We start from the raw sequence: 55,471 nt of genomic DNA, 5'->3' as shown, positions 1-55,471 counted from the left end.
GCTCTGAGGCTGCGGACTGGGCCGAACCGCTCCACGGTGTTGTTGCGCACGAAGCGGTCGAGCACTTCCAACTCCTCGTCGGTAAAGCCGAAATAGGCTTTGCCAACTGGCACGAGCACATCGCCTTCGCCGGGAATCGCCGTCCACACCCCGAAGGTGAAGTCGGAATAATAGCTTGATCGCTTGCCATGCCCGCGCTGGGCATACATCAGCACCGCATCGGCATTCATCGGGTCGCGCTTCCACTTGAACCACGGCCCCTTGGCACGCCCCGCCTGATAGACGCTGTCATAGCGTTTCAGCATCACCCCTTCGATGACAGGATCCGGCGGATCTGCCCTCAGCCGTTCTAAGTCCTCCCAGCTCGAAAACGGCACCAGTGGCGAAAGGTCGAAACGGTTGGGCGCCTGCTGCTCAATGAGCTTCTTCAGACGGTCACGTCGATCGAGGAATCGTTCCGGGCGGACGTCCTCGGCACCGTCAAAGAGAATGTCATAGGCCCGGATAAAAACCGGATAATCTTCCAGCATCCGTGCCGTCACGGTCTTGCGGTTCAGCCGCTGCTGCAGATCGGAAAAGGTGCGGGTCGGCGCATTCGTCCGCGACGTGCCACCGACCAGCAGCTCTCCGTCGATCACCCCTTCGAACCGCGCCGCATCGGTGATGTCAGGAAAGGCACCGGAGATATCGTCGCCCGAGCGCGAATAGAGACGATTCCTTCCGCCCGCGCAGGACAGCTGCACCCGGATCCCATCCCACTTCCACTCCGCAGCGAAATCGGCCGGATCAAGCGTGGCAATGTCCCGATCCTCGATCGGCGTTGACAGCATCACCGAATGAAAGATCGCCGGCGTCGCCAGAACTGGTTTGTCCGTGCGGTCCTCCAGCCAATCAAAGAGATCGACATAGGGCGGCTTCAACCCGTGCCACAGGTTCTCGATTTCGGTGACATCCTTATTGCCGAAGATCGACAGCGCCTGCTTCGCCAGCCGCGCCGAAACCCCGATCCGCAAGCCCCCCGTCACCAGCTTGATCAGCGCAAAGCGCTCTGAGGTGTCCAGCCGATCGAGCAGATTGCGCATCAACCCGCGTGTCTCGCTCCTCCCCAGCCGCTGCAGCCGCTCAACAATCGCCGAGAGCCGGTCATCCTCTTCAGAGGCGGCTTCCGTGTCGAATGGCTCCCATACCAATGAAATCGTCTCGGCGAGATCCCCGACATAATCATAGGAATACTGGAACAGCACAGGGTCCATGCGCTCCAGCACAAGCTCTTTGAGCAGCGCCGGCTTCACGCCCTTGATATCAAGCCCCTCGGTCAGCGCCGCCACTGCATATCCTCGGTCAGGATCTGGCGTCGTCTTGAAATAATCGACGAGCAGGGTCAGCTTGCCGTTGCGGCTCGGCGTCAGCACCAGGCGGTCGAGAAGAGTGGCAAAAGCCTTCATTCCTCAATCCCCCTCGTCTTCGTAGCCAACGAGATGCAGCGGCCGGGCCGCGATGCCCGAGAGCTCGCACCAGCGCACCAGCGCCTCCTCGCGCCCGTGGGTGACCCACACCTCCTGCGGCTTCACTTCGCGGATCGTGTCGAGAAGTTCCGGCCAGTCGCAATGGTCGGAAATGACGAGCGGCAGCTCAACGCCACGCTGCTTGGCCCTCTGCCGCACCATCATCCAGCCGGACGCGAAAATCGGCAGTGGATCCTCAAAGCGCCGCGCCCAGCGGTCGTTGAAGGCGGACGGCGGACCGATCACGATGGCACCTTTCAGGCTTCCGGATTTCTTGTCTTCCGTCGTCGCCGGCCGCAACTCTCCAAGATCGATGCCCTGGGTCTCGTAATAGTCGCAAAGTCTGGCGAGCGAGCCATGAACATAGATCGGCTGGTCATAGCCGCCACGCCGGATCAGTGAAATCACCCGCTGCGCCTTGCCCAGCGCATAGGCGCCAACGAGGTGGCTTCGCTCCGGAAACTGCCGGAGCGAAGTGAGCAGCTTCTGGATCTCGCCCGCTGCCGGCGGATGGTGAAAGACGGGAAGGCCGAAGGTCGCCTCAGTGATGAACACGTCGCAAGGCACCGGCTCGAAACTGGCGCAAGTCGGGTCGACGCCACGCTTGTAGTCGCCGGAAACGACGATGCGCGTGCCGTCCTTCTCGATCTCGATCTGCGCCGACCCCAGCACATGGCCGGCTGGATGAAACCGCACGGAAACCCCGTTCACGACGATGGTTTCGCCAAATTCTGCAGCCTGCGATGCACCTGCAAAATCCTCGCCGTAACGGATTGCCATGATATCCAGCGTCTGGCGGGTCGCCAGCACATGCTGATGTCCAGACCGCGCATGGTCGGAATGACCGTGAGTAATCAGCGCCCGTCCGACCGGCCGCACAGGATCGACAAAGAAGTCACCGATCGGGCAGTAGAGCCCACCGGGCGTTGGATGCAGCAGGAGGTCTGGTTTGATCATAAAGGCAAGATAGGGCGGCTGGATGCCGCCCGCCAGTCGTCACGCAGCGTAACGTGACACCACGAGATAACCCGCAGCAGCAGCCGTTGCCGAAAGAACCGTGCCCCAGGCCATGTCGACCAGGCTGACGGAAAGCGACCATCCCTTGAGCGTTGCGAGGTTGGTCATGTCATAGGTGCCGTAGGCAAGGAGGCCGAGCAGAGCGCCATGCAGCAACGCCGTCACGACGCCGTTTGCATTAAGCGCCGGCATGACCGCGAAATAGACGAGGCCGATCACGTAGAACAGATAGAAGATCCCCGCCGGCGCGAAGTTTGGCGTGGCGAGCAGCAGCTCGCCGATATTCTGCCGATAAAACCCGATCGCCACGCGCGTCAGCCACAGATAGTCGAGTGCGAAGAAGACGATGGCCGTCGACACATAGGCGATCAGATAGGTCATGCGTCGTCTCCGCGAGGGCAGGGCGCGTGCCCCACCGGCCTCAAATTCCCAGAACAGGCTGCACGAGCCTGACGATCAGGCTCTTGAATTTCAACGGCGCATCCGTGACGGCAAGACAGATGCAATCCTCATCCGGCGTCGCGACCGGCTGATGCGTCAGCGTCTCGTCTGCCTCTTCCAGATCGCCGCGTCGAAACACGGTTGAGCCGTCCGTGAAGGCGCCCTTCAGCACCAGTGTCAGTTCCCGGCCGCCATGCGAATGCTCCGGCACAGGCTTGCCCGCCGGGATCTTCAGAAGCCGAACCTGGCTTTCTTTGTCGCCGGTCTTGATCGGGATGTGGTAGGCGCCGCGTCCGAGCGCTCGCCACTTCAAGCCGTTGACATCGGTGCCCAGATAGGACCGCAGAGGTTCCGGGAGAACGGCATCGCCTGTTGCAACGACTCGCGCCGGTGCCTTGGCGGCGGGCTTGTTCTTATCCGCGGCGATCTTGTCCATCATCGAAGTCCAGCTGTCGCTTGCGCTCGCGGTTTCCTCGACCTCGACCGCTTCCAGCAGTTCGCCGCCGGCATGTTCCATGAAAGAGAGACGGTCGCGGCAGCTTGGGCAGAGCGCCAGGTGCGTGGCAACCGCAATGCTCCAGCCTTCGGCCAATGTCCCGCTTGCGTAATCGAGCAGCAATTCGTCGCTGATATGGTGTTGAACTTGAGCGTTCATGCGCGCTCCTCCAAGGCTGCTCGCAATTTGGCGAAAGCCAAGCGGATGCGGGATTTCACGGTACCCATCGGCAGGCCGAGTTCGGCGGCGATGGTGCTGTGTGAGGCTTCTCTGTAGAATGACATCTTTAGAAGTTCGAGTTGTTCGGGTGGTAGGGTTTCCATGGCGCGCCGGAGCCGATCGGCTTCCTGGCGGCCTTCGAATTCGACATCCGCAGGCGGCACGTCATCGGGAACGAATGCCGGATCCGAGGGATCGAAGACGGGTCGCTTGGCGCGACGAAAGGCGTCGATACGCTGGTTGCGCGCAATCGTGAAAATCCAGCTGGACACGTTTCCGCGCGCCGGGTCGAATTGCGCGGCCTTGTTCCAGACGGCCAGCATCGTCTCTTGCATCAGTTCCTCGGCGGCCTGCCCATCGCGAGCGAGCTTCGCCATATAGGCGCGCACCTTCGGACCATAATGCTTGAAGATCGTCTCGAATGCCTCGACATCACGATCACGACCCACTGAAGCCAGAAGTTTCGCAAAATTCTGCGGCTCTAATTCATCAACCGATCCGGTCATCGAAACGCTATTTATCCCTCTTTGGGTCGCCGCCACGACTGTTTGCCGCGCTGTTCGCCCGGGATGACTGTGGCACGCATCGGCCCGTATGGGAATCATGTTGATCATGCAGGCAACTACGCCGGCTGCCGAAAAGCAGATCACCGCACATGAATTTAATGCCTCCCGTCGATCCACTCGCAAAAACCTTGCGTAATCAGCTGCAAAACTGATTATTCGCATTAAGGAAAATGGGTGGTCTATGGATATTGGCGTCACGAAGGCCGCATTCGGGGGAAAGCGGAAGATTGCGGTCGTGGGCTCCGGTATCTCCGGCCTCTCCTGCGCCTGGCTTATGTCCCGCAGTGCCGAGGTCGTCTTATATGAAACAGAAGGGCGCCCTGGCGGCCATTCCAATACCGTCGTGGCGCCGGGCGATGATCGGGGTACCCCTGTCGACACCGGTTTCATCGTTTATAACGATCGAAATTATCCCAACCTCGTCAAGCTCTTCGAACATCTCGATGTCCCGACGCTCGCCTCGGACATGTCCTTTGCAGCCTCGCTTGGCGATGGCGCCTTCGAATATTCAGGCTCGGGCTTAAGCGGCCTGCTCGGCCAGAAGACCAACCTTCTCCGGCCGCGCTTCTGGCGCATGGTCAAGGACATCCTGCGCTTCTACCGCGAAGCGCCGGCACTTCTTGATCGCCCCGAGCTGGATGGCGTTTCGCTCGGCGATTATCTCGCCTCGGCAAACTATGCGGATAGCTTTATCGAAGACCACCTTCTGCCCATGGGCGCCGCCATCTGGTCTACCACGGCATCGGAAATGCGGCTTTATCCGCTCCACGCTTTTATCCGATTCTTTGTCAATCATGGCCTGCTCACGCTCACCGATCGTCCTCGGTGGCGCACGGTGAAGGGCGGCAGCCGCGAATATGTCGCCCGCATCCTTGCCGATTTCCGCGGAACCGTCCGCCTGTCGACGGCGGTGGCGCATGTCCGCCGACTGACAGTGGGCGTGGAAGTGATCGACATCCACGGCCATGCCGAGACCTTTGACGACGTGGTGCTCGCAACCCACGCAAACCAGAGCCTCGACCTCCTGCAGGACGCCGACGCCCGCGAGCGCACGCTGCTCGAAGCTTTCCAGTACACCCCCAATGTCGCCGTGCTGCATTCCGATGAAGCCTTGATGCCGAAGCGCAAGTCCGTCTGGTCAAGCTGGAACTATGTAGCCGGTCGCCAGGATGGCGCAGGCGATATGCTCTGCGTCACCTATTGGATGAACAAGCTGCAGTCGCTCGATCCGAAGAACCCGCTCTTCGTCACCCTCAATCCGTGCCGCCCGATTGATCCCGCCAAAGTCATTGAAACCTTCCACTACGAACATCCGCTTTTCGATGCTGCCGCAATTCGCGCGCAGCGCCAGATCTGGCAGCTCCAGGGTCATCGCAATACCTGGTATTGCGGTGCCTATTTCGGCAGTGGTTTCCACGAGGACGGCTTGCAGTCGGGTCTCGCCGTGGCGGAAGCGCTCGGTGGCGTCCGCCGCCCCTGGTCGGTCAAGGACGAGTCGGGCCGTATCGTGATCACTCGACAGCTCGAGGCCGCTGAATGAGGTGGCAATCCGCTATATATGCAGGCCATGTCGTGCATGTCCGAAGCCGACCCAAACAGCATAAGCTGCGTTACAGCGTCTTTTCACTGCTCGTCGACCTCGATGAGATTGCTGATCTCGATCGCGGCCTTCGCTTCTTCGGCCATAATCGCCGCGCGCTTTATGCCGTCTACGATGCCGATCATGGTGATGGTGAGGTCGGGCAGTTGCGCCAATGGGTGGAAGGCCGCTTGCAGGCAGCCGGCCTTGATGCCCGCGGCTCGAAGATCCGTATGCTCTGCTATCCCCGCATCTTCGGCTACGTCTTCAATCCGCTTACCGTCTATTTCTGCCACCACCGCGACGGGTGGCTGCAGGCCGTGCTCTATGAAGTCTGCAACACCTTCAACGAGCGCCATACCTATGTAATTCCCGTTGAGGAAGGGCAGCAGGTGCTCAGGCATCAGTGTGCCAAGGAGATGTACGTCTCGCCCTTCATGCCGATGGATTGCCTCTACGATTTTCGCATCAATCCGCCCGGTGAGAAGGTCGGGGTGCACATTGGTGAAAGTGACGGGGAGGGTCCTCTCCTGGTAGCGCTGTTTTCCGGAGAACGAGTCCCCTTGTCGGATGCCAGCTTGTTGCGCATGCTGGTGACCTATCCCTTGATGACCCTCAAAGTGATGGGCGGAATTCACTGGGAAGCGCTGCGGCTCTGGCTGAAGGGAGTTCCGGTTCATCGCCATGCGCCTGCAGCCGCGCCGATTGCCTCGACGATCGTTCTGCAGAGTGGGATGAACAAGTCATGAGTCATGCTGAGCAAGAAATGCCATCCGTAATGTCCTCCCTGCCGTTCTGGCAGCGCGTGCTGTGCCGCTGGGCTGATCGTGTCGCAGCCGGCCGGTTGACGCTGCAGTTCGAAGGTTATGGCGAGCATGTTGCCGTCGGCAGGCTGCCGGGTCCGCATGCCGCGCTGTGCGTTCGCAACGCCAAGCCGGTGTTTCGTATCCTGACCGGCGGCACCCTGGGCTTCGCTCAGGCCTTCATTGATGGCGACCTCGACAGCCCCGATATTGGTGGCGTGGTCGAATTCGCCTTGGCGAACGAAGCCGAACTCGGCAAGATCCTTTCATCCTCTGCAATTTTCGAAGGGATCGCGCGCCTGCGCCACAAGCTGCGTCGTAACTCGAAGAAAGGTAGCCGACGAAACATCGCCTTCCACTATGATCTGGGCAATGCCTTCTACAGCCAGTGGCTCGATCGCACGATGACCTATTCCTCAGCGCTCTACGAGACGCCGGGGCAATCACTGGCTGAGGCGCAGGAGGCCAAGTATGCCCGGATCGTCCGTGAACTGAACATCGGCCCGGATGATCATGTGCTGGAGATCGGTTGCGGTTGGGGTGGTTTTGCCGAACACGCAATCCGCGCCACCGGCTGCCGAGTGACGGGCCTGACGCTCTCCGTCGAGCAGGCGAAATTCGCCCGCGAACGCCTCGAAAAGGCGGGCTTTGCCGATCGTGTCGATATCCGGCTTGAGGATTATCGCGACTGCCAGGGCCGGTTCGACAAGATCGTCTCGATCGAGATGTTCGAAGCGGTGGGTGAAGAAAACTGGCCCGTCTATTTCAAGGCCGTCCAGGAACGCTTGGTGCCCGGCGGCAAGGCAATCATCCAGACGATTACCATTGATGAAAGCCGCTTCGAGCAATATCGCCGCAGCGCAGACTTCATTCAGACCTATATCTTTCCGGGTGGCATGCTGCCGTCCATCACGATCTTCGAACGTGATGCCGCCCGCGCCGGACTGCAAGTTGGCGATCGCTTCCGTTTCGGCCGCGATTATGATCGCACCCTGATTGCCTGGGATAACGCATTCACCAACAGCTGGTCGTCGATCGAGCCGCTCGGCTTCGACCGCCGCTTCTACCGGATGTGGCGTCTTTATCTGCACTACTGCGCCGTCGGCTTCCGTGTTGGCCGCATTGATGTGGTTCAGTTCAGGCTGAATAAGCCGGCCTGATCTTCCGGCGGGGCAAGTGCCCCGCCACCTCCGTCAGGACCGCAGCATCTTACGCGTCAGCGCAAAGCGCAGCCTGTGCGGCAGGGCGTGCAGCAGGCGGATTGCGAGCGCCATCTTCCAGGGAAAGATGATCTCAAACCTTCCCCCGGCGAGGCCCTTGGCAATGATCTCGGCCGCCTCTTCCGCCGACACCAGGAAGGGCATCGGAAAGTCGTTCTTCTCGGTCAGAGGCGTGGCGACGAAGCCGGGATTAATGACTGAAAGCGTCACGCCGTGGCGAGCAAGCTCCGGATGCAGTGCCTCGCAAAGGCTGTTCAGCGCAGCCTTTGTGGCTCCGTAGCTCGCGGCGCCCGGCAGGCCCACATAGGCGGTGACCGAGGCGACCACCGCGATATGTCCACCTTTCCGCGCGATCATCCCGGGCATTACGGCCTCAAGGCACTGGGCCGTGCCCAGCACGTTCAGGTCGAACATCTGGCGGGTGCGCTCAGCACTGAAATCGGCGGCATAATCGCGCGTATAGGAGCCGGCAGCAAAGACCGCGAGGTCGATCGGCCCCATGGCAGCCGCAACCGCATCTGCGACCTTTCGGACGGCTTCGCCATCGGTCACGTCCAGCGGAAAAGCGACGATCTGGCCGGGGTGTTCAGCGGCAAGTGCGGCGAGCGATTCGGCGTTGCGGGCGCTGACGGCCACCTTGTAGCCGTCCTCCACCAGCCGTTTGGCGAGTGCTCGGCCGATGCCGGAGCTCGAACCAGTGATCCAGGCGGTCTTGGTCATCACATCCTCTTGCGTTGTGTCATGACCAATACGCCCGGCATCCCCTCCCGGTTTAGCTTTGCCAACCGCGTAGAACATCGAGCCCGCTTCTCAACAACGTCTCGGCCTCCGCATGGGTCTTCGCCTCGACATAGCAGCGCATTTCCGGCGCATTGCCGGAGGGCCGGAAATGGATGACGCGTCCGTCGGACAAGGTGACCCTGACACCGTCGATATCGCTGACATCTGTCACGCTGCCGATGGAGGAAAGGAAACCGGAAAGGTTTTCAGGCGATTGGCAAATATGCGCCATCAGACTGGCGCTCCGTTCGGTCGCGAAATTTTCCAGGCGGTCGCTAAGTGCCACCGGCAGGCTGAAGGCCTTGACGAGGCCGGACAGCGACTGACCGGTCTGTGCGGCCATGCCGAGTGCGGCAAGGGCCGGCAGGAAACTGTCGCGTGTCGGAAGCGCCTTCAGGGTCTTCCCCTCGACGGCGAAGTCCGATCCCAGCATCAGTCCGCCATTCGCTTCAAAGCCCAGCACGCTCTCCTTGCCGTCAGCAAGGGCCGCCTCCATGGCCGCAATCACATAAGGCGAGCCGACGCGCGTGCGAATGACCGAAAAGCCGCCGTCGTCTTCCAGACCGGAATTGGATGTCACGGGCGTCGCAACGGTCTTTGCCTTCAGGAAGCGCGCAGCAATCAGGCCCAGCAGATCGCCGCGTAGGGGCTGGCCGTGTTCGTCTGCCACCAGCGGACGGTCTCCGTCGCCATCGGTCGACAGAATGGCGTCCAGTGCCAGTTCGTCGCTCCATTTTGCCAGCTGTGTCACCGTATCGGTCGACACTGCTTCGGTATCGACCGGGATGAACACCTCCGAGCGCCCGAGCGGAAAGACTGTCGCACCGTAGTGCTGGAACACGTTGACCAGCATGTCGCGGGCGACGGTGCTGTGCTGATAGACCCCGATGCGCTTTCCTTCCAGGCAAGCGGTGGGCAGAACGCCGAGATTGCGCTCGAGGAAGAGCGTGCTGGCCGCCTCTTCATGGTCGTCGCCCGTGCCGCTATCGACCCGGTTTGCCTCGGGATCTGCGGCAAGCTCCGCCGCAAGGCGGGTGATTGCCTGTTCGTCCTGCTTGTTGATCTCGCCGTCCGGCCGATAGAACTTGATGCCGTTTCTATCTGCCGGGATATGAGACCCCGTAACCATGATCCCGGCTGCCCCCAATGAGGCGCCGTAAAGCGCAAGCGCCGGCGTCGCGATCGTTCCGCAATCGATCGGCACAAGACCCACGCGTCGGAGCGCCGCCATGATCGTTGATGCAATCTCTGGACTGGATGGGCGGAAATCGCGTGCGATGACAACCGGCGATCCGGGCTGCGCCAGCCCTTCCGACAGAAGATAGCGGGCAAAGGCAGTCGAATAGAGAGCCGAGACGGCGCCCACCAGGTCCGAAGACAGCCCCCTGAGGCCGCTGGTACCGAATTTTGCCGACATGCCGTATCTCTCCTCGTGTTCCACCGGAGCCCTTTATATGGGCCGACGGGTCGGAGCATCAAGCAGAATACCGGAAAGCGGGATCGTCGAGGCGATGGGGGGAAATGGTGGTCTGAAATGAAAAGAGCCTGGCGCGGGAGGAGGTGCGCCAGGCTCTTAAACTCGATCGGCAATTGGGAGGAGGAGGAGTATTGCCGATCCTACCGAACGGCGCTGGGAGGAGGAGTGCGCCGCTTCGATGCTTGTGTTGTACCCAAAAGCCTCCCCGATGCCAATCCTCTTTGTTGCAACGCAGCAGTGCGTCAGACGCATATCTATTCGGGACCGTCATTGAAGTGGTCCATCGTGACCGCAGTGGATAGCTTTCGAGTCTTTCGGATTTCGCCTGTCAGGTCGAAAGCGAACCTTCGTTTGGCAAGCGTCATCCTTTTTGCTCGCCACCCTTACAATTGCTCATGCACGATTGGCATGGCTGTCACTCTGTGGATCGCACTCGATCGACTGTCGGCGCAGATGATCCATGCAGCACTCTGATCACCCCTGGGATGGCCCCGCCTGCCACTTTCCGTTATAGCGGGCCGGAGAACCAATGCTTGGAGGCTTCAATGGCGACGATCCGCACTCATGAAGGCGATATTTCCGCAGAGGATGCCGCCCGCTACACTGACGCGATCGCCATCGATACGGAAACCTTAGGCCTTGTGCCGCGTCGTGACCGCCTGTGCGTAGTGCAATTGTCCCCCGGCGACGGCAGTGCAGACGTCATCCGCATTGCGGCCGGACAAAAGGAAGCGCCGAACCTCGTCGCCCTGCTTGCCGATCCGGCGCGTCAGAAGATTTTCCATTACGGGCGCTTCGATATTGCGGTTCTCTTCCACACCTTCGGCGTGACCACCGCTTCCGTCTTCTGCACAAAGATCGCCTCGCGCCTCTGCCGCACCTATACGGACCGCCACGGCCTGAAAGACAATCTCAAGGAACTGCTCGAGGTTGATATTTCGAAGGCGCAACAGTCTTCGGATTGGGCGGCCCAAAAGCTCAGCCAGGCGCAGCTCGAATATGCCGCCTCGGATGTTCTGTATCTGCATGCCTTGCGAGACAAACTGACCGAGCGTCTTGTGCGCGACGGCCGCATGGAGCACGCCAAGGCCTGTTTCGAATTCCTGCCGACTCGCTCCAAGCTCGACCTGCTGGGCTGGGAAGAGACCGACATCTTCGCCCATAGCTGATCGCGCGATAACGCGAGATCGGATCCAACTTCAGGCCTTGCGAGAGATCCCAACGCGCGCCATGACGTCTCGGGGGATGTCGTAGTGCCGGATCATGGCCGCCTGATTGCGCAAGCCGCACAACTCCCGTTGCACCGATAGCGCAAAGACCGCCTGCGCGGCCTCGTCAAGCGCCTCTGCCAACCGTTCCGGCGCTCCGGCTCTGGCCTCGGCACATCGCTGCAACGCCAGTTCCACCTTCCGTCCGGCACGCCCGAGAGCGTCCGCCATCTCGCCGGCCAACTCCTGGTCAAGAGCCGAAAGCAGGTCTCCTGAGGTCGATGCGAGCAGAGATGCGGGCGGTCGGAAGCTCATGGTCTAGCGCTTCTTGTAGACGAGAATTGATATGCAATGACGCGAATGTGCCAAGCATTCATTAACCCAGAATTCGCATCATCACCGCAGTGAAATCGGCAGCAAGGCCTCGCGTTTCAAGGGGCCTCGTGAGAGCAAAGCGTAGAAATCAGCGACCATGACGGAAGCAGCCCACAGCCTTCTCGACAGCCTATCCCGCTCGACCATCACGTATGATACGGGCCGAACGGACATCAACGAAAACAATCCCGACGATCCAGCCTCAGGTCCTGACTATGCCCCCGCCACCTGGCTTGATGCCTTGATGGTCGACGAGCGCAGCCGTCCCGACCAGCCGCTCGGCAAGCGCATTCCCGCACCCTCCGATGATGCGGGGCTCTACCCGATGTTCCTGCGCTTGGTCGACTGACGTTTCAGGCCGAAACGCTTGCGGCGCTCGCCCGCGCGCGGATCTCGTCGAAGCTCCAGTCTTTCAGCAAGCGACCGTTTTCCCAGACCGGCTGAAGCAGGTTTTGCCGCGTCCCGAGGTCCGATAGCGGAATGGCCACGATGTCTGCCCCGTCGGCAATCGCCGCCACGCGGCCGGTCATGACTGGCTTTTCCTGCGGATTGGTGGACCGACGGCCGATCTCGCGCCACGCCCCGGCCGCATTCTGCACCGCGCTTGCGCGCATGGTGAAGGAAAGCGTGTCGCGGTTGATCTTGTGCAACAGGCCCGAGCCCATCCCGAACGAGATGTTTTCCGCCGAAAAGCCCATGCCCTCCAGCCGTCCCAGGATCATCTGGATATCCTGGATCGAGACGCCGTCGGACTGGATCACCCGCACATTGGCATCCAGCACCTTGAAGCCCTTGCCATTCAGCCGCGTACCATAGGCATAGGCCAGTTGCGCGACCACCTGCACGGGTGTGTCGATCGGATCGCCGCTGTCGGGACGGACCACGAGCGTCGCGCCGGCCGCGCGCACTTTTGTCTGCAGCTTCTTGCCCCAGATTTCGGTCACGGCATTGTGCAGGTCATAGCTGTCGGAGACGACGGAATAGGCGCCGAACTTGCTGAACTTGTCGATCAGGTGGGAATAGGCGTCCACCTCCCGATCCTGCCCCCAGGCCGTGATTGTACCGTGTTCTGCCGCCGGGATCGAGGATGCGGGCATGCTCGCCCCATAGGCGCGTCGCGCCTGCAGGATGCCGGGAAGCGAATCGGACGAGTGAAAATGCACGAGATGGGCTGCCCCGCCGATGGCCGACTGCTCGACGCTCGACGTGCTGCGGCACCCGTAATCGCTAATCCGGCTCGGCTGCAGCGCCTGCGGATCGTCGGTGGTGCGCTCAAGAAAGGGCAGGATCGCCAGGCGCAGCCGCCAGGCCGTCGTGGCGACCGTCGAGGGATACCAGATGGCCCGCAGCAGCGATGTTTCTATATGCGAGGTGAGCCAAGGCAGGGCAGGGTCGGTATTGACCACCTGCACGATCGGCACGCCCCGTCGCAGTGCCGTGCCTTCCGGCAGCGCCTCGATCCGGAGCGGCAACAGACCGCCATGGGCCTCAACGATATGCAGCCACCCCGCCTTATCGAAAGGTTGGCCATGGGCGGCAGCCACCTCTTCGGCTTCCGCCACATCCATCCGCGTTACCGGTTTCGACAGGTAGTCCTTGAGAAACATCTGCAGCCCGAAGAACATCACCTCGGGCCGGAACGAACCACCGCGCGTCGTGACAAAGGCGCTGACGGCCCGCGTATCCTGAGGATACTGAAGATAGGTCCCGAGTTTGTAGCTGTCCGTGTTCAGGATGAGATTGGATGTCATGCTGGCGCCCATAAAAGTTGTGCGGCGCAAGGCCGCCGGCAGGCAGTTTGCCAGTCCAGGTATGCGCGAAGCTTGAGCGTCCAGGGCAGCTCCGATGGAATTAGCGTTTCGTTAACCATGTTTTGCGACACTCGCCCTTGAAGCAGGAAGACGCGCCGCCGCTTTGGAGGTTCCCCTTAGCCGTTTGACGAGAGGCAAAGGAGCCCGTGCAGCGACTGGCGCCCTGAACGCGAGAGGTCGCCATGCTTGGTCCCGTCAGCGCCCAGACGAACCTGTATCAGCCCATTTCGGAGAACCGCACCGTCGCGGAAAGCCGCAACCCTGATCGCGTGGCCGCTCAGGTGACGGAAGAACCCTATTCGACGAGTGCGGCAACGGCCATTGCTGGCAATCTCAACATCATGCTGCTGAGCGCGCCTGAGCGCATGTCGCAGAACCTGGTCATCCTCACGGAGGTTCTCGCCTCTGTGCTCAAGATGAAGCAGGAACCCAACGAACCTCTCACAGCCTTTGCCGCGCGACTGATCGATGCCATCGCAACTTTGGCCCCGGCAGAACAGCAAAAACTGAGGGCTCTCCTGTCCGAGGCCTTTGCCGGCCTGCAATTGCGAACCCTGCTCCAGGCGCTGCGAAATCCCCAGGGTCCGGAAGCAGCGACGCTCGCGATCTATCTGGAACTTTATCGCCAGAAGGAGCGAGACCCCGGCGCCCGCGCGATCATTTCTTCCTATCGACAGAATGGCGATCTGACCCGCGCGCCGCCCCTTGCGGAGTCCGCCAACACCGTCCGCACGCCAAGACCGTCTGCGTCCCTGCCGACGGGCCAGACGGCGTCGCTCGTATCCGCAACAGCCGGACCTTCGAGACCGGCAGAAACGCCCATCTTCGCTGCGGCCACAGTCACAGGGCAGGCGGAAGAAGAAGAGCGGGCCACTGTCAGGGGGGCTGCGTCACCCGGTGATGCAAATGCTGCGGGCGAAGGCGGTGATTCGGAAACGCTTTCCCGTCTGCGCCAGATGCGCGCCAGCATGGCCGCGTCCGCCGAAACGTTGCCCGCCGCGACCATTTCCCCCTCGATAACGGAACGCGCAAGCCCCTCTGTTGCGGCGCTGGCAGAAAGAGAGCCAGATGTCGAGGCCGAGGCCGATCCTGCTAAACTTACCGTGCTGCCCGCCACGCAAGATACCGAAGAAGGATTAGACGGCAGGGACGATGTCGCCCACCCGCTGCCGGCGCCGGTTGCCGGTACGTCCTCCTCACCGCACCCGTCGCTCCCGGCGCATCTTCTGGAGGAAGTGGCCGAAATCGAGCTTATCCGCACCCTTTTGGCGCTTTACGCTGCCGAGGATCAACCGGACATGGCGAACCTCGCCTTCGAAGCTCTGATGGCCGACAGACCGGAAGAGCCGGAGCCAACGATCAAGCCATCAACGGCCTCCGTGCTACCGGAGAGCGTAATCAATGAGGTTGATCTCCCGTCAGCAGACCGTCCCGTCCACCTGGAGGAGCGCCTCGCCCTCACCACGTCGATACCGCTATCGGACCATCAGGAGCCCAGCCGGAGCGGGATCCATGGCAATGGTCTGCCGCTCGCCTTCGTCAATTACGTGATTGAAACGGATCATGATCCCGTTCCCGTCAAGGCAGTCCGGAAGGACGCCGAGGATGACGCGGAGCCCGAACAGTCCGCTGAAGACGACAGGAACGAGGCATCCGGAGACGAGCCTTCTGGCCAGGATCCGCGAAATACCCTTGAGACGTCAGGCGCAGAAATCGAAGCCGACGAGACCGACGGTCAGCCCGATCTCGACCCCGCGACCTCTTCTCTAGATGCGGCAAATGTCATCGCAACCTTGCCCTCTCCCGAACCGGACCCGGCCCAGGCGCTCTATCTGCGTCTCTCCGATTTCGTCTGAACATCCGCCGATGATGCAATAAAAAACCCGCCGGGATCGCTCCCGGCGGGTTCTTTTATTCAGTCAACAGCGAGGATTAGTCGTTGTTGCGGTTCTTGAGCGCTGCACCCAGAATGTCGCCGAGCGAAGCGCCAGAGTCGGACGAACCGAACTGTGCGACGGCTTCCTTCTCTTCTGCGATCTCGAGAGCCTTGATCGACAGCATGACCTTGCGGTCCTTCTTGGAGAAGTTGGTGACGCGGGCGTCGACAACCTGACCGACCGAGAAACGCTCCGGACGCTGATCGTCACGATCGCGTGCCAGATCGGCGCGGCGGATGAAGGACGTGATGTCTTCGTGGTTGACCAGCTTCACTTCGATGCCGCCATCGTTGATGCCGATGACTTCGCACGAAACGACGGCGTTCTTGCGCAGGTCGCCGGAAGCGGCGGCATCGCCGACCGAGTCCTTGCCGAGCTGCTTGATGCCGAGCGAGATGCGTTCCTTCTCGACGTCGACGTCGAGAACGACAGCCTTGACCACGTCACCCTTGTTGTACTCTTCGATGACCTGTTCGCCCGGACGGTTCCAGTCGAGATCCGAGAGGTGAACCATGCCGTCAACGTCGCCTTCGAGGCCGATGAACAGGCCGAATTCGGTCTTGTTCTTGACTTCGCCTTCGACTTCAGTGCCGGCCGGATGGCTGTAGGCAAATGCCTGCCACGGGTTCTCGAGGGTCTGCTTGAGACCGAGCGAGATACGGCGCTTCGACGGATCGACTTCGAGAACGACGACATCGACGTCCTGCGTGGTCGAGAGGATCTTGCCGGGATGAACGTTCTTCTTCGTCCAGGACATTTCCGAGATGTGGATCAGGCCTTCGATGCCCGGCTCCAGCTCGACGAATGCACCGTAGTCGGTGATATTCGTGACGGTACCGGAGATCTTCTTGCCAACCGGGTACTTGGCAGCGATGCCATCCCACGGATCCGACTCGAGCTGCTTCATGCCGAGCGAGATGCGGTGGGTTTCCTGGTTGATACGGATGATCTGAACCTTGACCGACTGGCCGATGGACAGGATTTCCGAAGGATGGTTGACGCGGCGCCATGCCATGTCGGTGACGTGCAGCAGGCCGTCGATGCCGCCGAGGTCAACGAACGCACCGTAATCGGTGATGTTCTTGACGACGCCGTCAACAACCTGGCCTTCTTCGAGGTTCTGAACGATTTCAGAACGCTGCTCGGCACGGCTTTCTTCGAGAACCGTACGACGCGATACAACGATGTTGCCGCGACGCTTGTCCATCTTGAGGATTTCGAAGGGCTGCGGGTTGTGCATCAGCGGGGTCACGTCGCGGATCGGACGGATGTCCACCTGCGAACGCGGAAGGAAGGCAACGGCGCCGTCGAGGTCAACCGTGAAGCCGCCCTTGACCTGGTTGAAGATGACGCCTTCAACGCGCTCGCCAGCTTCGAACTTGGCTTCGAGCTTGATCCAGCTTTCTTCACGACGCGCCTTTTCGCGCGACAGAACAGCTTCGCCGAGAGCGTTTTCGATGCGCTCGACGTAAACTTCAACTTCGTCGCCGACCTTGAGCGTGCCGTCCTTGGCGCGTGCACCGAATTCCTTCAGCGCGATGCGGCCTTCGACCTTGAGGCCGACGTCAACGATAGCGACGTCCTTCTCGATGGCGGTGATGATGCCCTTGGCAACATAGCCTTCGGCCAGGTCGGTCTTGGCAAAGGATTCCTCGAGGAGGGCTGCAAAGTCCTCGCGCGACGGGGTAGAAACAGACATGAAATCTCCTAGTCGCATCCATTGGGATGCGGATAGCGCCGGTGGTTCGTGTTGGTCGGGACCAAATCCTCCATCCGCTCTCTGTGGAGAGCTGTCCGGCGCGGGGACGGGGAAGTGGCCAACTGAAACGGAAAACGGCTCGGCCGGTTCCAGATCAGCGCAGTTTTGTCAGGGCAGCGTCGATCAAGACCTTCGCCGCCGAGAATGCGGCCTCTATACTCATTTCGGACGTGTCTAGCAAGTGCGCGTCTTCGGCTGGTTTCAAAGGGCTGTCGGCCCGTCCCATGTCCCGCTCGTCGCGCTTCTTCACATCCTCGAAAATGGCATCGAAATCGGCGCTCGCACCCTTGGCGATGATCTCGTCGTAACGCCGCCTGGCGCGCACCTCCGGAGAGGCGGTTACATAGAGCTTCACCGGGGCCTGCGGGCATACCACGGTGCCGATGTCACGCCCGTCGAGCACGGTGCCGGGCAGACGGGTAGAAAAGGCCCGCTGCGCCTCGACCAGCGCCCGGCGCACCGCCGGCATCACGGCGATCTTCGACGCCGCCTCGCCGATGTCGTGCGCCGAAAGCACATCTCGGTCCAGGCCGCCGAGGTCGAGCTCCCGGGCAACCTTTTCCGCAATCGCCTGGTCGTCGAGCGGCAGCCCCGCATCCAGCAGTGCCTTGGCGGTGGCCCGATAGGTCAGGCCGGTGTCGAGGTGGTGAAAACCGTAAGTCTCGGCAATCCTGCGCGACAAGGTCCCCTTACCGGCGGCCGCCGGCCCGTCGATGGCGATGATCATACCGGTCCTTTCGATCCATGCTTCCCTTTGATGCCTGATACAAAGCTTGGCGCCCCTTGCCAAGCGAGGCGGTGACACGAGCAGTGATTGCCCATGGCGCGGGCCGATCCCAGACGCTCCGGCGTTTCACCCGCAGATTGCCTTTGACAGACGCGGTGGCAGCGATTAAGGGGACCGACTACAGTTTGGCCGGCCTCGTGCCGGGCGCTAGGCGCATGCCCCTATTCTTCACGACTTCATGAGGCTTTGACAGTGGCGAAGGCAGAACTTGGAACGAAACGCACTTGCCCCGACACGGGCAAGAAATTCTACGACCTGAACAAGGACCCGATCGTGTCGCCGTACACGGGCAAGTCCTGGCCGCTTTCCTATTTCGAGGAAACCTCGGTCGCAGCCATCATGGAGAAGGCTGAGGAAGAGGAAGTCGCCGAAGTCGATACCGAAAACACGGATGTCGAACTCGTCTCCCTCGAAGATGCCGACGAGGCATCGGGCGACGACATCCCCGACATGGGCGATGACGACGTCGAGATCGACGGTGATGACGACGACACCTTCCTGGAAGCCGACGAAGACGATGACGACGACGATATGACCGGTCTCATCGGCGTCCCCGGCGACGACGACGAAGTCTGATTTTTCAAGGATTTCGAGCCCGGGTTTAAAAAAATGCCCGGGCTTTCATTTTTCGGCTTGCCATCTCCGACGACCGGAAGTATCAAGCCGCCACCCCGACGAAAGCGGTGCTTTCCACGGGGTTCCCGGAGCCGGAAATTAACCGGTACCCTGATGGGGCTATAGCTCAGCTGGGAGAGCGCTTGCATGGCATGCAAGAGGTCAGCGGTTCGATCCCGCTTAGCTCCACCAAATTTTTCCAAGAATATCTGCTTGTAAGACCGGTGCCGGTCTCAGGTCATCGAGTGTCGGAATATCATCCGTCCTGTGGCCATGACGGGTCCGATCGACCCGCCATCATATCACCGCGGCAACAGCTCCACCTTTTCCCCGTTCTCGCTGCGGTCGATCTGGAACCAGTCGATGATCTTGCGGATCTCTAGCTTCACTTCGCCTTCGCGCAGCTGCAGGCGCAGCGCGTTTTCGGTGATGCCGATCGGCGTTCCGATATAGATGCGGTCATTGCCGGAATCGTCCACGGTGTCGATGGCGAAGCGCATGGTCCACTCCTCAAAAAAGTCCGGTGCGAAGGATGACAGTGGGACGAGCTTCTAGTAACGCCTGCTTGAGCGAAGCTGACGTAACGGAAGGCAGCGTTGGACCCGCAACTTCGCCGATCGGCCGCGCAAGCCTCAGGACCAAGGAGCGACCATGTTCGTATTGTCGAAACTCTTCTGGATGGCCATTCAGCCTCTCTCGCTCGTCTTCCTGCTCTGCATGCTCGCGCTCATCCTGATGCGTTTCCGGCGAATGGCTGTAAGCCTTCTGTCGGTGGCCCTGCTGCTCCTCTTCGTCACGCTCTACACCACGACCGGCTCTTATCTGTTGCAGACACTCGAAGCCCGATTTCCCCGTCCTTCAGCCGATCCCGCAAATGTCGCCTGCATGATCGTGCTCGGCGGTGCCTTCGAAACGGAAGTGACAACGGCCAGAGGCGGCATCGAGCTCAACCAGTCCGCCGACCGCTTCGTCGAGGCGCTCCGGCTGGCACTACTCCATCCGCAGGCAAAGATCCTCGTGTCGGGTGGCGATGGCTCGTTGAGCGGCGCCTATGAGGGAGATGCGGCGGCATCCCTGCGCTTCTTCGGAGCTTTTGGCCTGCCGGCTGATCGTCTCGTGACCGAGATCACCTCGCGAAACACGGATGAAAACGTGCAGAACAGCCGTCAGATTCTCGCGCAAAACGGCCTTGCCGATTGCCTGCTGATCACGTCGGCCTTCCACATGCCGCGTTCGGTCGGCCTGTTCCGCAAGGCGGGTATCACCGTCACGCCATGGCCCACGGATTTCCGCACCACCGGCAAGGTTGGCCTCGGCCTCGATTTCACCCAGCCGACGCGGAACGCCCAGCAGATGGCAACCGCCACCCGCGAATGGCTGGGCCTTCTGGCCTATCGTGCCCTCGGCCGAATCGACGCGGTCTTTCCCGCGCCTTGAGACGTCTTATTTCTTGGAGATCGTCAGAAATTTGGTTCCGCGCACGCGCACGGTCATTTCGCAAGGTTCGGCACCTTCGTCGCGCTCGCAATAGCGCGGATGCATCTTGAGCACGAAGACCATGTTGCCGAAGCGCTTGATGAAGTCATAGGAATACATCTGCGCCGTGGCGATCATGAAATAGCCGCCCTCCTTGACCTGGAGGTAGAAGTTGAACGGGCAGCCCTCGGCGGTGCAGTCGGGACCGCGCACGCCATCGCACATGATTTCGCTGCTATTGGTCACCGCGTCCGGAATGCCGTCATTGTTGATGTCGATCCGGTCGATGAAGCCCGCACCGTATTTCACCTCGCTGCAACGCTTGGCGTAATGCGTCTTCTCGTACATTTCCGGATCTTTCAGCAGTTCCTGCTCTGCCGCCGCATGAGACGCGGACAGCGCGATAGTAAGAGCAATGAACAGGTGCTTGAGGAACGACACGGTCGGTGCTCCGAATCAAATGGCCGCTGGAAGTGCTGAAACTCTAGCCCCTGCGGCTTGCCTCGGCGTTAACGGCGTGATTCAAATCTAGCCGTGCAGTCCCGGAGGGGTGCAAGGGGAGGGGCCTATGTCGCTGTTGTCTTATCTCGATTATGCCGGCGTCGCCCTGTTCGCTGCAACGGGCGCGCTCGCGGCCTCCCGCAAGCAGCTCGACATGATCGGCTTCCTCTTCTTTGCGGTTGCAACCGGCGTCGGCGGTGGCACGGTTCGCGATATCGTTCTGGGGCGTACGCCCGTTTTCTGGGTGATTAATCCCAATTACATCCTCGTCTGCTGTGCCGTCGGCGCTCTGGTCTTTTTCACCGCCCATCTGGTGGAATCGCGGTATCGCCTGCTCATCTGGCTCGATGCCATCGGTCTTTCGGCCTATTGCGTCATGGGTGCGGTCAAGGGGCTGGCCGCCACGGGCTCGCCAACAATCGCGATCGTCACCGGAACCTTGACGGCAAGTTTCGGCGGCGTGCTCCGCGATTTGCTCGCCAACGAGCCCTCCGTCCTGCTGCGCCCGGAAATCTACATCACGGCGGCACTATCCGGAGCGGCGGTCTTTACGCTTGCGAATGAACTGGGCGCACCGCTGTATCTCGCCTCGCTCGCCGGCGTGCTCGCAGCCTTCATCATCCGCGGTGGCGCGCTTTATTTCGGCTGGACCTTCCCGACCTACAAGCGCAGGCCCGGCCGCCATCCGGATGAAGTGATGTGAAGATCAGGCCTGTTTCGGGCGAAGCCGAATAACGACGTCCACATGCGCAATTTCCATTCCCTGCGGCGGTGCCGGCAGGTTCTCGATGGAGATGTTGTTCACGGGGATGTCGAGAACGGTGTTTTCACCTTCGACGAAGAAGTGGTGGTGGTCGGACACATTCGTGTCGAAATAGGTCTTCGCGCTTTCGACCGCGAGTACCCGGATCAGCCCGGCTTCCGTGAACTGATGCAGCGTGTTGTAGACGGTCGCCAGCGAAACCGGGAAGTCGGCGGCGATCGCCTCTTCATGCAGTTCTTCCACCGTCAGATGCCGGTCACCCTTGGCAAACAGAAGACCTGCCAACGCAATGCGTTGCCGCGTCGGGCGCAGGCCCGAACGACGCAGTTTCAGCTCGATGCCGGTCTGGCAGGATGCCATCGTCAAAGACGAACTCCAGTTGTCTGCAAGCATATCTATGCCGTGAGACGGATATAGCCGCAAAACCCGGCGGTTTCAATAGTTTGGGTGGGGACAAGCCGAAACGGGGCCTGCAAGCGCCGATTTTTAGGCCCATTGGGTCTGGTGATGGTCTTTTGCTTCCTGTATGCGACGAAGAAGAAATAGGAAATACCGGCCTCTGGGATGCGCTACGTCGATAGCCGGTGACCGGCAAGGCTTCAATTTGCCGCCGTCTTGGTCTATTGGGTCCGGACATGTGAAGCAGAGGGGGGAAGAAGAAGAACGATGACAACGAGACAATCCAGCTACAATTACGATGAAATCCTCTCCTGCGGTCGTGGCGAACTCTTCGGCCCTGGCAATGCGCAGCTGCCGCTGCCGCCGATGTTGATGGTCCACCGGATCACCGACATCTCGGAAACCGGCGGCGCCTTCGACAAGGGTTACATCCGCGCCGAATACGACGTCCGTCCCGACGACTGGTATTTCCCCTGCCACTTCCAGGGCAACCCGATCATGCCCGGCTGCCTCGGCCTCGATGGCATGTGGCAGTTGACTGGCTTTTTCCTCGGCTGGCTCGGCGAGCCGGGTCGCGGCATGGCACTGTCAACCGGCGAAGTAAAGTTCAAGGGCATGGTCCGTCCGGACACCAAGCTTCTCGAATACGGCATCGACTTCAAGCGCGTCATGCGCGGTCGTCTGGTTCTTGGTACCGCCGACGGCTGGTTAAAGGCCGATGGCGAAACTATCTATCAGGCAACCGACCTGCGTGTCGGTCTGTCGAAGGACAAGGCGGCCTGATCGGCCCCGTCCACACCTGAAGTTCATGAAGAAGGTCTGAGAGATGAGACGGGTTGTAGTAACAGGTCTTGGCATCGTGTCTTCCATCGGTGCCGATGCCGCCGAAGTCACCGCATCGCTGCGGGATGCCAAATCCGGCATCACCTTTTCTCCCGATTTCGCCGAAAACGGTTTCCGTTGCCAGGTCTGGGGCAAGCCGACGCTCGATCCGACCGATCTGGTCGATCGCCGCGCCATGCGCTTCCTGTCCCAGGGCGGCGCCTGGAACCATGTCGCCATGAAGCAGGCGATTGCAGACGCCGGTCTCGAAGACGCCGATTATCAGCAGAACGAACGCGTCGGCATCATCATGGGCTCCGGTGGTCCCTCCACCCGCCAGATCGTCGAAGCCGCCGATATCGTCCGCCAGAACAAGAGCCCGAAGCGCATCGGCCCGTTTGCCGTGCCGAAGGCCATGTCGTCCACGGCATCCGCCACACTCGCCACCTGGTTCAAGCTGCACGGCGTCAACTATTCGATCTCGTCCGCCTGCTCGACCTCGGCGCACTGCATCGGCAATGCCTATGAGATGATCCAGTGGGGCAAGCAGGACATGGTCTTTGCCGGCGGCCATGAGGATCTGGACTGGTCTATGTCGAGCCTGTTCGACGCCATGGGTGCCATGTCGTCGAAGTACAACGACACGCCCGCAACGGCATCCCGCGCCTATGACGTCTCGCGTGACGGTTTCGTCATCGCAGGCGGCGCCGGCGTTCTCGTTCTGGAAGAGCTGGAGCATGCCAAGGCCCGTGGCGCCAAGATCTATGCCGAAGTCGTCGGCTATGGCGCAACCTCCGACGGTTACGACATGGTCGCTCCCTCGGGGGAAGGTGCGATCCGCTGCATGCGTCAGGCGCTGGCGACTGTCACTGGCGAAGTCGATTACATCAACACCCACGGCACCTCGACGCCAGTGGGCGATTCGAAGGAAATCGGAGCGATCCGCGAAGTCTTCGGCGATAAGATCCCGCACATCCAGTCGACCAAGTCACTGACTGGTCACTCGCTCGGTGCCGCCGGCGTGCAGGAATCGATTTACGGCCTGTTGATGATGCAGGAAAAGTTCATCGGCGAGAGCGCCCACATCACCGAACTCGATCCGGAATTCGAAGGCGTGCCGGTCGTGCGCAAGCGCATCGACAACGCCAAGATCGACACGGTCCTGTCGAACTCCTTCGGCTTCGGCGGTACCAACGCCACGCTCGTCTTCCAGCGCCACAACGGCTAAGGCTCAGGCGAGCAATTGCTGACGTTTAAATGGGGTGGCTTCGGCTGCCCCATTGTCGTTTGGAGAAGGCGTCCAACCCAACAACGGAAAAGGCCTGGCGCGTTTCCGCACCAGGCCATCGCCATCCGAAGTGGTCCGCCAGCCGTGGGAGCACGGCTTACTTCGGTTGAAAGGGATCGGTGTGCTTGATGACACCCATCAGCATGGCAATGCTGACAGCGTGAAACAGGTTGCGCGCCTCGAGCTTGATCTGCGCGGAGGCCAGTGCATTGCTGACGTCTTCCTGTGACAGCACGAGGATATTGCCCGCATCCTCCAGCCGCTTGCCTTCTGCGACGAGTTGCAGACAACGAATTTCCCTGTCGGTCAGCAAGGAGAAACCGGGCTCCTGCCCGAGCGCCTTATGGGGATCGGTCATCATCATTGTCATTGCTGGGAAGTACCATGGGAGAATGCCATGCAAGCCATGGCGTCAGCGCGCGGTTATACGGAGATCGCGAGGAATGTCCTTAACCCTGAGCGCCAAAAACTTATCGGCGCACGCTAATAAAGCGCTTAATGGAGAGCCTTGTTTTTCAGGCTGTCCCGATGACACCGCATCCCGTCGCTCTTGTCAAGGAGTCAGCCTCTAAGCCGACTTTCGCTCCCGCACTTCGCTCGGTGTCGAACCGAACCAGCGCGTAACCGAGCGGGTGAACGCACTCGGCGCGGAATAGCCCAGCCGGTAGCAGATTTCCGAAATGGGCAATTCGCTCTCGGTCAGGAGATTGTAGCTGACATCCCGCCGGATGCCGTCGCGAAGTTCGTTGAGGCTCGTGCCATGTTCTGCCAGCCGTCGCTGGAACGTCCGCTCCGACAGGCCGAAATAGGGGGCGATCTCGGAAAGCGGATAGTCGTCCTGCGAAACATGCACCAGAAGATGTCGTCGAACCTGATCGACAAAGTCGCTTGGCAATTCAGCGGTGGGGGGCCTCAGGCTCCGGCACTGCAGGTCCATCAGCTCGAAGAGCCGCCGGTCGCCGGTCGGATTGTGGGTCTCCAGAAAGGCCTGCGGAAAATGCACGCAGTTCATGCCGGCACCGAAGCTGACGCGTTTTGACAAATAGTGCCGGAAGGGCTGGAGATTGCGCGGTCGTGGCCGTTCGAGCTCCACCTCGACGAAATCTGCCGTGGCGCCCGCCAAGTCTCGCACCCGCTGCATGACGAGCCCGACAGACATGTCGACATACTGGTCACGTTTGACGATGATCGGCGCAAACGTCCACGACAGATGCGCGCCCTGCGCGTCGGTCACCAGCCGGGAGTAGCTGGTATGGGTAACGTATTGGATATGCTGGTCGAGGAAGCGGACGAGATCGAGCCCTGTTGGTGCCGACATCAGGCCATAGCCGAAGGGACCGGTCGATCCTGCTTCGTAGGCCTTGACGCTGGTCACGCCGAAAGCCTCGTCATTGGAGAGAAGCGCACAGGCCTCCAGAAGCCGGCACAGGCGATCGAGACTGATCCGCGCCGTCATGTCCTGGAAACAGGCCGGATCGATCTCCAGCGCCTTGCAAATGGGGTTGATATCGATGCCGTAGGATTGTGCATGCACGACCACGGCGGAGGCAAGGCCTGCCACAGTCGTCAATTCATCGGTGAGGTTCCGACCGGACATGCCATTCCCTGTCGCCCAAAGGGAAGATCTTGGCATGAAATGGTAAGGCAAGGCGCGCACAGAGTCGAGCGCTCACCCCTGGTCAAGCTATCACTCCGGCGTGAAACCGGACCGGATCAGCGCTTGGCCCAAAGCACCTTGAAGCGCGCATTGCGGCAGACCTCGCCATGCTGCTTGAAATGGGTCGCCAGCACCGGCTCATAGGGCAGGCCGCGATTGGCAACCATCAGCAGGCTGCCACCATTGCGCAACGCGTCGAATGCCGCCTTGATCATCGCAGCACCAATCGAAGGCTCGGCGGCATGCCCTTCGTGGAAAGGCGGGTTCATGATCACGAGGTCGTACTTCTCCTTGGTCGGCTCGGCGGCCAGATCCTGCCAGAAGAAGCGCGTGGTGAGATCGGGATGGTTGCGGGCGAGATTGCGCTTGGCATGCTCCAGCGCCGCATGGCTCGCCTCGAACAGATCGATGCGGTTGGTTCGCGGGGAAGCCTCTGCCAGCATCACCGACAGATAGCCCCAGCCGGCGCCGAAATCGGCGGCATTGCCGTCAAAGTCCGTCGGCAGACGGCTCGCGAGCAATTCAGATCCCTCGTCGACATGGGCATGCGAAAACAGGCCAGCCTTGGTCTCGAAGCGTCCCTCGATCATGACGGTCTTGGCCGTCAGCGCGGCGATCGCAGCCGACATATCGGCGGGAACGGAGAACCAGACGGCGACGCCGTGATATTTCGGCGTCGAGTCCGGCGAGAGGCCCAGCCGGTCGAGTTGCTTGCGCAGCGGCAGGATGCCTTCTTCCTTGGCGCCCGCGATCATGATCAGGCCCCCCGCCTTCACGCGACGCAGCGCCTCGGCAATATGGTCCTCGTTAAGACCCTTGTGTTTGCTGCACAGGATCAGCGCACCGTCGAAATCTTCGCCGTCGACGGTCGCCACCGGCTTCTGGTGGCTCATCTCCAGCCGTCGGAATTCTGGCCGGAAGTCCTGCACGACCGTGAGCTTCGCCTCGAAACCCTCAGGCTTGGCGAAGCCGGCCTCGGCGCCGAGAAAGAGAAAGCGCTGATCTGCGCCGGGCAGCGGAACCGCTTCGGTCGCAAAGGGATGAAACAGGGTCTTCAGCGTGTCGTGGCTCATGGCTTGGTCTTCTCTTCGGGCGGACGTGCAGGTTGTGGGGCGTACGAAAAAGGCGCGGGATATCTCCCGCGCCTCGGATTGGATCGAACGAAAGCGCGCTTATTCAGCGGCGGTTTCGCCGTCCTTCTTCTCAGCAACGATTTCCTTGCCGGTCGTCTGGTCGACAGCCTTCATCGAAAGGCGAACCTTGCCGCGCTCGTCGAAGCCCATCAGCTTGACCCAGACCTTGTCGCCTTCCTTGACGACGTCGGAGGTCTTGGCAACGCGCTCGGACGCCAGCTGCGAGATGTGCACGAGGCCGTCACGCGAACCGAAGAAGTTGACGAAGGCGCCGAAGTCGGCGGTCTTCACAACGGTACCTTCGTAGATCACGCCAACTTCCGGTTCGGCGACGATCGAGTGGATCCACTTGCGGGCCGCTTCGATTTCCTTGCCGGAGGACGAAGCGATCTTGATCGTGCCGTCGTCTTCGATGTTGATCTTGGCGCCGGTCTTTTCGACGATTTCGCGGATGACCTTGCCGCCCGAACCGATGACTTCACGGATCTTGTCGACCGGGATGTTCATCACTTCGATGCGCGGAGCGAATTCGCCGAGCTGGCCACGGCTTTCGGTCAGTGCCTTCGCCATTTCGCCGAGGATGTGCTTGCGACCGCCCTGGGCCTGGCCGAGAGCGACCTTCATGATCTCTTCGGTGATGCCGGCGATCTTGATGTCCATCTGCAGCGAGGTGATGCCGTCGGCAGTACCCGCAACCTTGAAGTCCATGTCGCCGAGGTGGTCTTCGTCACCCAGGATGTCGGAGAGAACCGCAAAGCGCTCGCCTTCGAGGATGAGACCCATGGCGATACCGGCAACCGGCTTTGCCAAGGGAACGCCGGCGTCCATCAGGGCAAGCGAAGTGCCGCAGACGGTTGCCATCGAGGACGAGCCGTTCGACTCGGTGATCTCGGAGACGACACGCAGCGTGTAGGGGAACTGGTCAGCCGACGGCAGCATCGGGCGGATAGCGCGCCAGGCGAGCTTGCCATGGCCGATTTCGCGGCGGCCCGGGGAGCCCATGCGACCGGTTTCACCGACCGAGTAGGGCGGGAAGTTGTAATGCAGAAGGAAGCGTTCCTTGTACATGCCGGTCAGGCTATCGACATACTGTTCGTCTTCGCCAGTGCCGAGCGTGGCGACAACGATCGCCTGCGTTTCGCCACGGGTGAAGAGGGCCGAACCATGCGTGCGCGGCAGGATGCCGACTTCCGAAACGATGGCGCGAACCGTTTCCAGGTCACGGCCGTCGATGCGGCTCTTGGTGTCGAGGATGTTCCAGCGAACGATCTTCGCCTGCAGGTGCTTGAAGACGGCGCCGATGACTTCAGCCGAATATTTTGCCTCTTCGCCTTCCGGGAAGAAGTGAGCCTTCACCTTGGCCTTGACGGCGTCGACGGCAGCGTAACGATCAGCCTTCTGGGTGATCTTGTAGGCGGCGCGCAGCTCGGTTTCGGCAATCGAAAGCATTTCGGCTTCGAGAGCGGAATGATCTTCCGGTTCGAATTCGCGCGGTTCCTTGGCAGCCACTTCGGCAAGCTTGATGATCGCGTCGATGACCGGCTGGAAACCGCGATGGCCGAACATGACGGCGCCAAGCATGACGTCTTCGTTCAGTTCCTTGGCTTCCGATTCCACCATCAGAACGGCGTCCGACGTGCCGGCGACGACGAGGTCGAGCACCGATTCATCCATCTCGTCGAGATGCGGGTTGAGAACATATTCGCCGTTGATGTAGCCGACGCGTGCACCACCGACGGGGCCCATGAAGGGCACGCCGGAGAGCGTCAGCGCAGCCGAAGCGGCAACCATCGACAGGATGTCCGGATCGTTTTCAAGGTCGTGCTGAACGACGGTAACGACGACCTGGGTGTCGTTCTTGTAGCCTTCCGGGAAGAGCGGGCGGATCGGGCGGTCGATCAGGCGGGAAACCAGCGTTTCCTTTTCCGACGGACGACCTTCGCGCTTGAAATAGCCGCCCGGGATCTTGCCGGCGGCATAGGTCTTTTCCTGGTAGTTGACGGTGAGCGGGAAGAAGTCCTGGCCCGGCTTCGGCGACTTGGCCGAAACGACGGTGGCGAGAACAACGGTTTCACCATAGGTGGCGAGAACGGCGCCGTCGGCCTGGCGGGCGATCTTGCCCGTTTCCAGCTTCAGCGGGCGGCCTGCCCACTCGATTTCAACGCTGTGAACATCAAACATATCTTGTCCTTCATATGCAGCACCGGGCCGCCGGTGAAGGGGGCTCGCAGCATCTGCAATGTGCTGACGCGATCACGGGCAAGACAGTGGGAGGCTTCGGATCCGGCGGGTCATCCCGCAATTCGCCTTTGGCGCGGAAGCATCCAACAATCCTGCCCCATGACAGGTCATCGGTTGGTATCGACAGGACCGGCCCATCCGGCCTGTCAGTCGTCTCGGGCAAATCCATGCGCGGGACGGGGGTCGGGTTCATTGGCCTGACCCGGAAAGGCAACCGGCGGATCTTCGAGACGAAGATCCGCCGGGAACTGTTTAGCGGCGGATGCCGAGACGGGTGATCAGGCTGGTGTAACGAGCCTCGTCCTGCTTCTTGACATAGTCGAGAAGCGAACGGCGGGTCGAAACCATGGTCAGAAGGCCACGACGCGAGTGGTTGTCCTTCTTGTGACCCTTGAAGTGTTCCGTCAGGTTGGTGATACGCTCGGTCAGGATTGCGACCTGAACTTCCGGAGAACCGGTGTCGCCTTCCTTGATTGCGTATTCCTTGATGAGGGCGGCCTTGCGCTCTGCAGTGATCGACATCGTGGATCCTTTCTAGAATAAGGAGAAACAGGTCGCCAAACGCCGGGATGTCGTCCAGCATTGGCCGTGAATGCATGCGCCATAGGCACAAGCTGGTGCCGCCTATACTCTATTCCCGGGCATAAGGAAAGATGCCAAAGAAAAGAGCAGGCGGCGGCAGATTTTTCAGTTGAACACCCGACGCGGATGAAACTCACCGCCGGCAATCTCGCCGATCGCAATCAGCTTGCTGCCGGATAGCGCCACCGCCTCGGGTTCGGAAACCGGCGCATCCCGTCCGCGCACGATGATCGGATTGCCCATCCGCAGTCGATGCGCCTGATCTTCGGTGATCCGAAGCTGGGGCAGGGCCGACAGCGCTTCCGCCGTATCGACGAGGAAGGCATCGAGTGCCGCGAGACGCTCGTCCTTGTCCTCGATCGCTTCGAGCGCGACGAGATCGGCGAGCGGCACCATCATCTCCTCGGCAAAGGGCGCAACATAGCTGCGGCGCAGCTCGGAGATATGGCCGTAGCAACCGAGGTCACGGCCGAAATCACGCGCAAGCGAGCGCACATAGGTGCCCTTGCCGCATTCCACTTCGAAAAAGGCCCGGTCGGCCTCGCATTTCAGCAGCGTCAGCCGGTGAACCTCGACCTCGCGCGACGGGATCTCGACCGTCTCGCCTTCCCGAGCAAGGTCGTAAGCGCGCTCGCCGGCGATCTTGATCGCGGAAAACTGCGGCGGGATCTGGTGGATGACACCCGTATAAGTCGGCAGCAGGGCGCGGATCGCTTCTTCGCTCGGACGCTGGTCGGAGCTCTCGGTCACTTCGCCCTCGAGGTCATCGGTCGAACGCTCTTCACCCCAGGTCACGGTGAATTCGTAGATCTTCCGCCCATCCATCACGTAAGGCACGGTCTTGGTCGCATCGCCGAGCGCGATCGGCAGCATGCCCGATGCCAGCGGATCGAGCGTGCCGGCATGTCCCGCCTTCTGGGCGTTGAACAGCCATTTGATCTTGCCAACCGCCTCGGTCGAACCGAAATCGACAGGCTTGTCGAGGATGAGCCAGCCCGAAATCGGACGGCCCTTGGGCTTTCTGGGTTTGGACATGGATGTCTTTTCTTAGTCTTGTTCGTCGTCGGAGCCGAGGTCGCGCTGAACCTCAGGCGAGCGAAGCAAAGCGTCGATCTTCTGGTAATTGTCGAAGCTGGTATCGTCGCGGAACCGCACTTCCGGCATATATTTCATCTGCCGAAGTTGCCCGCCGATCCGCCCGCGAATAAACTTCGCATGTTTGTTGAGCGCCGCGATGACGGCATCATGGTCGGAAACCCCAAGCGGCGCCACATAGGCGGTCGCCATCTTAAGATCCGGCGACATGCGCACTTCAGACACCGAAATCACCGTTTTTTCGATGACGTCGTCATTCACTTCCCCGCGCTGAAGCACCTGAGTGATGGCGGCACGCACCTGCTCGCCGACGCGCAGCATGCGCTGCGAAGGTGCCGAAGAGGTTGGTTTTGTCATGGTCGTCTTGCCTTTCGCATCGGTCATGCAGTCCACAAAGCGGTTGCGTCCGGATGCATCGGATGAAGTCGTCTGGAGCCGGCCTGTGGAACAGGCGGCACCTTCTCGAAATACAGCGAGCGCCGGAAGATCCGGCGCCCGAAGTAGATCGTGTCGAAGCGGCCGCGCTTAGAGCGTACGCGTGATGTGTTCCACGCGGAAGCACTCGATCGTGTCGCCGGCGCGGATGTCTTCGTAGTTTTCGAAGGCCATACCGCATTCCTGACCCATCGGCACTTCGGACACTTCGTCCTTGAAGCGCTTGAGCGTCTTGAGCTTGCCTTCGTGGATGACGACGTTGTCGCGCACCAGACGCACACCCGCACCACGTTCGACCTTGCCTTCGATGACCCGGCAACCCGCGACCTTGCCGGTCTTGGTGATGTTGAACACCTCGAGGATCTCGGCATTGCCGAGGAAGGTCTCGCGGCGCTCTGGAGAGAGCAGGCCCGACATCGCTGCCTTCACGTCATCCACCAGATCGTAGATGATGTTGTAGTAGCGGATCTCGATACCGCCACGCTCGGCTGCCGTGCGCGCCTGTGCATTGGCACGAACGTTGAAGCCGATGATCGCGGCGTCCGAAGACTCAGCCAGTGCGATATCCGATTCCGTGATGGCGCCCGCACCCGAATGGACGATCCGGGCCCGCACTTCGTCGGTGCCAAGCTTGTCGAGGGCAGCAACAATGGCTTCGACGGAACCCTGCACGTCACCCTTGATGACCAGCGGGAACTCCTTGAAGCCCGTGTTCTGCAGCTTGCTCATCATCTGTTCGAGCGAACCGCGCTGACCGGACTGGCGGGCAGCCGCCTTGTCGCGCGCCAGGCGCTGGCGGTACTCGGAGATTTCACGAGCGCGTGCCTCGTTTTCAACGACCGCAAAGCGGTCGCCGGCAGCAGGCGTACCCGACAGGCCGAGGATTTCGACCGGCATCGCCGGACCGGCTTCCTTGACGTGAGCACCCTGGTCGGTGACGAGCGCGCGAACGCGGCCCCACTGATCGCCGGCAACGATGATCTGGCCCGGCTTCAGTGTGCCCTTCTGGACGAGAACGGTCGCAACCGCGCCGCGGCCACGATCGAGCTGGGCTTCGATGACAACACCCTCGGCGGTTCGCGTCGGGTCGGCCTTGAGGTCGAGAATTTCGGCCTGCAGAAGCACGGCTTCGAGCAGCTTGTCGAGGTTGAGCTTGTTCTTCGCCGAAACTTCGACGTCGAGCACTTCACCGCCCATGGATTCGACGAAGACTTCATGCTGCAGAAGTTGCTGGCGAACCTTTTCGGGGTTTGCCTCATGCTTGTCGATCTTGTTGATCGCCACGATGATCGGCACATTGGCCGCCTTGGCGTGGTTGATCGATTCAATCGTCTGCGGCATCACGCTGTCGTCGGCTGCAACCACGAGGATCGCGATATCCGTCGCCTGGGCGCCACGGGCACGCATCGCGGTAAAGGCGGCGTGGCCGGGGGTATCGATGAAGGTGATCTTCTGGCCGTTCTGCTCGACCTGATAGGCGCCGATGTGCTGGGTGATGCCGCCGGCTTCGCCTGAAACGACCGAAGTCTTGCGGATCGCGTCCAAAAGCGAGGTCTTGCCGTGGTCAACGTGACCCATGATGGTGACGACCGGAGGACGCGATACCAGCTCGCCTTCGTCGTCCTTGACGTTGAAGATACCTTCTTCGACGTCGGATTCAGAGACGCGCTTGACGGTGTGGCCGAATTCGGTCGCGATGAGTTCGGCAAGGTCGGCGTCGATGACGTCGCCCGGCTTCATCATCTGGCCTTCCTTCATCAGGTACTTGATGACGTCGACGGCGCGCTCGGACATGCGCTGCGACAGTTCCTGAATGGTGATGGTCTCAGGCAGGATGACTTCGCGCATGACCTTTTCGCGCGTTTCCTGCATCTGGCTGCGGCGGAACTTCTCCTGCCGGCGGCGCATGGCAGACAGCGAACGGCCGCGCGACGTACCGTCGTCATCGACATTGGCGGTCGTAACGGTCAGCTTGCCACGGCGACGGTCTTCCTCGACCTTCGGACGGGCAGGCACCTTGGCGACGACAGGCATGGCGACCTTGCCACGGCCCGGAATTGTCCGGGGCGCAGCGCGGCCTTCATCCTCGTCATTTGTCTTGCTTCTGCGCACGAAGCCGGGCGCGCCGGGCTGCGGGATTGCCGTGCGGTTCACCGGAGCGGGCGCGGCAGCCACTGGCTCTGCAGTGGGCTCGGCGGCAACTTCCGGTTCCGGCTGCGGCTCGGGCTGCGGTTCTGCGGCGCGGCGTGCAGCTTCTTCGGCTGCCAGGCGAGCGGCTTCCTCGGCTTCGGCCTTGCGGCGCGCCTCTTCGATCACACGCTGCTTGGCTTCCTCGACTTCGCGAACCTGGGCTTCTGCCAGCGCGCGACGACGGGCTTCCATCTCGCCGGCCGACAGGTCGTGCAGCACGGCGCCGCGAGGACGCTCCTGCTGACGAGGCGGCTGCGAAGGCTGCGGGCGCTGCGGCTGCGAGGACTGAGGACGCTGCGGCTGCTGGGGACGCTGCGGCTGCGGCGTCGGCTGATGCACGCGGGTCGGCGTCGGGGTGGGGGCAGCGGCCGGGCGGGCAGCGACGGGTGCCGGTGCCTGAGCCTGTGCCGGGGCAGGTGCCTGAGCGGCAGGTGCTGCAATGGGTGTAATGGGCTTTTCGTCCAGCGGACGGGTCGGGCGGCGCTTCACCGTCTCGACGACGACCGACTTCGTACGGCCGCGCCCCATGTCCTGGCGCACGGTACCCTGGCTCAACCCCGAGGGCTTCAGGGTGAGTGTCTTCTTCACGCCGATTGTCTTGTCGTCTTTGTTGTCGGTCATTCCGTTCCCGTTCCTTCGAGCGAGGCCGGATGCCGAGCATCAGACCACGCCGTTCACATACTGTCCTAAACCACGGAGGCCGGCTTTCGCCGGTGACCGCGTCATTGTGGTTTCGGGCCAGCGCTCGAGACCTGCAGCACCGGGCCGCGATAGGTTTCGAGCAGAGTTGCGCGTTTCACTACACCTTCACCCGCCTGCCCTGCAAGCGCGCAAGCGTGCATAAACGCATTCTGGCCCATCAGTTCGTCCAATTCCGCCCCGCTCAGAAGATGGAATGCGGGAATTTCCGCATCGGCTCCTGTTCCGAGGTGCCAGGCCTTTCGGGCCTGGTCGATCTTTCTTACGCCGTCTGCCGCCGCGTCCTTCGAATGGAACACGGCGATCGCTTCTCCGCTTCTGACCGCTGCCTCAACCTTGGCAGCGCCATTGATGAACTGGCCGGCCTTGCGCGCCATGTTCATCATGCCCGTCAGCTGTGCGACCAGCAGACGGTCGACGGCAGCTCCGAGTTCCGGATCCGCCTTTACGTCTCGTTTCAGGGCGCGGGCGAAGAGCTTCTTCGCCACGGCCTTGTCCACCGCCTCGCGGCGGGGGCTTACCCAGCATCCCCGGCCCGGAAGCGTCCGCTTCAGGTCGGGAACGATCGTACCGTCAGGTGCCGCCACGAACCGCAACAGCGTATCGGGAGATCCGCTGTCACGGGTGACGATGCACATCCGTCCGTTCGCATCGGAGAGGTCGAAATCGTCCCCTGTCTCCGGCGCGTCGGGCGTCAGCGCGGTCATCACGCCTCTTGCTCGGCGTCGACTTCGCCTTCCACTTCGGCCTCAGCCGCTTCGGCAGCGAGATCTTCCTCGGTGATCCAGCCGGCCGACAGGCGCGCCTGCACGATCATGGCTTCCGCCTCGGCACGCGAGATGTCGAACTTCGAGAACAGACCCTCGAACTTCTTCGTCTCGCCATCCTTGCGTTCGCTCCAGCCGATCAGGTCGTCGGCTGCGCAGCCGGCAAAGTCCTCGATCGTCTTGATGCCGTCTTCGCCGAGCGCGACCATCATCGCCGAGGTCATGCCGTCGATCTGGCGCAACTCGTCGGCAACGCCGAGTTCGCGACGCTTGGCGTCCATTTCGGCCTCGATCTTGTCGAGATATTCGCGGGCGCGGGTCTGGATTTCCTGCGCCGTGTCTTCGTCGAAACCGTCGATCGAGGCGATTTCGTTCAGGTCCACATAGGCCACTTCTTCAACCTGCGCGAAGCCTTCCGAGGCCAGAACCTGGCCGACCATCTCGTCGACGTCGAGCGCATCCATGAACAGATTGGTGCGTTCGTTGAATTCCTTCTGGCGGCGTTCCGATTCCTCGGCTTCCGTCATGATGTCGATGTCCCAGCCAGTCAGCTGCGAGGCCAGACGCACGTTCTGACCGCGACGACCGATGGCGAGCGACAGCTGCTCGTCCGGAACCACGACTTCGATCCGCTCTGCGTCTTCGTCGAGAACGACCTTGGCCACTTCCGCCGGCTGCAGGGCGTTGACGATGAAGGACGCCGGATCCTGGCTCCACGGAATGATGTCGATCTTCTCGCCCTGAAGCTCGCCGACAACGGCCTGAACACGGCTACCGCGCATACCGACGCAGGCGCCGACCGGATCGATCGACGAGTCGTTCGAGATGACGGCGATCTTGGCGCGCGAACCCGGGTCACGGGCAACCGACTTGATCTGGATGATGCCATCGTAAATTTCCGGCACTTCCATGGTGAACAGCTTCACCATGAACTGCGGATGGGTACGCGACAGGAAGATCTGCGGGCCGCGCTGCTCGCGACGAACATCATATACGTATGCACGAACGCGATCGCCATAGCGGAAGGCTTCGCGCGGGATCATTTCGTCGCGACGGATGATGCCTTCGCCGCGGCCGAGGTCAACGATGACATTGCCGTATTCGACGCGCTTGACGGTGCCGTTGATGATCTCGCCGACGCGGTCCTTGAACTCGTCATACTGGCGATCACGCTCGGCTTCGCGCACCTTCTGCACGATGACCTGCTTGGCCGACTGCGCAGCGATACGACCGAAATCCATCGGCGGCAGTGGATCGGCGATGAAGTCGCCGAGCTTGGCGTCGACATTGCGGTCGCGGGCCAGTTCCAGTGCGATCTGGGTCGAGTAGTCCTCGACCTTTTCGACCACTTCGAGAAGACGCTGCAGGCGGATTTCGCCGGTCTTCGAGTTGATGTCGGCGCGGATATTGGTTTCCGTGCCGTAACGCGAACGGGCAGCCTTCTGGATCGCGTCGGCCATGGCGGCGAGCACGATTTCGCGGTCGATCACCTTTTCACGGGCAACGGCATCTGCGATCTGCAAGAGCTCGAGCCGGTTAGCACTGACTGCCATTGTCTTAGGTCTCCGTCTTCACACCCGGGCAACTGCCCTCGGGCTATGGTTCAAACGTTATTCTTCGCTGTCGTCTGCGTCGGTGTCTTCGTCGTTCTGGTTCGCGGCCTGCGCCTTGGCCAGCTTGTCGGCCCGAAGCGCGTCGCGGATCAGATCGTCCGTCAGAATGAGCTTGGCTTCCGCCAGCGTATTGAACGGGATCACCACCCGCGGCTCTTCGCCATAGGCAACCTGATCGCGTTCCAGCGTGAAGCCATCCTGGTTCACATCTGTGATCTTGCCGCGAAACCGCTTGCGGTTGTCCACCAGGATCGAGGTCTCGCACTTGACCAGATGGCCGTTCCAGCGCGTGAAATCGGACTTGCGCACCATCGGCCGGTCGATCCCCGGCGACGAAACTTCAAGGTGGTAAGCCTTGTCGACGGGATCTTCGACATCGAGCACCGGCGAGACGGCCATGGAAACGGCTTCGCAATCTTCGACGGTCATCGTGCCGTCGGTGCGCTCCGCCATGATCTGCAACGTCAGGCCGTTCTGGTTCATCATGCGCACGCGAACCAGGTTGAAATCCATCGCCGCGAGCACGGGCTCGATGATGTCGGCGATACGACGGTCAAGCCCCGTCTCGGTGATGATCCGTGCTTCGCCGGGTCCCGGCTGCGGCATCTGTTCGGACAATCGTTTTACTCCCGATTGGATACGATCGCCAATAAAAAAGAGCGGGTCCTTGCGGGCCCACCCTTCATCTGTCGATCAAGAATTTGAATGTCATATACGCCAGCGACCCGCAGATTGCAAGCTTTTCGCCGAGCTGAAAAACATTCTTGCCTTTGGCGCGTTCACCGTTGCAAGTTCACCCCCGGCTGCTTGCCAGCTCTCTCCCCCTCAAAGGACGAGCCCCCCCGTGCCCGACAGACGCTCCCCTCTTTCTCCCCTCAGCAACGAGTTCTACCGGCGGATCTGGCTTGCCAGCATATCCTCGAACCTCGGCGGGTTGATCCAGGGTGTCGGTGCGGCCTGGATGATGGCCTCGATCTCGACCTCGGAAAACATGGTGGCTCTCGTTCAGGCCTCCAACACCGGACCGATCATGCTGCTCTCGCTGATTGCCGGTGCCGTGGCCGACAGTTTCGACCGCCGCCGTGTGATGATCGCGGCCCAGCTCTTCATGATCACGGTCTCGGCGCTGCTCACTCTTTTTGCCTTTCTTGGCCTCATCACTCCCTGGGTGCTGCTCGGCTTCACCTTCCTGATCGGCTGCGGTACAGCGCTCAACAATCCGGCCTGGCAGGCCTCGGTCGGTGACATCGTTCCGCGCGAAGATCTCGCCGCCGCCGTCTCGCTCAACAGCATGGGCTTCAACATCACCCGCAGCGTCGGCCCCGCCATCGGCGGCATGATCGTTGCCTTTGCCGGCGCGGCGGCCGCCTTTGCCGCCAACACGCTCTCCTATTTCGCCATTGTCTACGCGCTCATCCGCTGGAAACCGAATTATCCGAAGAACCCTCTGCCGCGCGAACAGCTGGGTCAGGCCATCTGGGCCGGCCTGCGTTACGTCTCCATGTCGCCCAATCTCGGCAAGGTGCTGTTCCGCGGCTTCGTCTTCGGCCTGACCGCCACCGCCATCCTCTCTCTGCTTCCCATTGTCGCCCGCGACCAGCTGTCCGGCGGAGCCTTATCCTATGGCGGCCTGCTCGGCGCCTTCGGCTTCGGCGCCATTCTTGGCGCGCTCGGCAACCAGCGCCTGCGCGAAATCCTGTCGAGTGAGGATATCGTCCGCGCCTCCTTCGCCGGCTTTGCGGTCGCGGCCGCCGTCACCGGCATCAGCTCCTCGATCTGGCTGACGGCATTGGCCCTCGTGCTCGCAGGTGCCTGCTGGGTACTTGCCCTGTCGCTTTTCAACACGGTGGTCCAGCTCTCGACTCCGCGCTGGGTTGTCGGCCGTGCACTGTCGCTCTACCAGACTGCCACCTTCGGCGGTATGGCAACCGGCAGCTGGCTCTGGGGAACGGTCGCGGAAAATTCCGGCGCACCGGAGGCCCTCGTCGCCTCGAGCATCCTGATGATGGTTGGCGTCGCCATCGGCTTCTTCCTGCCCATGCCGACTTTCGCCACACTCGATCTCGACCCGCTCAACCGCTTCAACGAACCGTCACTCAGGCTCGATATCCGCCCGCGCAGTGGGCCGATCGTCATTCAGATCGATTTCGAGATTGCCGATGCCGATATGCCGGAGTTTCTGGCGGTCATGGTCGAGCGACGCCGCATCCGGCTCCGGGATGGAGCGCGCAACTGGACCCTCATGCGCGATCTGGAGAACCCTGACATCTGGACCGAGACCTACCACGTCCCGACCTGGGTGGATTACGTGCGCCACAATCACCGCCGCACCAAGGCGGATGCCGAGATCACCGACCGTCTTCTGGAGCTTCATCGCGGCGCATCCCCGCCGCATGTCCACCGCATGATCGAACGCCAGGCCATCCCGTCTTCGGACGACGTCTTCCACCAGCACCCGATCGATCACCCCTAGAAGGTTGGCTGGATCACCGCAGCTTCGATTTTAGCCCCTCGTTGGGATAGCAGGTCGGGCGCATGCCCTGCCGGGCCTGCCATTCGCCGAGCGAACGCCGTGTTTTGTAGCCGGGCAGCCCATCCACCTTGCCGACATCATAACCCTGCGCCACCAGCGCCTTCTGCATGGCGAGCACATCCGAGCGCAGCATCTTTCCAACATCTCCCCAGGCGCCCCTGAAGGCGCCGCCGCCGGAGCCGATCCGGTCGGCCAGGTTTCCGATGAACAGGGCATAGAGGTCGGAATTGTTGTATTCCTTGATCACGTAGAAATTCGGCGTGACAATGAATTCCGGCCCGTTTGTGCCGGCCGGCACCAGCATCATGGCCGACTGGCCGGTTTCGCTCGCCGGAAAACCCTTGCCCGAAACCCGCTTGATGCCTTCGCCGGCCCAGGCGGATACAAGCTTTGCCCGGTCGGGCCCTTCCTGCGCACAGGACACATCGTCCGGAATCGTCACCTCGTATCCCCAGTCGCGACCGCGCTGCCAGCCGCTCTTCACCAGATAATTGGCCATCGAGGCCAGCGCATCCGGCACCGAATTCCAGATGTCGCGCTTGCCGTCGCCATCGAAGTCAACGGCATATTTCAGATAGCTGCCCGGCATGAATTGCGGCTGCCCGAGCGCGCCCGCCCACGACCCCATCATGCGGTCTGCCGGCACGTCGCCGCTTTCGATGATGTGCAGCGCCGAGATCAGTTCCTGCTGGAAGAGCGGCTTTCGCGTCGACATGAAGGCTTTGGTCGCGAGCACGTCGATCGCACGGTACGGCAGTTTGGCCTTGCCATAACCGGATTCGCGACCCCAGATCGCCAGGAGCACCGAGCCCGGCACACCATAGCGCGCCTCGATCTTGCGCAGCGTCGACCCATATTGTCCGGAAAGCGCGCGTCCCGTCGCAGCCAATCCCTGCAATCGCTTCTCGGAAAAATAGCTGGCCGGCGAGGAGAATTCCGCCTGGGTTTGCGCCTGTTCCTTCGGCGGCGTGGTACCCGGCGGCACGAGATCCGGCAGATCCCATTTCAGCGTCGCGCCTTGCATCGTTTTGTCGAAGACGGATTTGCCGATGCCGCCGACTTTCGCTGCCTGCCAGAGATCGGTAGCAATCCAGCGCTGGAACTGCGCCTCGACCTCGCTCTTCGAAGGCGCAGCCGAAGCCGCGGTCGCAGAGGCAAAAATCAGGCCCGCGATCGTCAGCAGGCGGCCTGAAACGGAAAACAGTCGCAGCATGTAAAGCCTCCTCAAAGGAGCGGTCAGATTGCCGTTCTGGCGCGAAGCGCCGCCGACAGCGTGCCTTCGTCGAGATAGTCGAGTTCGCCACCCACGGGCACGCCATGAGCCAGCCGGGTGATCTTCACGTCCAGTCCCGCGAGATGATCGGTGATGTAATGCGCGGTCGTCTGCCCCTCGACGGTGGCATTGACGGCGATGATGATCTCGCGCACTCCGCCCTTCGCCACCCGGTCGATCAGACCCTTGATGTTGAGATCATCAGGCCCCACCCCATCGAGCGGTGAAAGCGTGCCGCCCAGAACGTGATAGGCGGCGTTCATCGCACCCGCCCGCTCCAGCGCCCAGAGGTCGGACACATCCTCGACGACGATGATGACAGACTGATCGCGCTGCACATCGGTGCAGACGGTGCAGGGATCGATCGTATCGATATTGCCGCAGCAGGAGCAGATCTTCACCTTGTCATAGGCTTCGCCCAGCGCATGGCCGAGCGGCCCCATCAACTGGTCGCGTTTCTTGATGAGGTGCAGCGCCGCCCGTCGCGCAGAGCGGGGCCCTAGCCCCGGCACTTTCGCCAGCAGCTGGATCAGCTTTTCGATTTCGGGACCGGTGACTCGTTTTGCCATGGCGGCGTTCTAGCCCATATAAGCAATAAACGGAATCGCAGAACAGGGACTGCCCGATGAAAATCCTCGCCATCTGCCTCGGCCGCCCCGAAATCCTGGCCGGCAAGAAATACAAGACCGGCATCAACAAGCTCGCCATCAGCGGACCGGTCATGCTCGACGCGGAAGGTCTTGTCGGCGACGCGATCCTCAACCGCAAACATCACGGCGGCGTCGATCAGGCCGTCTACATCCAGGGCAGCCTCGATATCGACTGGTGGAGCCGGGACCTCGGTCGCGAACTGCATTATGGCATGTTCGGCGAAAACCTTGTGATTTCAGATCTGGAGAGCCAGATGCTCGCCGCCGGTGACCGCTTCGCCTTCGGCGATATCCTGCTCGAAATCACCTCGCCTCGCATGCCCTGCGCAACCTTTGCCGCCCATATGGGCGATCCGAAGATCGTCAAGCGTTACACACAGGCCGCCCGCCCGGGTGCCTATGCCCGGGTGCTCCAAGGCGGAATGGTCGAGGCTGGCCAGCCTGTCACCTACACCGCCTATGTCGGCGAGCGCGTCACGATGGCGGACATGATGGCGACCTACGGCCGTAAACTCAGCGTCGCAGATCGCGCCCGCTACCTCTCAGCCCCCGTCCATTACAAGACCCGGGAAGCCATTCTCGCTGGCGAGATGTGAGCCTTCGGTTCAGGGCATTTATGTCGATGCACCCGACACGGCAGAGCGGACCAGCGCCTGCGCGGCAAGCCCGGCTTCGTTGAAATAGTCCGGATCGCGATAGAGCATGGCCTGACTGAAGGCGCCGTCGATCAGGAGGCAAACCTGTCTGGCGACGCGCCCTGGCTCCGACACGCCGTTCTCGGTCAAGATCTCCGCAAACCATGCTTCGACACGTTTTTTGTGCTCAACACCGATCTTGAGGGCCGGATGCCCCGGCTGGTTGACCAGTTCCGCCGCCGTGCGCAGGAAGCCGCAGCCCTTCCATCCCGGCTTCCCGGCCTCGGCTTCAAGGTGGTCGAAGATCGCGCCGATCCGTTCTTCGACCCCACCCTCGGCCGCCGCATACCACGCCTGATACCGCTGCAGATTGGGATGATCGCGCAGCCGAAGATAATCGGCGACCAGCTCATCCTTGCTGGTGAAGTGGTAATAGAGCGACCGCTTCGTCAGCCCCGCCGCCTCGGCCACCGCATCGACACTTACCGCGCGAATACCCTCGCGGTAGAACAGCCGGTTGGCGGCATCGATGATCTTCTCGCGGGTGGTGCGTTCGCTGCCCATGCGACGAATGTATACTGACCAGTGAGTATACACAACGAGCAAAACGCGTGATGCTGGCAGCACAATCGGGAGGCCAGCATGGATGGGGAAGAGATCGAGATCAGCTGCGAAGATGGCATCCGCTTAAGGGGCCATCTCTGGCCGTGCCCGGATCCTTCAGCAGCCATCGTCATCATCAACGCCGCCACCGGTGTCGCCGCGCGGTTCTACCATGCCTATGCGCGCTTCCTCGCCGCCCACGACTTCCACGTCATCACCTATGATTATCGCGGCATCGGCCAGTCGCAACCGGAAACGTTGAAAGGCATTGACTTCCGCTGGCGCGATTGGGGCGAGAAGGATTTCGATGCCGTCCTCGCCTTCGCCGCCGAACATTTCCCGCAAAGCCCAGTCTTCGTCGTCGGCCATTCGATCGGCGGCTTCCTGCCCGGGTATGCGGCGCGCGCACAGCGCATCCGCCGGATGCTGACGATCGGCGCGCAATACGCCTTCTGGCCCGACTACCGACCGGCGATGCGCTTGCGTTATCTAATGAAATGGCACCTCGTGATGCCGGCTTTGACAATGCTGCTGGGTTATTTCCCCGGCCGCAGGCTCGGCTGGCTCGAAGATCTACCAAAAGGCGTCGCCCTCGAATGGGCCTTTCGCGGCCGCCGCATAGAAAGGGGCTATACCCCACAGGAGGCTGCGGACCTGCGCTCGCGCTTCTCGGCCGTTGCGGCCGAAATCCTGGCGCTCAGCGTGACGGATGACGATTTCGCCACCCCGTCCGCCATGCGTCGCGTCGCGTCCTACTACGACGGCGCGACCGTTGAGAAGGTCATGCTGCGGCCCGAAGATGTCGGCGCCTCGGAAGTCGGCCATTTCGACCTCTTCCGGTCGCGCCACGAAAACGGCTTCTGGCTCGACACACTCTTATGGTTGCGCGAAGGCGTAAATCCCTGGCCGCATCGCCGGCTCGATTAGAACGGCAGCTTCATGCCCGGCGGCAGCGGAATGCCTGCCGTGACAGATGCCATCTTTTCCTGGGTCTGTGCTTCCACCTTGTCCTTGGCGTCCTTGTGAGCCGCCACGATCAAGTCTTCAAGGATCTCGACATCGTCTTCGTTGAACAGCGACGGATCGATCTTGACGCTGCGCAGTTCGCCCTTGCCGGTGAGCACCACGGTCACCAGGCCGCCGCCGGACTTGCCTTCGATTTCGAGTGCGGCGATTTCCGCCTGCATCTTCTCCATCTTGCCCTGCATTTCCTTGACCTTGCCCATCATGCCCATGATGTCGCGCATCGTCGTCTCCTTGGTCTGGTGTCGATTGGTTTCTGGCGCGCGTGACGCCCTTAGAATTCGATATCGTCGCCCGGAAGAATGTCGCCTTCCGCCGATTCCGCTGCCGCCGGCGGTGCAATCAGCGTGTCGTCTTCCTCGATCTCGCTGGCCTTGATCCTGACATCTGTGATCTTGGCGCCGGGAAAACGCGACAGGATCGCGGCGACATCTGGGTCCTGCCGGGCGTCGAGCAGACGGGCCGCGCGTGTCGAATTCTCCACCTCGACCAGCGTCGGCAAGCCGGCTTCGTTCGACAGCGTCACCCACCAGGTAATCCCCGTCCACTCCGTCAGCCTGAGCTTCAACTCGTTGACGATCGTCGGTGGGCACTGCGCTTCAAGCCGGATTTCCAGCCGGCCCGGCTCGATCTTCACCAGATGCACGAACTGGCGTAGCTGCGCCCGCAGCACCGGGCTCCTGTTCTTGGTGCAGAGGTCGGCAATGTCGTCGAGCGAATTGACCTGCACCAGCATCGCCGGCGCGTCCTGCGCCTTCGGCTGCACCGTCTCCATGCCGCGCGGCAGGGCATCGCCCGCCGGCACGCTCTGCAGATGCGCCACCGGCTGGCTCATTGCCGGGCGAGGTGCAGTGTCCGACGAAGGCTGAGCCACCGCCTGCACGCGCATCGCCATCGAGGCGCCACCACCACCGCCATTCGGGCGCGGTGCAGAGGGCGCGCTCTCGCCGCCGTCGCCGTTCGAAAGTTCCAGCAGGCGTCGCGCCGCATCCTCGGGAGAAGGCAGATGTGCTGCATGCGCGAGCCGGATCAGCACCATTTCCGCAGCTCCGGCCGGGCGGGAAGAGGCCTCGACTTCAGGAATGCCCTTCAGCAGCATCTGCCACATGCGCGACAGCGTGGTGACGGCCACACTGTCGGCCATCTCTCCGCCCCGCACCCGTTCGGCTTCACTGAGCGACGGGTCCTGCGAGGCAGACGGGATATATTTGAGCCGCGTCACCAGATGGGTGAAGTCGGCAAGATCGGTCAGCACCACCGACGGGCTTGCCCCCGCCTCATACTGGCTGGCGAATTCCGAAAGCGCTGCTGCCACGTCGCCGCGCACCACCTGCTCGAAGAGATCGACGATGCGCGCCCGGTCGGCGAGCCCCAGCATCGACCTGACAGCGTCCGCATGCACCACGCCGCCGCCATGGGCAATCGCCTGGTCGAGAAGCGACAACCCGTCACGCGCCGAACCTTCTGCGGCGCGCGCAATCATCGCCAGCGCCTCTTCCTCGACCTCGATGCCTTCCTTCGATGCAATGGTCGAAAACAACCCGACGAGATCGCCGGCACTGATCCGGCGCAGGTCGAAACGCTGGCAGCGCGAGAGAACCGTGATCGGAACCTTGCGGATTTCGGTCGTCGCGAAGATGAATTTCACATGCTCGGGCGGCTCTTCCAGCGTCTTCAACAATCCGTTGAAGGCGGCTGTCGACAGCATATGCACTTCGTCGATGATGTAGACCTTGTAGCGCGCTGAAACCGGGCGATAGCGCACCTGCTCGATGATTTCCCGGATATCGTCGATACCCGTATGCGAGGCCGCGTCCATCTCGATCACGTCGACATGGCGGCCTTCCATGATCGCCTGGCAATGCTCGCCGGGGATACGCAGGTCGATCGTTGGCTTGTCGATTTCGGCGGTCTTGTAATTAAGTGCGCGTGCCAGAATGCGCGCTGTCGTCGTCTTGCCCACGCCGCGCACGCCGGTCAGCATATAGGCCTGCGCAATACGCCCGGTCTCGAACGCATTGGTGAGCGTCTTGACCATCGGCTCCTGGCCGACCATCAGGTCGGTAAAGTCCTTGGGACGATATTTGCGGGCGAGAACGCGGTAACCGCCGGGGGCGGCCTTGGCCTCTGCTGTGGGCTCCAAATCGCTCATCGCGCTGCCAGCTTCCCCTTGCCGCCCAAAGCCGGGCATGGCACGGCCCCTGTCGAAAAAAGGCCGGAAATGAAGATGAGGTGGGAGGCTGGCACGATGACCCGTGCCGCGCTCGTTGGGGCTGCTTCCTTCCGGACCTGACCCGGTTGGCGAGTGGCTCGTCCACCACCAACCTCCCGAGGAGACATATCGGCAATAACGCTGCCAAATGCAAGCCAAGCCGGAAAAAAACTGCTAGGCTTTCTAAAAACGAAAGGGAGAGAAGCCTTGCAGCCATTCGTCCTCGACGCGCGCCTTGCGGAGGATAGCGTGTCGATCCTCAAACTCGGCCTGTGTGACCTGAGGCTCGCCAAGGACAGCCGCTGGCCCTGGCTGATCCTCGTGCCCCAGCGCACCAATGTCTCCGAAGTCTTTGATCTCACGCCACTCGACCAGGCCATGCTGACCTTCGAACAGGTCACCGTTGGCGCCGCCCTGAAACAGGTGACGGGCGCCGACAAGATCAACATCGCCGCCATTGGCAATATCGTCCGGCAACTCCATGTTCATGTCGTTGCCCGCACCGAGAACGATCCCAATTGGCCGAAACCGATCTGGGGTTACGGCACATCCGTCCCTTACGACCAGGCCGCCTTCGACGACATGAAAACCCGGATCCTTGAAGCTCTCCAATGAGAAATTCCATTTTTTCCAGCCGCGCCCCCCATCTGGAACCCAGCGAACTCACCGCCTTTTCCGGCAACCGGCTGAACCGCGACAGCGAGCACCGCGACGAGACCTCGCTTGCATCAGCGCTGAAGGTCGAGGGCACCCATATCCTCGCCTTTTCCGGCACCCAGCTGGTGCTGAAACATGACGGCCAAATCCTCGATCCGCTGTTTGCGCCTTACGAGCTTGCCGCCCTGCAGCCGAATTTCGACGACGCCATCCTGCTTGGCCACCAGGCAAGCGGCGAGCCGCGATTGGCCGTCCCCGTCGCGCTGAAACCGGAAGACCTCTCGGCCGAGTTCAAACCAGCCGATCCCCGCGCTCTGTTCCGTGATGCGCTCGTTGGCGAGGATCTGCTCGGCGAAGTCGCCCAGGCGCTGAGCCTCCTGCGGTGGAATGCCGACAACAAGTTTTGCGGCCGCTGCGGCGCCGCCATGGAAGGTCGCATCGGCGGCTACAAGCGCGTGTGCACGGGCTGTGCCCACGAGATCTTCCCGCGCACCGATCCCGTCGTCATCATGCTCATCGTGGACGAAAAGAAGGATCGCTGCCTCCTGGGTCGAAGCCCACGTTTCCCGGCCGGCATGTATTCGTCTCTTGCCGGTTTCATCGAGCCGGGCGAGACGATCGAAAACGCCGTGCGCCGCGAAACCCGCGAAGAATCCGGCATCACCGTCGGCCGCGTCCGCTACCACGCCTCGCAACCCTGGCCGATGCCGCACCAGCTGATGCTGGGTTGCTACGGCGAGGCGACGACGACGGAGATCACCTTCGATTCCGTCGAGCTCGAGGATTGTCGCTGGTTCACCCGTGGCGAGATCGCCACCATGCTGCAGGAAGGCTCCTTCGAAGGCCGGACGCTCCCGATCGAAGGCACGATCGCCCGCCGCCTGATCACCGACTGGTACGAATTGCGGCATTGAGCCATTCCAGCAAAAGTGGGAACCGGTTTTGCGCCTGGAATGGCGCAGCAATCGACCATGCCATTCCAGCAAAAGTGGGAACCGGTTTTGCACCTGGAATGGCGCAGCAATCGTCTGAGCCGCCGCCATTGAGCTTTCGCTTTTAGAGCTTGCCCCGCATTTCATGCGCCTTGTACACGCCCAGAATATGCACCTTCTCGGAGAAGAAACGCAGCTCCTCGAGCGCGCGTTTCACCGGTGCATCCTCCGGATGCCCTTCGATATCGGCATAGAACTGGGTGGCGATGAACTTGCCGCCGATCTGGTAGCTTTCGAGCTTGGTCATGTTGACGCCGTTCGTGGCAAAGCCGCCCATCGCCTTGTAGAGGGCGGCCGGAATATTGCGCACGTTAAACACGAAAGTGGTGATGAAGCGTTCTTCGGGGCTCGTCCGCTTCGGCTCTGCCTCGTCCCGCGAGAGCACCACGAACCGGGTCACGTTGTTCTCGGAATCCTCGACATTCTCGGCAAGAATATCGAGCCCGTAGAGCGAGGCCGCAAGCCGGGGTGCGAGCGCCGCCATGCTGCGGTCGCCCTTTTCCGCCACCTGCTTGGCAGCCCCCGCCGTGTCACCCGCCACCACGGCCTTCCAGCCATGGCTGCGGATGATCTTGCGGCATTGGCCGAGCGCATGGATATGGCTGTGCACTGTTCGGATTTCGTCCAGCTTCACCCCCGGCAGCACCATCAGCTGAAAGCGGATCGGCATGAAGTATTCGCCGACGATATGCAGGCGCGACAGTGGCAGCAGGTAGTGGATGTCGGCAACGCGACCGGCCAGCGTGTTCTCGATCGGGATCATCGCCAGATCCACGTCGCCCGTCTCCAGCGCCACGAAGGCATCCTCGAAAGTCGGGCAGGGCAGGGGCTCCATGGTCGGGAACATGTCGCGGCAGGCCATGTCGGAATTGGCGCCGAAGTCGCCCTGGAAGGAAATCTTGTTCGTGGGGGCCAAGAGAATGAGGTCCTTAATTGGAGGAGGCCGAAAGGATCAGCCGGGCCTTGTCGAGATCGGCTTGCGTATCGACACCGAGCGGCACGGTCTTCACCACCTCGACATCGATACGCATGCCGGCTTCCAGCGCGCGCAACTGTTCAAGCGATTCCCGCTTTTCCAGCGTCGAGGGCGAAAGGGCAACGAAGCGTTCGAGGGCAGCCCGTCGATAGGCGTAAAGGCCGATGTGGTGATAGAGTGGGCCGGCCCCATGCGGTGCCGTCGCGCGGGTAAAATAAAGCGCCCTGAGGCGGCTGTCAGAAATGGGCGAACCGACCACCTTCACAACATTCGGATTGGTCTTCTCGTGCTCGTCGACGATCTCGACCGTCAGCGTCGCGATGTCGACTGCCGGATCCTCAAGCGGTCGCAAGGCTGCGCGAATGGTCTCCGGATCGATGGTCGGCAGGTCGCCTTGGACATTGATCACGATCTTCGCCCGCCCTTCCGGGTCGACCTTGGTCAGCGCCTCGAAGATCCGGTCCGAGCCCGACTGGTGGTCGGCGCGCGTCATCACCACCTCGTAACCTGCGGCTTCCACCACGTCGAAGGTGCGCTGGTCGTCAACCGCCACGATGATTCGCCCGACATCGGCCTCTTCGGCGCGTTTGGCCACCTGAACGATCATCGGCAGGCCGGCGATATCGGCGAGCGGCTTGCCCGGCAAACGGGTGGATGCGAGGCGGGCGGGGATGAGGACCAGCGTTTCGCCGCCTTTGCCGTTATTCATTGTCCTAACCCCTTCAAATCACCGCACAGAAGTGTCAAAAAGTCCCAGTTGCGGGACCATAATCGTGTTGCATGTGTTATGCAAAAGACATAGGTTCCGCGCGATTTCAAGATCGTCCGGTTGCTGATCGGCTGGCTGCATGGGGAGCTTTGCAGATGAACTCTAATATGAACATGGCCGTTGGTGCCTTGCTTGGCACCGTTTTCGTGCTGATGTCTGTGTCCATCGCCTCGGAAGGTATCTTCCATTCGGAAGTGCCGGAGAAGGAAGGCTTCGCTATCGTGGCAGAAGCCACCGAAGCACCGGCTGCAGAAGAAGCCGCGGCTGCAACGCCGATCGCCGTGCTGCTGGCCAGCGCCGATGCCAAGGCCGGCGAGGGCACTTTCAAGAAATGTGCGAGCTGTCATAGCATCGAGAAGGGCGGACCGAACAAGGTCGGTCCTGACCTCTGGGGCGTCGTCGGCCGTCCGATCGCCAGCCACGAAGGCTTCAGCTATTCGGCAGCCATCACCGAATTCTCCAAGGGCAACTCGGAGCATTGGACGTTTGACCACCTCAATGCCTTCCTGACCGCACCGAAGAAGCATATCCCGGGCACGGCCATGGGCTTCGCCGGTATCAAGAAGGACGACGAGCGCGCCAGCCTGATCGCCTATCTGAACACCCAGTCGGATAGCCCGCTGCCGCTGCCGGCACCCGACGCTGCGGCCGCACCCGCCGCCGATGCTGCTGCACCGGCCGATGCAGCTGCTGCACCGGCAGAAGCTCCGGCTGAAGCGGCTCCTGCCGCGCCGGCAGAGGCACCTGCCGCTCCGGCAGAACCGGCCCCGGCTCAGCCTGCAACGCCGTAATCGGCAAAGACGGATCGTTTCAGATCCTGTCAAATGGATCGCCCGGCCCTCGTGGTCGGGCGTTTTCGTTTGTCGAGACGTCAGAGCAGGAACAGCGCCCAGAGCGAAACGCTGAGCACCCCGACGGCGGTCGACAGCGTGATGACGGATGCCGCAAGGCCCTGGCCGACACCGAACCGGTTGGCGATCAGCCAGGCATTGATCCCCGTTGGAACCGAGGATGTCAGCACCAGGGCCGCCGTCCACTGCGGCGAAAGCCCCAGCAGATGTGAGGTAAGCCAGACCGATGCCGGCATCACCACCAGCTTCACCGCGGAAATCGTGCTGGCGATCCGGACATTGCCGAGCATCCCGTATTTGTTGAGCGTCATGCCGAGTGAGATCAGGGCAAGCGGTGCCGCGGTGCCCGCCACCTGGCCCACCAGCCCGTCGATCATCTTCGGCAGCGGCCCGCCGATCAGCTGGATCACCATGCCGGCAATCAGGCCGATCACCAGCGGATTGCGCAAGAGGTTGAGGCCAACCTGTCGCGAAACCGCGAGGATGCCGTGTGACGGCTGGCCGCTCGTCTTCTGCTCGGCCCGCTCCATCAGCACCGTGCCGATGATCATCATCAGCGGCAGATGGATGGCGAGCAGGATCGACATGGCGACGATCCCCTCCGGCCCAACCGTCCGTTCCACCAGCGGAAGGCCGATGAACACATTGTTGGCAAAGGCCGAGGAAACGCCCGCAAGCACGCCCTCCCGCCGATCGCGCCCGAAAAGCCGGGTCGCGATCAGATGGCCGATCGTCCAGGCAACGAGCACGCCGGAAAAATAGGAAATCCACAGCCGGAAGGGCGAGGCCCCGTGAAAATCGGCATTGGCAATGGTTCGGAACAACAGCATCGGCACCGCCACATTGAAGACGAAGGCGCCGAGCCCGTCTCCGACGGTGGTCGACAGGATGTTGAACCTCACCAGCACCCAGCCGAACAGAATGAGGATGAAGATCGGCAGGACGTCTTGGGCAATGGCAGTCATGAAAGGTCGATTCGGTTGAGAAACATCCCCTATTGATAGGGTGAGGGCGCCGTAGCGCCAACCGCAAACCTGTCCCCGTGACAGGTCCGGTGAACCGATATAACCGTCTGCGTTACTCTCAGAACGTCAAAAAGCAGGCTATGCCTGCTTTTTCGTCCGGCTGATCCGGAATTTGGGCCGCCGCCAGTACATCCGTGGTCGGCACCCGAAAGAAAAGCCGTCATGGCTTTCGCCAACAGCGGGGGAGCGCCATCAGCAGTCCCTCGATAGCGCGGATGAATGACATCGAAATGACAGTCTTGCCGGCCGCGTCTTTTCTATTTCCTAACCCATAAAAACGACTATGACCGTCGAGCGACAAATTCGGAGCCCGATTCCATGAGCCAGTTCGATGTCCTGACCGTCGGTAACGCGATCGTCGACATTATCTCCCGCTGCCAGGACCAGTTCCTGATCGACAACGGGATCACCAAGAGCGCGATGAACCTGATCGACGCCGAGCGTGCCGAACGGCTCTATTCCCTGATGGGTCCGGCCGTCGAAGCCTCCGGCGGCAGCGCCGGCAACACGGCCGCCGGCATCGCCAGTTTCGGCGGCAATGCCGCCTATTTCGGCAAGGTCGCCGAAGACCAGCTCGGTCACATTTTTACTCACGACATCCGCGCCCAGGGCGTCCATTTTGAGACAGCACCTGGCACAATCCAGCCGCCGACTGCCCGCAGCATGATCTTCGTCACCGAAGACGGCGAGCGTTCGATGAACACCTATCTCGGCGCCTGCGTCGAATTCGGCCCTGAGGATGTCGAGCCCGAGGTCGTCGCCCAGTCCAAGGTCACCTATTTCGAAGGTTATCTCTGGGATCCGCCGCGCGCCAAGCAGGCCATCCTCGAATGCGCCCGCATCGCCCATGAAAACGGCCGCGAAATGTCGATGACGCTTTCGGACAGCTTCTGCGTCGGCCGCTACCGCGAAGAATTCCTCGAGCTGATGCGCTCCGGCACCGTCGACATCGTCTTCGCCAACGAGCAGGAAGCGCTTTCGCTCTATGAAACCGATGACTTCGCCGAAGCGCTCACCCGCCTCTCGGCCGATTGCAAGCTGGCAGCCGTCACCATGGGCGATCAGGGCGCCGTCGTGGTCAAGGGTGATGAGCGTATACGCGTGCCCGCGACCGAAATCGCAAGCCTTGTCGACACCACCGGTGCCGGCGATCTCTTCGCCGCCGGTTTCCTCTTCGGCTACACGCAGGGTCGGACGCTCGAAGATTGCGCCCGCCTCGGCTGTTATGCCGCCGGCATCGTCATCCAGCAGATCGGCCCGCGCCCGATGATGTCGCTGAAGAAGGGGGCTTCGGAGATCGGCCTTATTTGAAGGCCTCGCCAGGATAGGCGCCCCAGATCTCTTCCTGCGAGACCCAGCCGGAAACGCCTTGTGTCTCAGCCTTGCACCAGTTGCCGTTGCACTCGTCAATCTTCACGACCACGCCCGGTTCCAGCTTGGCGATCACGGCGGCGGAAGAGGTCGAATCGCGCCGCATCATCACATAGACATTGTTGCCCTTGCCGCGCATCCAGGGCGCTGCCACCGCCGTGCGTTGGCCCGACAAAAGCGTCTGGCTAACCCAACCCTCGGTGCCATCGGCATCGCGGATCTGCCGCCAGTTCTCGTATTCGCGGATGATCTCGACCGGCAGGCCGGACTTCAGGTAGCGCCAGGAAACGGCATAGTCCGTGCTCGGGCCGACCCGGAGGTTTACTTTCTCCGCCTTCAGGCTGACGAAACGCGGCAGCGGCAGCCCGCTCGATCCCTTCGTCGAAGACTGGGCGAAACCGGGCTGCAGCCCTGCCAGCAGCGACAGCGCGAGGACACCGGATGCAATGCTCACTCGGGACAGGTTCACAAACATGATCGTTCCGGACTAAACGATGGAAACAAGGGACTTATCGGACCCTCAGGGGCGAACCCGCGACGGGCTCTGGACAAATCAGCGAAGCCGCGACGAGTTTTGTTTGTCTTCCCCGACGGGTTTGGTAGAAATTGCCCTTCAAGGGGGAGAGTATCCTCTGCGTTGGTTAACGAGTTCTGAACAAGGCATCGAACCACCCCATGACGAACAGGAAAAGACCCTCGGTCTATATCACCCGGAAATTGCCTGACGCCGTGGAAACGCGCATGCGCGAGCTCTTCGAAGCCGAGCTCAACATCGACGACAAACCGCGCACGCGCGACGAACTGATCGCGGCCGTCAAGTCCTGCGACGTGCTGGTGCCGACCGTCACGGACCGAATCGATGCGAGCCTGATCGAAGAAGCCGGCCCCCAGCTCAAGCTGATTGCCAGCTTCTCCAACGGCACCGACCATATCGATATTGATGCCGCTGCCCGCAAGGGTATCACGGTCACCAACACCCCGAATGTGCTCACCGAAGACACCGCCGACATGACCATGGCGCTGATCCTCGCCGTTCCCCGCCGCCTCGTCCAGGGCGCCCGCGTGCTGATGGATCGCCCTGGTGAATGGGAAGGCTGGTCACCCACCTGGATGCTCGGTCGCCGCATTTGGGGAAAGCGCATCGGCATCATCGGCATGGGCCGCATCGGAACCGCAGTCGCCCGCCGCGCCAAGGCCTTCGGCCTGTCGATCCACTACCACAACCGCAAGCGTGTCAATCCGGCGACCGAAAACGAGCTGGAAGCGACCTATTGGGATAGCCTCGACCAGATGCTGGCCAGGGTCGATATCGTCTCGGTCAATTGTCCCTCGACGCCGGCGACCTTCCATCTGCTCTCGGCCCGCAGGCTCGCTCTGCTGCAGCCCACCAGCTACATCGTCAACACCGCCCGCGGCGACATCATCGACGAGGACGCGCTCATCCAATGCTTGCGCAATGGCCGGATCGCCGGCGCCGGCCTCGACGTCTTCGAGAAGGAACCGGCCGTCAATCCGAAGCTGGTCAAGCTCGCCAACGAGGGCAAGGTCGTGCTTCTGCCGCACACGGGATCGGCCACCATTGAAGGCCGCATCGACATGGGCGACAAGGTGATCATCAACATCCGCACCTATTTCGACGGCCACCGCCCGCCCAACCGCGTCCTGCCCAGCCGGACGTAAAACCGGACTTAGCGCAGCGCCTTGCGCATCTCGATAAACGTCACGCGGTCATAGCCTGCATGAGACTTCTCCGCCGTTTTGCCAAAACCCCAGGCGCCGAACCGGCGGTGGTTTCCGACAAGCTCGATCCGCGTCTCCAGCCGAAGCGCCGGCAGCGATAGCTCGTCCGCCAGAGCCTCCGCCACGTCCATCAGTCGCCGTCCGATGCCGCGCCCCTGCGCGGAAGGCTCGACCGCGAGCTTGCCGACATAGAGGCAATCGGCCTCTGGCCGCAGATAGATGCAGCCGAGCGGCGCACCCTCGTCGAGCGCGACATATCCGATCTCGTCGCGCGCCTTCTGCTCGAGGCTCGCAACCGTCAGCCGATGGGCGGAGGAGGGCGGATCGATCACTCCGTCCATATAGGAGAATGATCGTAGGATGAGCGCCAGCAGGGCCTCATGATCCTTAAAACCGCTGTCACCGATCCGTTCAACCACAATCACGCGCGCTCTGTCCTTCTCTTGTACCGCACGGTCTCGAACCGCGCCGAAAGCCCGTCATACATCAACAGCTTGCCAGCAAGCGGCTCACCGATCCCGGTGATCAGCTTGATCGCCTCCATCGCCATCAGCGTGCCGATCACCCCCGTCAACGCCCCGATCACCCCCACTTCTGCGCACGAGGGAATGAGCCCCTCCGGCGGCCGCTCGGGGAAGAGATCGCGGTAGCGCGGATAAAGCGTGCTATCCGGGCCGGTCTCATAAGGCTTCAGCACCGTCACCGTGCCGTCGAACCGCCCGACAGCCCCGGTCACCAGCGGCACCTTCGCCGCCTCTGCCGCATCGGCCGCCGCATAACGCGTCTCGAAATTGTCCGAACCATCAATGAGCAGCGTCTGCCCCGCCAGGTGGTCCCGCGCAAAATGCGCATCGAACCGCTCCTCGAAACGCACCACCCGGCAATGCGGGTTGAGCCGCGCGATCGCCCGCGCCGCGCTCTCCGTCTTCTGCTCTCCCAGCGTGCCGGTATCGTGGATCACCTGCCGCTGCAGGTTGGAAAGCGACACACCATCATCGTCAACGATCGACAACGTCCCAACGCCCGCCGCCGCGAGATATTGCAGCACAGGTGACCCCAGCCCCCCGGCTCCGATCACCATCACGCGCGCAGCTTTCAGCAGCTGTTGCCCATGGCCACCCACTTCGGGCAGCAGGATATGGCGGTGATAGCGGGAAATCTCGTCGGGAAGCAGCGGGTCCATACTCGCCATCATGCCACCGCTTCGTGGCGGTTCAAAGTCGTCTCAGGCATCGAGGCTGCCATCCTCCACGGTGACAATCTGTGCCCGGTCCCCAAGCGCCGAAAACATCGCGACGTCGGTCCCGGTCATGAAGGCCTGTCCCCCCAGCGCATCGATCCGGTCAAACAGCGCCGCCCGCCGCCCTTCATCGAGATGCGCGGCAATCTCGTCGAGCAGCAGGATTGGCGCAAACCCCGTCATCGTTGCCACCAGCCGCGCATGGGCAAGAATCAGCCCGATCAGAAGCGCCTTCTGCTCGCCCGTCGAGCAGCGCTCCGCATCCATGTTCTTCTCAATATGCCGCACGGTCAGGTCCGCCCGATGCGGCCCCTCCAGCGTGCGTCCCGCCGCCGCATCCCGGTGCCGCGATTGTGCCAGCACCTCGATATAGCGCTCTTCCAGTTCGAAAGCCGGCAGCTCGCCGAGTTCATCGAGAAAGCCGGTCAGCGAAAGCTCGGCCGAAGGAAAGGGCGAGGTCTGCCGGTCGGCCTCGATCAATCCGGCCAAAAGCCCCAGCATCTCGCGTCGCGCCGCGGCCATCGCCACCCCGAGCGCCGCCATCTGCTGCTCGATGCCGGACAGCCAGGACGGATCGAACCGCCCCTCCGAGAGCAGCCGGTTACGACTACGCATCGCCCGCTCGAAATCATTCGCGCGCCGTCCATGGGCCGGGTCCAGCGACA

The 55,471-nt window shown here is 61.7% G+C and carries 56 protein-coding genes, 1 tRNA gene and 1 other RNA gene (2 of these 58 only partly in view); 20 read left to right on the top strand and 38 right to left on the bottom strand.

The window, feature by feature from the left end; translation table 11 throughout:
• The 5 genes in view from ASE36_RS08070 to ASE36_RS08050 are tightly spaced (at most 42 nt apart) and all read right to left on the bottom strand, a layout consistent with a single transcriptional unit that may run on beyond the window.
• Positions 1 to 1,445, bottom strand: the 5' portion of a protein-coding gene (locus ASE36_RS08070; RefSeq protein WP_062277443.1) for a cisplatin damage response ATP-dependent DNA ligase. 166 nt of this gene lie to the left of the window's left edge; 1,445 of the gene's 1,611 nt are visible here — the first part of the coding sequence; it begins with the start codon at positions 1,443 to 1,445; the stop codon falls past the left edge of the window.
• Positions 1,446 to 1,448: 3 nt separating this feature from the next.
• Positions 1,449 to 2,459, bottom strand: a complete 1,011-nt coding sequence (locus ASE36_RS08065; protein ID WP_062278211.1) for a ligase-associated DNA damage response exonuclease — start codon at positions 2,457 to 2,459, stop codon at positions 1,449 to 1,451.
• A 42-nt stretch (positions 2,460 to 2,501) separates the two neighbouring features.
• Positions 2,502 to 2,903 (bottom strand): DUF2177 family protein, encoded by a 402-nt coding sequence (locus ASE36_RS08060; RefSeq protein WP_062277440.1) that lies wholly within the window; start codon positions 2,901 to 2,903, stop codon positions 2,502 to 2,504.
• Positions 2,904 to 2,943: 40 nt separating this feature from the next.
• Positions 2,944 to 3,618, bottom strand: coding sequence for a ChrR family anti-sigma-E factor (locus ASE36_RS08055; protein ID WP_062277437.1), 675 nt, complete (start codon positions 3,616 to 3,618; stop codon positions 2,944 to 2,946).
• A complete protein-coding gene (locus ASE36_RS08050; protein WP_413813641.1) occupies positions 3,615 to 4,361 on the bottom strand; it encodes a sigma-70 family RNA polymerase sigma factor in 747 nt (248 codons plus the stop codon). The genes ASE36_RS08055 and ASE36_RS08050 overlap by 4 nt, the downstream gene beginning before the upstream one ends.
• A 64-nt stretch (positions 4,362 to 4,425) precedes the next feature.
• On the opposite strand from ASE36_RS08050, the gene ASE36_RS08045 reads away from it, so the two are divergent.
• Genes ASE36_RS08045 through ASE36_RS08035 form a run of 3 tightly spaced genes read left to right on the top strand, consistent with a single transcriptional unit; the run spans position 4,426 to position 7,786 of the window.
• On the top strand, positions 4,426 to 5,784 hold the full coding sequence (locus tag ASE36_RS08045; protein WP_062277434.1) for an NAD(P)/FAD-dependent oxidoreductase: 1,359 nt from the start codon (positions 4,426 to 4,428) through the stop codon (positions 5,782 to 5,784).
• Entirely contained in the window at positions 5,781 to 6,572 is a 792-nt protein-coding gene (locus tag ASE36_RS08040; protein WP_062277432.1) for a DUF1365 domain-containing protein, read from the top strand. Before ASE36_RS08045 ends, ASE36_RS08040 begins: the two co-directional genes overlap by 4 nt.
• Entirely contained in the window at positions 6,569 to 7,786 is a 1,218-nt protein-coding gene (locus tag ASE36_RS08035; protein WP_062277430.1) for an SAM-dependent methyltransferase, read from the top strand. The genes ASE36_RS08040 and ASE36_RS08035 overlap by 4 nt, the downstream gene beginning before the upstream one ends.
• 33 nt (positions 7,787 to 7,819) lie before the next feature.
• Here the strand turns inward: ASE36_RS08035 and ASE36_RS08030 are convergent, their stop codons facing one another.
• Both ASE36_RS08030 and ASE36_RS08025 read right to left on the bottom strand, forming a co-directional pair.
• Positions 7,820 to 8,566, bottom strand: a complete 747-nt coding sequence (locus tag ASE36_RS08030; RefSeq protein WP_062277429.1) for an SDR family NAD(P)-dependent oxidoreductase — start codon at positions 8,564 to 8,566, stop codon at positions 7,820 to 7,822.
• Between the two features lie 52 nt (positions 8,567 to 8,618).
• Positions 8,619 to 10,043: a phosphomannomutase gene (locus tag ASE36_RS08025; RefSeq protein ID WP_062277427.1), complete on the bottom strand. Its 1,425-nt coding sequence runs from the start codon at positions 10,041 to 10,043 to the stop codon at positions 8,619 to 8,621.
• Between the two features lie 605 nt (positions 10,044 to 10,648).
• Here ASE36_RS08025 and ASE36_RS08020 point away from each other — a divergent pair.
• Entirely contained in the window at positions 10,649 to 11,272 is a 624-nt protein-coding gene (locus ASE36_RS08020; RefSeq protein WP_062277425.1) for a ribonuclease D, read from the top strand.
• Positions 11,273 to 11,302: 30 nt separating this feature from the next.
• On the opposite strand, the gene ASE36_RS08015 is transcribed toward ASE36_RS08020, so the two are convergent.
• Positions 11,303 to 11,626: a DUF6665 family protein gene (locus tag ASE36_RS08015; protein WP_062277421.1), complete on the bottom strand. Its 324-nt coding sequence runs from the start codon at positions 11,624 to 11,626 to the stop codon at positions 11,303 to 11,305.
• Between the two features lie 157 nt (positions 11,627 to 11,783).
• On the opposite strand from ASE36_RS08015, the gene ASE36_RS08010 reads away from it, so the two are divergent.
• Positions 11,784 to 12,035 (top strand): hypothetical protein, encoded by a 252-nt coding sequence (locus ASE36_RS08010; RefSeq protein WP_062277418.1) that lies wholly within the window; start codon positions 11,784 to 11,786, stop codon positions 12,033 to 12,035.
• A gap of 4 nt (positions 12,036 to 12,039) precedes the next feature.
• Here the strand turns inward: ASE36_RS08010 and ASE36_RS08005 are convergent, their stop codons facing one another.
• Entirely contained in the window at positions 12,040 to 13,437 is a 1,398-nt protein-coding gene (locus ASE36_RS08005) for a nicotinate phosphoribosyltransferase (protein WP_062278209.1), read from the bottom strand.
• A gap of 242 nt (positions 13,438 to 13,679) precedes the next feature.
• On the opposite strand from ASE36_RS08005, the gene ASE36_RS08000 reads away from it, so the two are divergent.
• On the top strand, positions 13,680 to 15,353 hold the full coding sequence (locus tag ASE36_RS08000; RefSeq protein WP_062277415.1) for a hypothetical protein: 1,674 nt from the start codon (positions 13,680 to 13,682) through the stop codon (positions 15,351 to 15,353).
• 76 nt (positions 15,354 to 15,429) lie between these two features.
• Here the strand turns inward: ASE36_RS08000 and rpsA are convergent, their stop codons facing one another.
• On the bottom strand, positions 15,430 to 17,133 hold the full coding sequence (gene rpsA, locus ASE36_RS07995; protein ID WP_062277411.1) for a 30S ribosomal protein S1: 1,704 nt from the start codon (positions 17,131 to 17,133) through the stop codon (positions 15,430 to 15,432).
• A gap of 154 nt (positions 17,134 to 17,287) precedes the next feature.
• Positions 17,288 to 17,920: a (d)CMP kinase gene (gene cmk, locus ASE36_RS07990; protein ID WP_062277408.1), complete on the bottom strand. Its 633-nt coding sequence runs from the start codon at positions 17,918 to 17,920 to the stop codon at positions 17,288 to 17,290.
• A gap of 252 nt (positions 17,921 to 18,172) precedes the next feature.
• Here cmk and ASE36_RS07985 point away from each other — a divergent pair, with 252 nt between their 5' ends.
• Together ASE36_RS07985 and ASE36_RS07980 are read left to right on the top strand one after the other, a co-directional pair.
• A complete protein-coding gene (locus ASE36_RS07985; protein ID WP_062277405.1) occupies positions 18,173 to 18,556 on the top strand; it encodes a TIGR02300 family protein in 384 nt (127 codons plus the stop codon).
• Between the two features lie 155 nt (positions 18,557 to 18,711).
• A tRNA-Ala gene (locus ASE36_RS07980) sits at positions 18,712 to 18,787 on the top strand.
• A 110-nt stretch (positions 18,788 to 18,897) separates the two neighbouring features.
• Here ASE36_RS07980 and ASE36_RS07975 read toward each other — a convergent pair.
• On the bottom strand, positions 18,898 to 19,095 hold the full coding sequence (locus ASE36_RS07975) for a hypothetical protein (RefSeq protein ID WP_062277401.1): 198 nt from the start codon (positions 19,093 to 19,095) through the stop codon (positions 18,898 to 18,900).
• Between the two features lie 151 nt (positions 19,096 to 19,246).
• Here ASE36_RS07975 and ASE36_RS07970 point away from each other — a divergent pair, with 151 nt between their 5' ends.
• Positions 19,247 to 20,032 carry a YdcF family protein gene (locus tag ASE36_RS07970; RefSeq protein ID WP_062277398.1) on the top strand — a complete coding sequence of 262 codons (786 nt, stop codon included), beginning with the start codon at positions 19,247 to 19,249 and terminating at the stop codon, positions 20,030 to 20,032.
• Positions 20,033 to 20,038: 6 nt separating this feature from the next.
• Here ASE36_RS07970 and ASE36_RS07965 read toward each other — a convergent pair whose 3' ends face one another.
• A complete protein-coding gene (locus ASE36_RS07965) occupies positions 20,039 to 20,512 on the bottom strand; it encodes a hypothetical protein (RefSeq protein WP_062277395.1) in 474 nt (157 codons plus the stop codon).
• Between the two features lie 127 nt (positions 20,513 to 20,639).
• Here ASE36_RS07965 and ASE36_RS07960 point away from each other — a divergent pair, with 127 nt between their 5' ends.
• On the top strand, positions 20,640 to 21,275 hold the full coding sequence (locus tag ASE36_RS07960; RefSeq protein ID WP_062277392.1) for a trimeric intracellular cation channel family protein: 636 nt from the start codon (positions 20,640 to 20,642) through the stop codon (positions 21,273 to 21,275).
• A 3-nt stretch (positions 21,276 to 21,278) separates the two neighbouring features.
• Here ASE36_RS07960 and irrA read toward each other — a convergent pair whose 3' ends face one another.
• The gene (gene irrA / locus ASE36_RS07955; protein WP_062277389.1) at positions 21,279 to 21,695 is read right to left on the bottom strand and encodes an iron response transcriptional regulator IrrA; all 417 of its coding nucleotides are present in this window, start codon (positions 21,693 to 21,695) and stop codon (positions 21,279 to 21,281) included.
• Positions 21,696 to 22,001: 306 nt separating this feature from the next.
• Between irrA and fabA the strand changes: the two genes are divergently transcribed.
• Both fabA and fabB read left to right on the top strand, forming a co-directional pair.
• Positions 22,002 to 22,517, top strand: a complete 516-nt coding sequence (gene fabA, locus ASE36_RS07950; RefSeq protein ID WP_062277386.1) for a 3-hydroxyacyl-[acyl-carrier-protein] dehydratase FabA — start codon at positions 22,002 to 22,004, stop codon at positions 22,515 to 22,517.
• Between the two features lie 43 nt (positions 22,518 to 22,560).
• The gene (fabB, locus tag ASE36_RS07945; protein ID WP_062277383.1) at positions 22,561 to 23,784 is read left to right on the top strand and encodes a beta-ketoacyl-ACP synthase I; all 1,224 of its coding nucleotides are present in this window, start codon (positions 22,561 to 22,563) and stop codon (positions 23,782 to 23,784) included.
• 157 nt (positions 23,785 to 23,941) lie between these two features.
• Here fabB and ASE36_RS07940 read toward each other — a convergent pair whose 3' ends face one another.
• The 11 genes from ASE36_RS07940 to rimP form a co-directional block, all read right to left on the bottom strand.
• Positions 23,942 to 24,208, bottom strand: a complete 267-nt coding sequence (locus ASE36_RS07940) for a helix-turn-helix domain-containing protein (protein ID WP_244474681.1) — start codon at positions 24,206 to 24,208, stop codon at positions 23,942 to 23,944.
• A 204-nt stretch (positions 24,209 to 24,412) separates the two neighbouring features.
• Positions 24,413 to 25,441 carry an AraC family transcriptional regulator gene (locus tag ASE36_RS07935; RefSeq protein WP_062277380.1) on the bottom strand — a complete coding sequence of 343 codons (1,029 nt, stop codon included), beginning with the start codon at positions 25,439 to 25,441 and terminating at the stop codon, positions 24,413 to 24,415.
• Between the two features lie 116 nt (positions 25,442 to 25,557).
• Positions 25,558 to 26,574 carry a class I SAM-dependent methyltransferase gene (locus tag ASE36_RS07930; RefSeq protein WP_062277377.1) on the bottom strand — a complete coding sequence of 339 codons (1,017 nt, stop codon included), beginning with the start codon at positions 26,572 to 26,574 and terminating at the stop codon, positions 25,558 to 25,560.
• A gap of 99 nt (positions 26,575 to 26,673) precedes the next feature.
• Positions 26,674 to 28,815 carry a polyribonucleotide nucleotidyltransferase gene (gene pnp, locus ASE36_RS07925; RefSeq protein WP_062277375.1) on the bottom strand — a complete coding sequence of 714 codons (2,142 nt, stop codon included), beginning with the start codon at positions 28,813 to 28,815 and terminating at the stop codon, positions 26,674 to 26,676.
• A gap of 312 nt (positions 28,816 to 29,127) precedes the next feature.
• Positions 29,128 to 29,397, bottom strand: a complete 270-nt coding sequence (gene rpsO / locus ASE36_RS07920) for a 30S ribosomal protein S15 (protein ID WP_062277372.1) — start codon at positions 29,395 to 29,397, stop codon at positions 29,128 to 29,130.
• Between the two features lie 165 nt (positions 29,398 to 29,562).
• Entirely contained in the window at positions 29,563 to 30,492 is a 930-nt protein-coding gene (gene truB / locus ASE36_RS07915; protein WP_062277369.1) for a tRNA pseudouridine(55) synthase TruB, read from the bottom strand.
• 12 nt (positions 30,493 to 30,504) lie between these two features.
• Positions 30,505 to 30,909 carry a 30S ribosome-binding factor RbfA gene (gene rbfA / locus ASE36_RS07910; RefSeq protein WP_062278205.1) on the bottom strand — a complete coding sequence of 135 codons (405 nt, stop codon included), beginning with the start codon at positions 30,907 to 30,909 and terminating at the stop codon, positions 30,505 to 30,507.
• 168 nt (positions 30,910 to 31,077) lie between these two features.
• A complete protein-coding gene (gene infB / locus ASE36_RS07905; RefSeq protein ID WP_062277365.1) occupies positions 31,078 to 33,798 on the bottom strand; it encodes a translation initiation factor IF-2 in 2,721 nt (906 codons plus the stop codon).
• A gap of 101 nt (positions 33,799 to 33,899) precedes the next feature.
• The gene (locus tag ASE36_RS07900; RefSeq protein ID WP_062277362.1) at positions 33,900 to 34,583 is read right to left on the bottom strand and encodes an RNA-binding protein; all 684 of its coding nucleotides are present in this window, start codon (positions 34,581 to 34,583) and stop codon (positions 33,900 to 33,902) included.
• Positions 34,583 to 36,196: a transcription termination factor NusA gene (gene nusA, locus ASE36_RS07895; RefSeq protein ID WP_062277360.1), complete on the bottom strand. Its 1,614-nt coding sequence runs from the start codon at positions 36,194 to 36,196 to the stop codon at positions 34,583 to 34,585. Before nusA ends, ASE36_RS07900 begins: the two co-directional genes overlap by 1 nt.
• Before the next feature lie 57 nt (positions 36,197 to 36,253).
• Complete coding sequence (rimP, locus tag ASE36_RS07890; RefSeq protein ID WP_062278203.1) at positions 36,254 to 36,862, bottom strand: ribosome maturation factor RimP; 609 nt, start codon at positions 36,860 to 36,862, stop codon at positions 36,254 to 36,256.
• Between the two features lie 238 nt (positions 36,863 to 37,100).
• Between rimP and ASE36_RS07885 the strand changes: the two genes are divergently transcribed.
• The gene (locus ASE36_RS07885; protein ID WP_062277357.1) at positions 37,101 to 38,729 is read left to right on the top strand and encodes an MFS transporter; all 1,629 of its coding nucleotides are present in this window, start codon (positions 37,101 to 37,103) and stop codon (positions 38,727 to 38,729) included.
• A 13-nt stretch (positions 38,730 to 38,742) separates the two neighbouring features.
• Here ASE36_RS07885 and ASE36_RS07880 read toward each other — a convergent pair whose 3' ends face one another.
• Both ASE36_RS07880 and recR read right to left on the bottom strand, forming a co-directional pair.
• Positions 38,743 to 40,002 carry a lytic murein transglycosylase gene (locus ASE36_RS07880; protein WP_062277355.1) on the bottom strand — a complete coding sequence of 420 codons (1,260 nt, stop codon included), beginning with the start codon at positions 40,000 to 40,002 and terminating at the stop codon, positions 38,743 to 38,745.
• 23 nt (positions 40,003 to 40,025) lie between these two features.
• Entirely contained in the window at positions 40,026 to 40,631 is a 606-nt protein-coding gene (gene recR / locus ASE36_RS07875; protein WP_062277352.1) for a recombination mediator RecR, read from the bottom strand.
• Positions 40,632 to 40,687: 56 nt separating this feature from the next.
• Between recR and ASE36_RS07870 the strand changes: the two genes are divergently transcribed.
• Complete coding sequence (locus ASE36_RS07870) at positions 40,688 to 41,308, top strand: MOSC domain-containing protein (protein WP_062277349.1); 621 nt, start codon at positions 40,688 to 40,690, stop codon at positions 41,306 to 41,308.
• Positions 41,309 to 41,326: 18 nt separating this feature from the next.
• Here ASE36_RS07870 and ASE36_RS07865 read toward each other — a convergent pair whose 3' ends face one another.
• On the bottom strand, positions 41,327 to 41,911 hold the full coding sequence (locus ASE36_RS07865) for a TetR/AcrR family transcriptional regulator (protein WP_062277347.1): 585 nt from the start codon (positions 41,909 to 41,911) through the stop codon (positions 41,327 to 41,329).
• Between the two features lie 78 nt (positions 41,912 to 41,989).
• Here ASE36_RS07865 and ASE36_RS07860 point away from each other — a divergent pair, with 78 nt between their 5' ends.
• Positions 41,990 to 42,877 (top strand): alpha/beta fold hydrolase, encoded by an 888-nt coding sequence (locus tag ASE36_RS07860; RefSeq protein ID WP_062277344.1) that lies wholly within the window; start codon positions 41,990 to 41,992, stop codon positions 42,875 to 42,877.
• Here ASE36_RS07860 and ASE36_RS07855 read toward each other — a convergent pair.
• The 3 genes from ASE36_RS07855 to ffs all read right to left on the bottom strand — a co-directional run bounded on the left by ASE36_RS07855 (position 42,874) and on the right by ffs (position 45,302).
• Positions 42,874 to 43,197, bottom strand: a complete 324-nt coding sequence (locus tag ASE36_RS07855; protein WP_062277342.1) for a YbaB/EbfC family nucleoid-associated protein — start codon at positions 43,195 to 43,197, stop codon at positions 42,874 to 42,876. The two genes, ASE36_RS07860 and ASE36_RS07855, sit on opposite strands and share 4 nt — an antisense overlap.
• A 50-nt stretch (positions 43,198 to 43,247) precedes the next feature.
• On the bottom strand, positions 43,248 to 45,125 hold the full coding sequence (locus ASE36_RS07850) for a DNA polymerase III subunit gamma/tau (RefSeq protein ID WP_062277339.1): 1,878 nt from the start codon (positions 45,123 to 45,125) through the stop codon (positions 43,248 to 43,250).
• Positions 45,126 to 45,205: 80 nt separating this feature from the next.
• Positions 45,206 to 45,302: signal recognition particle sRNA small type (ffs, locus tag ASE36_RS07845), an RNA gene on the bottom strand.
• Between the two features lie 90 nt (positions 45,303 to 45,392).
• Between ffs and ASE36_RS07840 the strand changes: the two genes are divergently transcribed.
• Positions 45,393 to 45,800: an HIT domain-containing protein gene (locus ASE36_RS07840; protein WP_062277336.1), complete on the top strand. Its 408-nt coding sequence runs from the start codon at positions 45,393 to 45,395 to the stop codon at positions 45,798 to 45,800.
• On the top strand, positions 45,797 to 46,756 hold the full coding sequence (nudC, locus tag ASE36_RS07835; RefSeq protein WP_062277333.1) for an NAD(+) diphosphatase: 960 nt from the start codon (positions 45,797 to 45,799) through the stop codon (positions 46,754 to 46,756). The genes ASE36_RS07840 and nudC overlap by 4 nt, the downstream gene beginning before the upstream one ends.
• A 142-nt stretch (positions 46,757 to 46,898) precedes the next feature.
• Here nudC and ASE36_RS07830 read toward each other — a convergent pair whose 3' ends face one another.
• Together ASE36_RS07830 and ASE36_RS07825 are read right to left on the bottom strand one after the other, a co-directional pair.
• Complete coding sequence (locus ASE36_RS07830; protein ID WP_082510893.1) at positions 46,899 to 47,750, bottom strand: prephenate dehydratase; 852 nt, start codon at positions 47,748 to 47,750, stop codon at positions 46,899 to 46,901.
• A gap of 13 nt (positions 47,751 to 47,763) precedes the next feature.
• Positions 47,764 to 48,519, bottom strand: coding sequence for a 3-deoxy-manno-octulosonate cytidylyltransferase (locus ASE36_RS07825; protein ID WP_062277330.1), 756 nt, complete (start codon positions 48,517 to 48,519; stop codon positions 47,764 to 47,766).
• Between the two features lie 155 nt (positions 48,520 to 48,674).
• Here ASE36_RS07825 and ASE36_RS07820 point away from each other — a divergent pair, with 155 nt between their 5' ends.
• On the top strand, positions 48,675 to 49,370 hold the full coding sequence (locus tag ASE36_RS07820) for a c-type cytochrome (protein ID WP_062277327.1): 696 nt from the start codon (positions 48,675 to 48,677) through the stop codon (positions 49,368 to 49,370).
• 80 nt (positions 49,371 to 49,450) lie between these two features.
• On the opposite strand, the gene ASE36_RS07815 is transcribed toward ASE36_RS07820, so the two are convergent.
• Entirely contained in the window at positions 49,451 to 50,395 is a 945-nt protein-coding gene (locus ASE36_RS07815) for an AEC family transporter (protein WP_062277324.1), read from the bottom strand.
• A 378-nt stretch (positions 50,396 to 50,773) separates the two neighbouring features.
• Between ASE36_RS07815 and ASE36_RS07810 the strand changes: the two genes are divergently transcribed.
• Entirely contained in the window at positions 50,774 to 51,766 is a 993-nt protein-coding gene (locus ASE36_RS07810; RefSeq protein WP_062277321.1) for an adenosine kinase, read from the top strand.
• Here the strand turns inward: ASE36_RS07810 and ASE36_RS07805 are convergent.
• A complete protein-coding gene (locus ASE36_RS07805; RefSeq protein WP_062277318.1) occupies positions 51,759 to 52,301 on the bottom strand; it encodes an SH3 domain-containing protein in 543 nt (180 codons plus the stop codon). The genes ASE36_RS07810 and ASE36_RS07805 overlap by 8 nt on opposite strands.
• A gap of 200 nt (positions 52,302 to 52,501) precedes the next feature.
• On the opposite strand from ASE36_RS07805, the gene ASE36_RS07800 reads away from it, so the two are divergent.
• Positions 52,502 to 53,506: a 2-hydroxyacid dehydrogenase gene (locus ASE36_RS07800; protein WP_062277315.1), complete on the top strand. Its 1,005-nt coding sequence runs from the start codon at positions 52,502 to 52,504 to the stop codon at positions 53,504 to 53,506.
• 8 nt (positions 53,507 to 53,514) lie between these two features.
• On the opposite strand, the gene ASE36_RS07795 is transcribed toward ASE36_RS07800, so the two are convergent.
• The 3 genes in view from ASE36_RS07795 to recF are tightly spaced (at most 42 nt apart) and all read right to left on the bottom strand, a layout consistent with a single transcriptional unit that may run on beyond the window.
• Positions 53,515 to 53,988 (bottom strand): GNAT family N-acetyltransferase, encoded by a 474-nt coding sequence (locus ASE36_RS07795; protein WP_413813648.1) that lies wholly within the window; start codon positions 53,986 to 53,988, stop codon positions 53,515 to 53,517.
• The gene (locus tag ASE36_RS07790; protein ID WP_062277311.1) at positions 53,988 to 54,749 is read right to left on the bottom strand and encodes a molybdopterin-synthase adenylyltransferase MoeB; all 762 of its coding nucleotides are present in this window, start codon (positions 54,747 to 54,749) and stop codon (positions 53,988 to 53,990) included. Before ASE36_RS07790 ends, ASE36_RS07795 begins: the two co-directional genes overlap by 1 nt.
• A 42-nt stretch (positions 54,750 to 54,791) precedes the next feature.
• Positions 54,792 to 55,471, bottom strand: partial view of a DNA replication/repair protein RecF gene (gene recF, locus ASE36_RS07785; RefSeq protein WP_062277306.1) — the 3' portion only. The gene runs 448 nt beyond the window's last position; only the last 680 of its 1,128 coding nucleotides appear in the window; its start codon lies off the right edge, out of view; its stop codon occupies positions 54,792 to 54,794.

The organism is Rhizobium sp. Root274 (assembly GCF_001429245.1).
Lineage (GTDB): Bacteria > Pseudomonadota > Alphaproteobacteria > Rhizobiales > Rhizobiaceae > Allorhizobium.
The sequence above is the reverse complement of the archived record's forward strand: the minus strand, read 5'-3'. Positions and strand labels throughout refer to the sequence as shown.

Coding starts and splice junctions, on each gene's coding strand:
- ASE36_RS07865 (WP_062277347.1), bottom strand. CDS start 41,911: ATGGGCAGCGAACGCACCACCCGCGAGAAGATCATCGATGCCGCCAAC.
- ASE36_RS07970 (WP_062277398.1), top strand. CDS start 19,247: ATGTTCGTATTGTCGAAACTCTTCTGGATGGCCATTCAGCCTCTCTCG.
- ASE36_RS07820 (WP_062277327.1), top strand. CDS start 48,675: ATGAACTCTAATATGAACATGGCCGTTGGTGCCTTGCTTGGCACCGTT.
- ASE36_RS07825 (WP_062277330.1), bottom strand. CDS start 48,519: ATGAATAACGGCAAAGGCGGCGAAACGCTGGTCCTCATCCCCGCCCGC.
- ASE36_RS07930 (WP_062277377.1), bottom strand. CDS start 26,574: ATGAGCCACGACACGCTGAAGACCCTGTTTCATCCCTTTGCGACCGAA.
- rbfA (WP_062278205.1), bottom strand. CDS start 30,909: ATGACAAAACCAACCTCTTCGGCACCTTCGCAGCGCATGCTGCGCGTC.
- recR (WP_062277352.1), bottom strand. CDS start 40,631: ATGGCAAAACGAGTCACCGGTCCCGAAATCGAAAAGCTGATCCAGCTG.
- ASE36_RS07805 (WP_062277318.1), bottom strand. CDS start 52,301: ATGTTTGTGAACCTGTCCCGAGTGAGCATTGCATCCGGTGTCCTCGCG.
- ASE36_RS08060 (WP_062277440.1), bottom strand. CDS start 2,903: ATGACCTATCTGATCGCCTATGTGTCGACGGCCATCGTCTTCTTCGCA.
- ASE36_RS07850 (WP_062277339.1), bottom strand. CDS start 45,125: ATGAGCGATTTGGAGCCCACAGCAGAGGCCAAGGCCGCCCCCGGCGGT.
- fabA (WP_062277386.1), top strand. CDS start 22,002: ATGACAACGAGACAATCCAGCTACAATTACGATGAAATCCTCTCCTGC.
- ASE36_RS08040 (WP_062277432.1), top strand. CDS start 5,781: ATGAGGTGGCAATCCGCTATATATGCAGGCCATGTCGTGCATGTCCGA.
- ASE36_RS08035 (WP_062277430.1), top strand. CDS start 6,569: ATGAGTCATGCTGAGCAAGAAATGCCATCCGTAATGTCCTCCCTGCCG.
- ASE36_RS07940 (WP_244474681.1), bottom strand. CDS start 24,208: ATGATGATGACCGATCCCCATAAGGCGCTCGGGCAGGAGCCCGGTTTC.
- irrA (WP_062277389.1), bottom strand. CDS start 21,695: ATGGCATCCTGCCAGACCGGCATCGAGCTGAAACTGCGTCGTTCGGGC.
- ASE36_RS07935 (WP_062277380.1), bottom strand. CDS start 25,441: ATGTCCGGTCGGAACCTCACCGATGAATTGACGACTGTGGCAGGCCTT.
- ASE36_RS08030 (WP_062277429.1), bottom strand. CDS start 8,566: ATGACCAAGACCGCCTGGATCACTGGTTCGAGCTCCGGCATCGGCCGA.
- ASE36_RS08025 (WP_062277427.1), bottom strand. CDS start 10,043: ATGTCGGCAAAATTCGGTACCAGCGGCCTCAGGGGGCTGTCTTCGGAC.
- ASE36_RS08010 (WP_062277418.1), top strand. CDS start 11,784: ATGACGGAAGCAGCCCACAGCCTTCTCGACAGCCTATCCCGCTCGACC.
- ASE36_RS07975 (WP_062277401.1), bottom strand. CDS start 19,095: ATGCGCTTCGCCATCGACACCGTGGACGATTCCGGCAATGACCGCATC.
- fabB (WP_062277383.1), top strand. CDS start 22,561: ATGAGACGGGTTGTAGTAACAGGTCTTGGCATCGTGTCTTCCATCGGT.
- ASE36_RS07800 (WP_062277315.1), top strand. CDS start 52,502: ATGACGAACAGGAAAAGACCCTCGGTCTATATCACCCGGAAATTGCCT.
- infB (WP_062277365.1), bottom strand. CDS start 33,798: ATGACCGACAACAAAGACGACAAGACAATCGGCGTGAAGAAGACACTC.
- rpsA (WP_062277411.1), bottom strand. CDS start 17,133: ATGTCTGTTTCTACCCCGTCGCGCGAGGACTTTGCAGCCCTCCTCGAG.
- ASE36_RS08000 (WP_062277415.1), top strand. CDS start 13,680: ATGCTTGGTCCCGTCAGCGCCCAGACGAACCTGTATCAGCCCATTTCG.
- ASE36_RS07790 (WP_062277311.1), bottom strand. CDS start 54,749: ATGGACCCGCTGCTTCCCGACGAGATTTCCCGCTATCACCGCCATATC.
- ASE36_RS08005 (WP_062278209.1), bottom strand. CDS start 13,437: ATGACATCCAATCTCATCCTGAACACGGACAGCTACAAACTCGGGACC.
- ASE36_RS07880 (WP_062277355.1), bottom strand. CDS start 40,002: ATGCTGCGACTGTTTTCCGTTTCAGGCCGCCTGCTGACGATCGCGGGC.
- ASE36_RS08055 (WP_062277437.1), bottom strand. CDS start 3,618: ATGAACGCTCAAGTTCAACACCATATCAGCGACGAATTGCTGCTCGAT.
- ASE36_RS07855 (WP_062277342.1), bottom strand. CDS start 43,197: ATGCGCGACATCATGGGCATGATGGGCAAGGTCAAGGAAATGCAGGGC.
- ASE36_RS07960 (WP_062277392.1), top strand. CDS start 20,640: ATGTCGCTGTTGTCTTATCTCGATTATGCCGGCGTCGCCCTGTTCGCT.
- nudC (WP_062277333.1), top strand. CDS start 45,797: ATGAGAAATTCCATTTTTTCCAGCCGCGCCCCCCATCTGGAACCCAGC.
- ASE36_RS08015 (WP_062277421.1), bottom strand. CDS start 11,626: ATGAGCTTCCGACCGCCCGCATCTCTGCTCGCATCGACCTCAGGAGAC.
- nusA (WP_062277360.1), bottom strand. CDS start 36,196: ATGGCAGTCAGTGCTAACCGGCTCGAGCTCTTGCAGATCGCAGATGCC.
- rpsO (WP_062277372.1), bottom strand. CDS start 29,397: ATGTCGATCACTGCAGAGCGCAAGGCCGCCCTCATCAAGGAATACGCA.
- ASE36_RS08045 (WP_062277434.1), top strand. CDS start 4,426: ATGGATATTGGCGTCACGAAGGCCGCATTCGGGGGAAAGCGGAAGATT.
- rimP (WP_062278203.1), bottom strand. CDS start 36,862: ATGCCGCAGCCGGGACCCGGCGAAGCACGGATCATCACCGAGACGGGG.
- ASE36_RS07860 (WP_062277344.1), top strand. CDS start 41,990: ATGGATGGGGAAGAGATCGAGATCAGCTGCGAAGATGGCATCCGCTTA.
- ASE36_RS08020 (WP_062277425.1), top strand. CDS start 10,649: ATGGCGACGATCCGCACTCATGAAGGCGATATTTCCGCAGAGGATGCC.
- truB (WP_062277369.1), bottom strand. CDS start 30,492: ATGTCCAAACCCAGAAAGCCCAAGGGCCGTCCGATTTCGGGCTGGCTC.
- ASE36_RS07900 (WP_062277362.1), bottom strand. CDS start 34,583: ATGACCGCGCTGACGCCCGACGCGCCGGAGACAGGGGACGATTTCGAC.
- ASE36_RS07870 (WP_062277349.1), top strand. CDS start 40,688: ATGAAAATCCTCGCCATCTGCCTCGGCCGCCCCGAAATCCTGGCCGGC.
- ASE36_RS07815 (WP_062277324.1), bottom strand. CDS start 50,395: ATGACTGCCATTGCCCAAGACGTCCTGCCGATCTTCATCCTCATTCTG.
- pnp (WP_062277375.1), bottom strand. CDS start 28,815: ATGTTTGATGTTCACAGCGTTGAAATCGAGTGGGCAGGCCGCCCGCTG.
- cmk (WP_062277408.1), bottom strand. CDS start 17,920: ATGATCATCGCCATCGACGGGCCGGCGGCCGCCGGTAAGGGGACCTTG.
- ASE36_RS07810 (WP_062277321.1), top strand. CDS start 50,774: ATGAGCCAGTTCGATGTCCTGACCGTCGGTAACGCGATCGTCGACATT.